This is a genomic window from Kibdelosporangium aridum (assembly GCF_900176515.1).
Taxonomy (GTDB): domain Bacteria; phylum Actinomycetota; class Actinomycetes; order Mycobacteriales; family Pseudonocardiaceae; genus Kibdelosporangium; species Kibdelosporangium aridum.
In genome coordinates this window covers 227,916-285,586 of sequence record NZ_FWXV01000006.1, presented here as the reverse complement: position 1 = coordinate 285,586, position 57,671 = coordinate 227,916, and the positions used below count along the sequence as shown (strand labels likewise).

Here is a 57,671-nt window from a genome sequence, read left to right as displayed (position 1 = left end):
ACCTACGACAGCTGGGGCGGCTGGTACGACCACGTCCCACCGCCCAAAGTGGACAACGACGGCCTCGGCTTCCGGGTGCCCGCCCTGCTGGTCAGCGCCTACTCCCGGCGTGGGCACATCGAGCACACGCAACTCGATCACACCGCGGTGCTCAAGTTCATCGAGGACAACTGGCGTGTGGCACCGCTGGGCGAACGGGACGCCCGCTCGGCGGGGATCAACGGGGCGTTCGACTTCGCCTCGCCGCCAAGGCCGCCAGAGCTGCTCGGCACCGATCGCTCCACCGCACCGCCGGCGCCCGCCCCGGCGACGGTTGTCTACCTCAGCTACGGCGGCGCGGTGGTGCTCGCACTGCTGAGTTGCTTCTGCGTCGCGCCCATTGGCCGATGGCTTACCCGCAGGCGGCAGTCTGCTGCTGATGCTGGGGAGGGTGTCCAACGTTGACTTCCTCCCCACGCCTAAAAGCGGGGGATTCCAACCCTCGCGGGTTGGGTTTCCTGCTTCACGGGCGACCGCCTCACCGACTGTTGCCGGGTTGGTCTTACACCGCCTCCACAGGCAGCAACCGCCAGCCCGGCGGCCAGGATGGTGCGTGTCGCGTTCACATCACGGTCATGGACTGCCCCGCACCCGGGGCAGGTCCACTCCCGGACGCCCAACGGCAGACTGTCGAGCAGCAGCCCGCAGTCCGAGCAGGTCTTGCTGGACGGAAACCACTGGTCGATCGCGATCACGGTCCGGCCGTACCATTCCGCCTTGTACTCCAGCATGGAACGGAGCTCCGACCAGGAGGCATCGGAGATAGCGCGTGCCAGGCTGTGCTTGCGCAGCATGCCGGACACGTTCAAATCCTCGATCACGATCGTTTGGTTCTCACGAACGAGCCGAGTGGTCAGCTTGTGCAGGTGATCCCGCCTGCGGTCGGTGATACGGGCGTGGATGCGGGCGACTTTGCGGCGTGCCTTGCCGCGGTTGGCCGACCCTGCGGTCTTCTTCGCCAGGCGCCGTTGCGCTCTGGCCAGCCGGGCGCGCTCGCGCTGCTCGTGTTTCGGGTTGGTGATCTTCCCCTGGGAGTCTGTGAGCCCGTCGATGGGACGGGACAGGGTGAGCAGCGATGTGATGCCGGTGTCCACGCCGACCGCAGTATCAGTAGTGGCGTGGTGGTCAACGCCGGTCTGGACAAGGATCGACACGAACCAGCGGCCCGCCGTATCGCGCGACACCGTGACCGTCGACGGCTCCGCCCCCTCTGGCAGCGGACGGGACCACACAATCGCCAAAGGTTCGGTCATCTTCGCCAGCATCAGGTGACCATCGCGCCAGCGGAACGCCGAACGGGTGTACTCCGCCGAAGCGCGGGACTTCTTGCGGGACTTGAACCTGGGGTACCGGGCTCGCTTGTCGAAGAAGTTTACGAACGCTGCCTGGAGATGTCGCAGGCACTGTTGCAGCGGCACCGAGGACACCTCGGACAAAAACGCCAGCTCGTCCGTTTTCTTCCACTCGGTCAACAGGGCCGAGGTCTCGACGTAGTTCACCCGGCGTTGCTCGCTGTACCACGCCTCAGTACGAGCCTGAAGCGCCTTGTTGTAGACCAGACGCACGCAACCGAACGTGCGCAGCAACTCCTGTTGTTGCTGCTCGGTTGGGTAGAAGCGGTACTTGTATGCCCGCTTCACCAGCGTCCTACCCACAGTTCACACGTTGGCAAGTCGATCTGTGAAGCCGATCATCGGGTCAGCCCTGAGATCGGCTTCCTCCCCACGGCTAAAGCCCGGGGGCTCCGCCGAATGGAGATACGATGATGGTCAGATCGATCGGTGCCATCATGCTTGCGACCGTCCTCATGGTTGGCTTCCCATCGACAGTCCTGGCGGACCGATCGCCGTCATGGAACATCCTCGAAGTGGTCACCGTGCCGCCGTTGCCGTCCGCAAAGTTCACATTGGACGGTAAACCGCTCACGACCGACGAAAAAGGTGTGGCGCGCGCGACCGTGCGGCGCAGCCGGGAAAAGCACCAACTGCGATTGCTCACGCCGCACCTGGACATACCCGACGGATCCGCCGACTTCGTCCGGTGGGCCGGGCGTGGTAACACCGACCAGGCATTCACCCCGTCCCTGGATTCCCTCGTGATCGGGCGCAAAACCCGGATCCAGGCCACGTTCCAGACCATCCGAACCGTTCGCTACGGCTTCGTCGACCAGGCTCGCCGGCCGGTCGCGCCAGACCGGATCACCTCGCTGACCATCCGCAGTGACTCCGGTCAGCACCTGACCCTGGAGGGTGTCCGGCCGGTCCGGCTGACCGCGGTGCGGCCAGTTCTGGAAGCCGGTTCCGCGGTCGGCAAAGAGGTGACTTACTACGTGCAAAGCGTCGTGATCGACGGCACGAATGTGGTCAACGCCGGGGAACAGCGGCTTGTCCCCAACCGAACGGCTGACACCAGGTTCGTGGTGCTGCTGCGGTCCGTGCGATTCCAGATCCGCGACTGGTTGTTCGGCCACCGGGTCGTCACCGGGATCGAACTGACCTATCCGGACGGTCGCGCCGGACGGTTCACCTCCGGCCTGGACGGCGACGTGTCGATGGAGAACCTCGCCCGGGGCATCTACCAGGTCAAGACCTCCGGGCCCGGTTACTCGCAGGCTCAAGAGATCGCGTTGTCCCGCAGCCAGTATGTCGAGCTCCGCGTGATGACCTATGTGGACATGGCGACTCTGGCCGTCGCCACGTTGACGACGCTGTCCGTGCTCGTCTTGGTGGGCAGACGGCGGCTGCGCAAGCGATCGGGGGCGGCCGCGTGATACGACTGTCCGCCCTGCTGGCCGTCCTGATCTCGGTTCTGCTACCCCAGTCGGCAGCAGGCGGGAATGCCGGCCCGCCAGTGCTGGCGTACTACTACATCTGGTACAACGAAAACTCGTGGAACCGGGCGAAGACGGACTATCCCCTTCTGGGCCGCTACTCCAGCGACGACGCCGACATCATGCGCAGGCACATCCGGGCGGCCAAGAGCGTCGGCATCACCGGGTTCATCGTCAGCTGGAAGTCCACTCCCACGCTGGATCGCAGACTGGCGACACTGACGGGCGTCGCGCGGACGGAGGACTTCAAGCTCTCGATCATCTACCAGGGACTGGACTTCGACCGCAACCCGCTGCCCACCGAGCGGGTGGCCACCGACCTGCTGCGGTTCGAGGAGCGCCACGCGGCCGACCCGGTGTTCGCCGTGTTCGGCAAGCCGCTCGTGATCTGGTCGGGGACTTGGAAGTTCTCCCTCGAGGACATTGCCCGCGCCGCCGGGCCGGTGCGGGACAGGCTGCTGGTCCTCGGGTCGGAAAAGAGTCCCGCGGGCTACGAGCGCATCGCGTCCGCAGTGGACGGTAACGCGTACTACTGGTCCTCCGTCGACCCTCGACGCGACAAGCGCGCAGCAGCCAAGCTCACTGCCATGAGCACGGCCGTGCACCGGCACAACGGGCTGTGGATCGCACCGTTCGCACCAGGATTCGACGCACGCCTCATCGACGGCAAGCGCGTGGTCGACCGGCGGGACGGCGAGACGCTGCGACGCCAGTACGCGGCCGCGATCAACTCGTCCCCGGACGCCCTCGGTCTGATCAGCTGGAACGAGTTCAGCGAGAACTCCCATATCGAACCCAGCATCGCCCACGGCGACCGCTACCTCGACGTCCTGCGAGACATCACACGCACACCCACGCCCACCCTCAACCCGCTGGCGGCAGACTCCAGCAGCACGGACAATCCAGGCAGATCCCCGATCGGCCTGGCCGTGACGAGTGGCACCCTTCTACTCACCATCCTGCTCATCCTGCTGATCCGGCGCCGACACAGTCGGCCTTAGTGTGGGCATCCGTGGCTGCATCAGTACATGCCAGAAAACGCCCAGCGGTTTGACTGGCAATGCGACGGAAGTTACTCGGCCACTTCGATCACATTCAAACCCGACGGCACATTCACCGCCGGCGCCGGCCCCGGCGTGTGGGTCATACAGGCTGGCATGCTCACGTTCCAGTTCGACGGAATCCGCACGACGTACTCGTCGGCCAGCAGCTCCGGCACAGGCATCCAAAGCACGTTCGGGGACTTCGGCGGCGTCAACGGCTGCCACCTCCTCCTCGGCCCCGGCAGCACTCTCGCCACCACCGACACCACCGAAACCCTCGGCGTGGACGGCCGCTAAGCCAGCCGCAGCCTGATGGCGTTTCCCCTCAGGAAATCGACCAGTAGGTTCCCGTACACCTCCACGTCCATCTTGATCTGCGACAACTCTTTGGCGGATCGAACACTCCGCCGACGAGTTTCAGGCGCAGAACGCTGGAGGTGCCGGTTTGACGAGAAGCACGCACACAAACTTGGCCGTATTAGCCGGCATCGGCGTGCTGCTGAGCGGCGCCGTATGGATGACGTCGAGCGCGGTGCCGCGGGCGACAGCGGCACCGCCCGCCGAGAATCTCACCATCCAGCAATGGCTCAGCGGCCGGGAAGCGCTCCAGATCGAGCTCAACAACACGCTCGTCGAGACACAGCAACTGACCGCACCGTCCAGCCAGGCGACGACAATCTGCCAGAAACTGGCCCGCGTGTCCCAGCAGTTGCTGCACGGCAGGCGTTCACCGCACCCGCATCTCGACACAGCAGCCAACGCCGGCATCACACAGTTCACCAAGGCCGCACAGGCATGCCTGGCAGGTGACCTCTCGCTGACGAGGCGTCAGATCGACGACGGAACAACGCTTCGCGCCGACGCACAGGACGCATTGGATCAGCTCTTGCATGGAGATCACGGTGGCCGCTGAATCCCGCATCGCGGCCTTGGCCTGCATCCTTCTCATGCTCGGGCTCACGAGCGTCGTTGCCCCACCACACGCTCCGGCGGCTCCCCTTCCGGGCGACCCAGTGGTCGTCGCGGTGGGCGACATCGCTTGTGCGCCATCCGATCCAGGCTTCAACGGCGGTCTCGGCAGGCCAGGACGCTGTCGCATGAAGTCCACATCGGACCTCGCTGTCCGGACCGCCCCGGCATCCGTGTTCATGCTCGGCGACGCCCAGTACAACAGCGGCTCGCTTGCCGACTTCAACGCCAGCTACGCCCCGTCGTGGGGCCGGTTGAAGCCGATCACTCGCCCGGCGATCGGCAACCACGAGTACGGCACGCCCGGTGCTGGTGGGTACTTCACCTACTTCGGCAACGCGGCGACCCCGCGGCAGCCGGGGTGTGTGAAGAACTGCGAAGGCTGGTACAGCTTCGACGTGGGCCGGTGGCACGTGGTGGTGCTGAACTCGGAGTGCACGAAGATCAGCGGCGGCACGGGATGCGCCGTCGGGTCACCGCAGCAGCAATGGCTGGCCGCCGACCTCGCGGCGCATCCGGCCAAGTGCACCGTGGTACTGCAACACCGGCCACGGTGGAGTTCCAACAACTTCGCCAGCGCGGATGTGGCGCCGCTGATGGACACCATGTACAGGTACGGTGTGGATCTGCTGCTGGCAGGGCACTCCCACACGTACGAACGATTCGCACCGCAGAACCCGTCCGGAGTACGGGACGATGCTCGCGGCATCCGCGAGATCGTGGTCGGCACGGGTGGCTCGTTCTACAGTGGATTCGCCACGGTCATGCCGAACAGCGTGGTGCGCAAGGCGCATGTCTTCGGTGTCCTCAAGCTCACCCTGCGCCCGGCGAGCTATGACTGGGCTTTTGTCGCGGACCCCGACACGCCGTTCACCGACTCTGGAACGGGACACTGCCACTGACCTAGCACGACGAGCAATCCTGTGCTCAGCGTGAAGCGGGTCCGCAGCCGTCGCAGGTGCACCATCAACTCCCGGTGTCGGACGTACAACGGACGTATAAGTGGTAACCCACTCGACGCACCGTTTCCAACCGTACGGATGAGGTCGAGAGATCGAGCTTGCGGCGCAAACTCGCCACGTGCACATCCACGACATTGGACAGCCCGTTGTAGTTCATGTCCCATGCCTGTTCGAGCAACTCGGCACGGGTTACTACCTGTCCCATCCGGACCATCAGGTACCGGAGAAGGGTGAACTCCTTTGGGGTCAACGGAACGAGGACACCCGAACGCCACACCCGGTGTGCCGTCAGATCCATGCGTATCTCTCCGGCCTCGATGTTGGTGTCGCCCATGGTCACCGGGCGTCGCAGCAACGCCCGGACCCGCGCCGCGAATTCCGGAAAGTCAAAGGGCTTCGTAAGATAGTCGTCCGCTCCAGCATCCAGCCCACGCACCTTGTCGGTCAACCCGGCACGGGCAGTCAGCACGAACACCCGGGTACGGCCCTCAGCCTTGAGCTGCCTGCACAACGTGAGCCCGTCTCCGTCCGGCAGACCCAAATCCAGTACCACAAGCGCGTAGTCCGTGACGACGCACGCCTCCTCCGCCGCCGTCAACGTGCCGACGTGGTCGACCGCGTGTTTTTCATCACGTAGTCCCCGAAGCAGAACAGCGGCCATCGCCGCGTCGTCTTCGACCACTAACAACCGCACTCACCCAGTATCACCGCAACTCCGCCATCCTCCGAGTCGCTCGCCACCCCTTCATCATCCGTTCATGATCCACATGCGACGTTCCCCTCGTCCCAGGGCAGACCCCCGCGGGACACCGACGGGAATGAAAGGCATGAATCAGATGTCCACAAGACGGAAACTGATGACCGTCCTGACAACGGCGGTGGCCACGGTCGCGCTGACCACAGGAGAAGTCCAGGCGGCCGACAACCAGGTCCTGGTGGATTTCTACGCACTCGACAAGTCGGGGGCGCCGGTGCGGCTGAGCGTCGGCGACGGCCTCAAGGTGATCCACCACAGCTCGGAAAAGGACCCGAAGGACGTGCGCTCGAGCGAGGTACTGCTCGACCCGGAGACTCTGGAGGCGATTCCCGGCAAGGCTGGCGAGGTGCGGGTGACCGATGACGGCGCCGGTCACCTGCGGCTGGCGTTCACTGCGCGGAAGCTGCGGTCGGGCAAGGGCCCGGCGCTGGCGCTGGCCTGGCCGACCGGCAAGGGCTATTCCTACGTGGTGATGGACAACGGCGGCCAGGGATACGCCAAGGCGCCGGACAAGCCGGTGGTGTTCAACTACCAGGCGGCCAAGGATGTCGAGGTCCACCTGCGGGCACGGGTGGCCGCCGTCCCCAGCTACCAGCCGCCGGCGGCGTACACCAACGCGTTGGCACAGGCCACGAGCGAGCTTGGCAAGGTGGGAAATGCCCCGTCTCCGCCCACTCAAGGACGGCACGGCGAACGCGCGCTCAGTGCCCTGCACACCGCATATGACGCCTTCATAGCCGACTACGGGCCACGCGTCGCCCAGCAGCGGATGGCTTCGGCGCCACCCAAGCAGGACGCGCGACCGTGGCTGGGCGCCACCATCGTCGAATCAAGCTCGGCGTCGTTCTACGACAACGTCTGGCGCCGCATGGTCGCGGCTACAACGCCGCTGGGCAAGCAGGCAGGCTACGGCTGGGTGCGGATCGTGTTCGAGCTCGAAAACGGGACGACCGTCGACTTCAGCAATTACGACACGGCCATCAGGAACGCCCACAAGGCGGGCCTACGGGTGATGGGCGAGATTGCCGACTCGTCCGCCGCGGCCGAGCTGACCACGCCGCAGTACGTGACGCGGACACGGAACCTGCTCAAGCACTACGGGCGTTCAGCCGACCCTGAGCTGCGGATCGATGCGTGGGAGGTCGGCAACGAGGTCAACGGCTGCTGGGTCGACAACAAGAACTGTGGTGAGCCGGTGCGCCCGCGTGACCGCATTCACGTCAAGGCCGGTGCGGCCGCGCGGGCGGTCAAGCAGGACAGCCCGACGACGCCCGCCGTCCTGACGCTGTTCTGGGAGTTCGGTGCCGAGGGACCGGCGTACTCGCCGTTCAACTGGATCGCACCTGGCTCCGGCAATCTCCAGTGGACAGACCGCGACGGTGTCAAACGCGACCTGATGGCCGATGTTGACGTCGTGCTGCTGTCGGTCTTCACCGACAACGCCCCACTGGGCATCTCCACCGATCGGGTCATGTCCACTCTGGACCGGCGGGTGTCCGAACTGTCCAAAAAGCTCAATAAGCAAGTGCGGGTGGGCATCGGCGAACTGGGCTACTGGTGCGGACGCGACGGGCGCCAGAAAGCGTCGGTGTACGAGTGGTGTGAGGACATGAACCGCGTGTGGCCGCTCGGCAGCACCCGTATGGACAACGCCAGCCTCGAGGCGGATCGCTCGTACATGGTCGACCAGTACACCCGTGCGGCGCTGGCCACCGACCACGGTATCGGTGGCGGCTTCTACTGGTACGCGCTGCAAGAGATGTTCCCGCGGAAAACCAAAACCAGCCTGTGCGCAGCGCTCAAGGCAGTCACCGACGCCGTCGGCCCCAAGCCGGTCAACCAGTCCGACACAGCGGTGCCCGGGAAGCCCTGTTGACCTTCGGCTGCGCAACGCCAACACGGCGTTGCGCAGCCCTCGATGTTGGAGGAGCAATGAAAAAGATCTCCGTCGCGCTGGCCGCGACGCTGAGTATGAGTTTCCGTCGATCACTGTCACGGCCCCAGCGGCAGGCGCCCCCACCTGACCGGCCATCAGCGGTCTGTCGTCTCATTACCGGATATCTGCCCGCGAACGGACGCGGAACAGTTATGCGCCAGCGCGATCGGTCAGCAGGTTCCGCACCAACAGGCTGCCGAGGAGTTGATCGACCACCTCAACGCCATCGGCTGGAACTGGTGTGGTGCAAGGATTTTTCGTCTCCACCGCTGGTACTGGCGATCACCTGTCTGACGACGTGGTCGACTCGAAGTACTACAACGCCTTGACCCACACGTCACCCCAGCACTGCTGGGGATTCCCCGTCTGGGAGCAACAGGCGTGGTGTTCCGGAGCCGTCCGCGGGCACCGACCAGACGTCGGAATGGCCGATACCGCGGGGAATCGCGTAGGCGACGGTGCGATCGTCGATCCACACGGCCTGGTCGTCGACGTTGCGTGGTTCCGCGAGTGGTGTCACGGCGGCGGTGGAGAGGTCGAGCACTGACAGCCGCCATCCCCGCGCCGGGCCACCGTCCACTGCGGACTTGAACGCCAGGCGCGTACCGTCCGGGGAGAGCGACGGGCACTCGACGTTCTCCCGCACCGTCCGGACGGTGCGCGAGGCGAAATCACCATCGACGAGATAGCGACGGCCGCCGGTCGACATGGTCGCGAAGAAGCGGTTGTCGTCCTTGGCGAAGGTGACACCCCAGAAGTTCACGTCGGCCGCCGAGTAAGGCTCGCCGTTCACAGTCACCGCGTAGTCCTCCAACGTGCGTGTGCCCTCACCGGTCGCCGTGTCCAGAATGCCGGTGCGGGTAGAGAAGAACGTCCCCCCGCTGTAGGAGTCTCCGGTGACGAACACGGTCCATGTGACCATCCGGCCACTTGGTGAAACCCTGGCCCGGCTGGGCAACCCGAACAATGGGACTTCCCGCTTCTTCTCGAGTTGTTCGTCGAGGACGACGACCTCTGTCGTGAGGTCGCTGTCCTGGCGCAGACAGATTCCGGTGCCGCCAGCAGCGTGAACACGGGTGCAGGACACCGGCGACACCGCGCGTGGACCGCCGGGGTCGGTCGCGGAAACGGTGACCAGGTGTCCACGGTCCGCGTCCGCGGTGCTCCGGGCGAGCAACTCCGGGCCGGGGGTGAGGGTCACGGCGCCGGCAGTGCCGACGACGGCCGCGCCCCGGTTGCGCACAGCAGAAAGTCCTATGTAGACGACAGCGGTGGTGGTGAGCACCACGGCGCCGGCGATCGCGATCAGTGTTCGGGTGTGCACAGCTTGGCCTCCTTCATTGCCGGCGCGGGACCAGCAGCACCAGGGTGATGACGATCGCGAACACCACAGCGCACACAGCTAATCCGATCGCCATGCCCGCGCCCCAGACCTGCCAGGCAAGTCCGAAGAGGACGGACGAGACGAAGTAAGCGAATGCCTGCCCGGTTTGGATGAGCGCGATCCCGGTGGTGCGCAATACCTCCGGCAGGATCGGGCTGACGAGCGCCATCAGCACTCCGTCGGTGGCGGCGTAGAAGGCGCCGTACAACCCGAGCGTGATCACGAGCACCGGCCAGCCCGAAACCGGGCCCGCGAGCAGCAGATAGACCATGGCCAAGGCGCCATAGCCGCAGAGCACCACCGGGAGCCGGCCGAACCGGTCAGCCAACGCGCCGAGCGGCGCGGCCAGCACCAGGTAGGCGAGGTTGGTGCCGACGGCGAACAGCGGAAACCACACGGTGGCGATTTCTTCCTTGCGCTGCAACAACAAGTACACGAATCCATCGCCGATGGCCGCCATCCCGAGCACGCAGGCGGCTATGAACAGCCGGCGCACCCCGGCGGCGCGCAGGAGAGTGAGAGCAGCGCGCGGTGACACGCTTCCGACGGACGGGCGTGGAGCCTGATCGTCACGGACGAACAGCACGAGCAGCAGCACACCGATCGCGGCGATGCAGAAGCTGCTGACGAACACGGCGTTGAACGCGTCGACGCTCACGGACGAGCCGATCACGGCGAGCACCCCGAGCGCGACCAGCGGACCGGCGAACGCGCCCGTGCTGTCCATCGCGCGGTGCACCCCGAAGGCCCGGCCGAGCATGGATTCCGGTACGGACAACGTGATCAGCGCGTCGCGCGGTGCCGTCCGCAGCCCTTTACCGACCCGATCGACAGCGATCATGGCGCCGATCGCGGCCACTGACCCGCCAGCCGCCACCATGCCCAGCTTCGTGGCCGCAGAGAGCGCATAGCCGATGCCCGCGACAGTCTTGCGCTTGCGCGTCCGGTCGGCGAGATAACCGCCGACCAGCCGGAGCAGCGCGGTCGCTCCGGTGTAGAGGCCGTCGACCAGCCCGTAAACCACAGGACTCAGATGCAAGCCGAGCACCAGGTAGATCGGCAGGATCGCGCTGACCATCTCGGCGGAGATGTCGGTGACCAGACTGACGGCCCCTAGCGCGACGACGTTCGAGCCGATCGCGCCAAGCTTGCACCGGGACACCGTGCCGCGGTTCTCCCGGCGACCGATGGTGGACAGGTACACGTGTTCGCCCTTCTACGGCCCGCGTGGGCGCCACGCCAGGCACCAGATGTCAGGGCAAAATGATGAACGACGAAAGGGGAACACTTTTATGCGTCATTCCCGTCCATCCTGCGGCCAGAACGTAAACAAAAGGAAACATCGACCGCCGTTGGCGAGCTTTCACCATTGTCCAACATTGGCCATGATCAGCGCGGGCGCCCGCCCACACTGGACTTGCTGAGACCAGAATATGACATTGGCGACAACGCGCCAAACACTCACCCGAATACACGCTTGCACGATGTCTGACATAGGGAAAGGTGACGCAGGTACAAGGCAAACATCCCATCGTCGGATAGGACGTTTCACGCAGATACAATTCTGGGAAGGAGCTAATCGTGACAAGCGAGCGGGGTATATGGGCGTCTCTGACGATCGCTCACATCGAGCATGTCGGCCACCACCACTCGCATGGTGAAGGCTGTGGCCACGTCGCCATACCGCACGATGATCACGTTGACTACGTGCATGACGGCCACTTGCACCGAGGCCACGCGGGTCACTACGACGAGTGTGAGGCGACCGAACACGCCTCGCATCCCGGACATGACCACAAGCACGGTGAGAATTGCGGCCACGTCGCGGTGCCGCACGGTGATCACATCGACTATGTGCACGACGGCCACCGCCACGCCGCTCACGGAAACCACTACGACGAGCACTGAAGGCCCCCGGCAGAGACCGAGGTCCACCGCGGCATCGAATGGTGTAACGTCCGGCTCGGCCTCGCTTTCTTTTGTGTTCTCTTGCACGGCTTCCCTTCCTGCACCTCGCGGACAGGTGACCAGCTCGACGAGGGACAGGCGAAGCGCAACAGAACTCGCCTTGGTTTCCGGTGATTGACTGGGAAAGCAGTCTGTTATCGAGGTCTGGAAAGAATAGGCGGCCATTCGTCTGGCTCCGTCTTACTGTCGGTTCCGGGGCCGGGAAGGGGGCTACTTGCCCCCGCCTATATCCCGATCTGACAATGGGCGCCACCCATTTGATCAGTTATTTCTTGATAACTGAGGAGAAACTGTCATGACGAATTCAATTGTTCGGCGCTCGCTGGCCGCGGCAGGCGTGGCGATTTTCATGTCCGGGCTCCTGCCCGGGGCTGCTTCCGCCGCAGAGGCGCTACCGCAATTGCAATGCGAGGGCCTGGTGGATCCCCCGGAGCTAGAGGATGACGGAGCTGTGCACGCGGAGGCCGGCGCCAACTGCTCCCGCCGGGTGGACGTGGTCGGGGTACGAGTGTGGCTGCAGAAATACGACGACGAGGAATGGAAGGAAGTCGCGAAGGGTTCCGGCAGGAAGGAGAACGTTGACGGCGGGGAGGCCCACACCAAAGTTCGGTGCAAGTCGGGCCAGTACCGGACAGTAGCCACGTTCTACGCACGCCATGACAAGTATACCTACCAGAATCGTGGAGTGAGCTGGCCAGTCCGTATCCACTGCCGCTGACTCTGCGCTCGCAGCTTTATGACGACCTCTCGATCGGACGTGAAGCTCGCTGTCCGCGACGGACGCTTCTGGTACTTCTTGAGGCTAGGTGTGTCCTGACCGAGAAAAGTGCTCCTGGGTTGGGAGAATGAAGGTATCTAAGCCTATTCCCCATCATAGCCAAGGAGCACTTTTCTGGTGCGGAACCAGACCTCTCGAGGATCGAGACGTCAACCTGCCACCCCCGCGAATGATCAAGGCCAGCGTCGGGCACACCACCCGCGTCTTGGACAGGACCTTCCACGATCCTCACCACCACCGAGCCGACACCGACCGAAAGCACATCCGGACATGCCGCCTTGTTGACAAACAAGGGACACAACAAGCCAGGTGGGTATCTCTGACGTTCGCGCCATCACGAGTCGAGCTCTCCCACCTCCTCTCGGTCCAAATTGGACGGTCGGCGCCATTGACCTGGCGAGATCTGCCGTCGTGCGCGGTGCGCGCCAGGCGTGTTCGGTGTCGCGTTGCCGCATCGTGTCTTTGTGGCGGATCGGTCGCGGTCCTTGGCCACGAACCGTCAATTTCGAGACCTGGCAGTGCCTTCACATCCGAGCGAACGTCACCCCTCGCCACTTTCCTTTCAGGGCAACGGAGTTGAGAGTCTCCGGAGCCGGTGCGAGCGCGCTAGGGTGTGCCTATTGGCAGGTTGGTGCCTCGATCGGGTGACTTGTGTGCGCATCGCACCTGCGCCACAGTCGAAGGATGGGTTATCGAGACCTGACGATCCGCGTCTTTGGGAACGTTTCCAACTGCCGGTACACCGCACTGGCCTGTGAGATCAGTGCGCGGCTGGCGGAGGTAGGATTGGACAGACGCGCGGTTCTGGTGACCGACGACAAGATCACCGGCGCCGAGATGGAAATCGCCAGCAGGGGCAGCCATATATGTCGTGTGCGCGGATAGTGAGCACATCAGCGAGTTAGGTCCGCCGGTTCGGCGATCAACTGAACTCCAATGCGATGAGCTACTGCACCAACGCCACCGTGGACCTCGCCCCGGCGCTGGGCGTGCCGGAACACACTTCACTGTTCGTCCATGATCGACTGCTGTCCACATCGGACAACCCGTTCCGGACTCCCGGCGAGCTGTATGCGGTCCTGTCGGGTGCGGGAATCGCGTTGCGGTGGACCGAAAGCGTCCGCGCCACCAACGGTTGGTACGAAGCGGGCAAGAGCACGAGGTCGAGAGTTTCGCAGCGGTCTCGCAAGGTAACCACCCACAGTGATTCGTCTTCGGCAGAGAGGGCCCGCAGCGTGAACCTTCCGGGAGAACACGAGCGCGTCGCGCGCCTCACGGTGCCTACCAGGCCCGCGGACCTCCACGCGGTACGGCATTGGGCCGCTTGTCACGTCACGGATCTGCCGCCAACCGTCCAGGCGGACGTCGTGCTGCTGTGCAACGCATTGGTCAGCAACGCCGAGACGCATCGTGGCGGGGTTCGAGAAATACGGCTACTGCGCCCGGACCCCGGTTGTGTACGGGTCGAGGTGGATGACTGGGCTCCCCCGCCAGTTGTCAGGCCCGCTCCGTCGAACTGGACGCCGGAAGGCCTGCACCTGCTGTTGATCGAGCGCCTGTGTGCCCGGTGGGGCGCGGCGCCGGGCCGGGGCGGCACGACCATGTGGGCATACGTGCCAGTGGTCGCACCTCGGAAGGTTACGCACGCACGGCACACCTAGATCGGGAGCGACAAAACCAGCCTGCTATCAATAACCCGACGGTTTCGGATTGGTGTGTTCGACGACAAGACCTGCCTGCGCAACCAGTTGGCCGTAGACATCGGCCGCGACCCACCAGCCATGCAGCTCGGTGGGCGTCTGTCCGGCGTAAGCGCTGGGTGCGTGGGAGCCGGGCGGCGAAACCGTGCCCAGTGGCAGCGTGTTGTTCAGGTGAGGGCCTCGGCGGAAGTGTCGCCAGAACTCGGCGTCGCCGGTAAGGTCCAGGCGGACGATGGGTGTGCCGTCGGGAATCTCGAAGTCCGGTTGCTGCAAGAACTTCTGCAATGTCACCGGACTGCTGATGTTCCGCGGCTCGTCGGCGCGAGTGCCGTCGAGCGGGGTAGCGACCGCAGTGACATTGTCGGCCTGGCCGACCTGGATCAGGTGGACGCGATAGCGCCGAACGGCGGGTTCTGACACCATGGTCGTTCCTCGCTCTCGCGGATTTCCGTGTCGCACAGAGGTGCAGCGGGTTTGCGGAGAGGCCGACGGCGGTCTCGACCCCACGCTTTGCTGTCCACGACCTGACGTCGGCGCCACGCCCGATACAGCGCTCCGGGCGGTCTTGATGTGGGCGACAGGACGAGCGAGTACGCCCGCCTCGTCGTGCTGGAACCGGTCGCCCAGGCTGTCGCCAGGTCGGAACATGCGGGGCCCTTGGTCCACGCGAGGGACACAGACCCATCGAGCCAGTGCGGTGCGGCCTCATCGGATAGGGCCGTTGGAAACGGCCCGCCGGAGTTGCCGTGTCGAGTCGTGCCCGATGTCAGCATGTTTCATGACGTCAGCCTCTGGCAAGGGGCCAATTACGCGGCTATCCCTCGTCGATCCCTCGTAGCTACGCCGTCCATAAGGGACGGTCGGATGTCGGCGGCAGGGCCGGACATCAGCGGCATGGTGGCCGGGTGTTGCCGGCGTCGTAAACGATCAGGCCGTCCGTGCGTAGCCGGGCGAGGTCGCTCGGCCGGTGCGGCTCCTGCCGACCGTCGTAGTGCAGGTGAAGGACCGGCACGTTGCGTGCCAGTGTCACGAAGTCGGCGATCATCCGTCGGCGGCAGCGCCACCACACTGCCTCGGCGCACATGACCGCAGTGCACTGTGCCGCTGCGGTAGCCAACAGCTCGTCCATTGCTGCAAGGAATTGTGGCGAACGCATGTGGGCGGCGTACCCGGCGAAGGCGCGGTGTCGGGCGAGTCCGGTCTCGCTGAGCGCCAGCCGCCAAGCCGGCGCTCCCAGCGGTAGGCGATGCCTTGCATAGGCAGCCACTGCGCGATCTGGCCGCGGGCTACATGCGGGGTGCGCCCGCTGCTCGGCGCGGTCCGCACGTCGACCAACGTATCGATACCGGTCCCGCGCAGGAGCATCACGATCCGCTTGGCGCTCGCCGTGCCGTGGCCAAAGGTGAGTAGAGGCTCGGTCATCCTCGCAGGGTTCCCCTAGCCGCCACTGGTCCACGCCGAAAGGCTTAGGACACGGGGTGAGGTCCGGTATGGACTCGGCCAAGCGTGCGTCGTGTGGCCAAAAGTGGCCACGTGGCCAGCAATGCAGGCTCGCCACCGCGGAGCTGGACAACTCGCCGACTCGGTACCCAATCAGGTAGTTGTCACGGTGTGCTGAGTGCTCGCCTGACTCCACTCTGGTGGAAACCGGTGAAGGTCTGCTCGAGGCGAGGCGATCACGATGTCAGTCACCAGCATCCACAGGGCAGCAGAGCAGTTGGACGCTGTGCTTGACCGCGAAGACCGCGACGAGGAACTCGGACAGCTGTCTCCTCATGAACGGCTCTCGTGCCCGGTGCACCGCAGGTGGGTTCACCAGTGCGTCAGCTCGCCGTTGCATGTCATCCCGGTGACCGGGCACCGCTGGTGCCGTCGGTGCGAGTGCGCGCAGTTGATCGCGGTCGACGAGATCAGTGGGACGGTGTCGATGTCGTGCCCGAGCTGCGGTGAGGTTCCGACGACGCTGCCCAGCCGTCAGATCATGCGGACGTGCCGGGCGAGTTTGGCCGCGTGGCGGCTGCATCGTGCCCCCGCGCGGACTCGAAACCAGCCCGGTGAACAGGGCCAGTCAACGGAGCCTGCCCTGTTCACCGGGTATTCAGCTTGCTCGGCCTGCTGACCCCGTGATATCCCTGATCGGGAAGAGCCTGTCTTGGTCAGCCGTGCATAAGGCGACCCTTGACCGAGACGGACTTCTCCGGCGATGGGCCCGTCACGGACTCAACAGTGCCCTCTCCGCATGCTTTCGGGGAGTCAACCTTATTGGTACTGCCGTCTTCCATCGTGTACCACAGCCGTACCCAGACGCACTTCCCGTCATCCTTCTTGTCGCGCACCTCTCCCTTGGACTGCCCGCCCTTCCAGCAGACCGTGCCCTCAGCGGATCCCCAGGGCTTGTCTTCTTTGAAGTTGCCGCAGTTGGCTTCTTGCGGCGCGGAGTGACTCTGCGGTGCAGGAGTTGCGTGCCCGGGACCGGCGAGGCACATCAGTGAAATACCGAGCGTCGTCGTGAGTCCGACCGTGGACAACCAGTATTTACGCATCTAACCCTCTCTGGTGTGCGGTGAGTAAAGCGAAAGCAGTTCATCGCGAAATTGTCGCCATACTGCGACAGAGCCCCAATACTAGGCCAGATGCTCGACAAGTGTAGGTGGCCATTTGCGCGGCCCCGGCCCTCACTTGTTCAAGGCCGCCGCCCGGTGCTCAACGGTCCACACTTCGCCGGTCAACTTGCAGTAGTACACGTGGAGCTTGTGCTGGAAAACATGCTGAAAAAGGCACGCGGAGCCGTCGCCAAGCACCGGGTTATGCCTGATCTCACGGAAAGAACGGTCAGGAAAGACACTGGTCAGGACGTTGGTCTCCCAGACCCCTCGTCGAAGGACTTCGACGGCGAGATAGTACGTACCGCGATAATAGAGAACATTCGGTGCCGCCAGAGTGGTGTTCGCGGAGAGGAGTACCTTCGCGGGACTGTTCACCAGCCCGCGGACGGACTTCGCCGACTTGACCAGGATCTCCCACTTCTTGGTGTCGTCACCGCGATACCAGTAGAGGTAGTACCGCCCACTTCGCGGATCCTTGAAGAGGTTCGGATTCTGGTTTCGCCACCCCTTCTCGGGTGGAACGAGCGTGACCGGATCGGTGAAGTGCAGGCCATCGCGACTCGTCCGCGTCACGATGTAGCTGTCGCCGCAGTAATCCACGGTGTGCACCATGCGGAACTCATCCTTGATCAGCAGGACGGATGGCCACCGTTCACCGTGCTCGTGAAACAGGGGAACGGGATCCTTCACCCAGTTGACGAGATCATTGCTCCACGCCCGGCCGATGCCGCCGCATTCTTGAAGACCGTAGTAACCCCAATACCGGTATCCGCCGCGAGGGACTTCGACCACGCTCAACGTGTGCGGCGCTTCAGTCTCCCAACCGGACTGGGTAAGAACGGTGGTCGGCGGGCCAAGCGGAAAGTAAGTCGTCTCAGGCGGCAATGACTCGCCGAATGCCGCCTGAGGACTGGTACCGAAAAGCACGACCAGAGTCATTACTCCGACGATCGCACGCAGCCGCAGGGACATTTCAACCGCCTCTCAATCGCCAGTGTGCCACGTCAACCATGGTCCACCCGATATAGGTTCACAGGCAGTGGCCGATTCATTGGCCCCTTGTCCAAGAACGGCATCCAAAGCAGGCTGGCATTGGCAGCCCGATTCCCCGGTTCCGTAATTCGGATTGCGGCTCGTGAGTCGCCGCTCGGGAGTGATTCAGAAATGGTCAGCAAAAGCACAGAATCCGCAGAGCTCGACCGGCACACCAGCGGCGGGTCCGAACTGGTACGCAGGGGACGGCACTTCCTCTGTCGTGATGGCCGGGCGTTCGTACCGGTAGGCACGCACGTGGTGCCGAGGTCGGGTCCCGACTGGGCAAAACGGGTGGGTGCCGCGGCGTTCGACGAGGCGTTCGCCCAGCTCGCCTCGCTCGGGCTGGACACTGCGCGGATCGACGTGCTGTGGGAGGCCGTGGAGCCTGCTCCGGGACAGTACGACGAGGCGCATCTCGCGGTCCTCGACGAGGTTCTCGCCGCTGCTCGCAAGCACGGCGTGCTACTGCATCCCTGCCTGTTCGTCGGCGGAGAAGTCGGAGACGCGTACTGGGACATACCGTGGCGCAACGGGCGTAACCCGCACACCGACGCCGAGCTGCTGCGGGCACAAGCTGCGCAGGCGCGGATGCTGGCGGAGCGCTGGCGTGGCGATCCCGCTGTGCTCGGCTGGGATCTCACCGATGAGCCGCCGTACTGGATCATCGCCGGAACGACCGATGCCGAGGCACGCGGCTGGACCACTGACCTGGTCACGGCACTGCGCGGAGAGGACCCAGAGCACCTGATCACCATCGGCACGGCGTCGCAGGAGGTGAGGGGCGGCCCTTTCCGTGCCGACGTAGTGGCCGATCTGCTCGACTTCACCTGCGTGCATCCGTACCCGATCTATTCGCCGGACCTGTTTCCGGACGGGTTGCTCGATCCCCGGATGACTCACTCCGCGGCGTTCGAGACGGCGCTGACGGCCGGCGCGGGCCGGCCGGTGATGCTGCAGGAGTTCGGTGCTTCCTCCACCCAGTACCACCCTGAGCGGATCGCGGCCTACGACCGGTTGTTCCTCTGGTCGAGTTTCGGCCGCGGCGCCATCGGGTTTCTGTCCTGGTGCTGGTCGGATGCCGAGCCGGAGGCCTACCGGCGCGTCCCTTACGTGCGATGGCCGCACGAGACTCAGTTCGGCTTCACCGATGCCTCCGGCGAGGTGCGGCCACGTGGGCGGGTGCTGGCCGAGTTCGCGGAAGCCATCCGCAGTGTCGACCTCGACGGCTACGCCGGGCGCGGGCCGGATCCGCGAGCCGGCATCGTGGTGCCGTACGAGTACGTGCACCCCTACGACCGGAGATTCTTCGGCCTCGACGAGAAGTCCGGCATCTACACCCCGGCCGAGCCGGTGTGGAATCCCGATCCGGGTGTCGTACCTCTCGTACACGGGTGGCTGAACGCGTTCGTCCTGGCCGCACGCGCCGGCATCGCGGTCAGTTTCCCCCGGGAATGCCCGGAGGACGACCACTGGCCGGAGCTTCGCCTGTTGCTGCTACCGGCACCGTTGACAACCACCTCGACAACGCTGTGGCACGTGCGGACCACCTTCTGGCGAGGCACACCCGCTTTCCACGCCGCGGGAGGAACGGTGTACCTGTCGCTGTCAGCCGACAGTGCCATTCCCGAGATGACCGAGCTGGCCGGCTGCCGGATTCTCGACCGGGAACCCGCGGACCCGGCCGTGCGAATGACTTTCGTCGAGCCATGGGGGCCGTTCGCTCCTGACGACACCATCGAGATTCCGGCTGCCGACGACAACCCGTCCACTCGGGGGGTCCTGCTCGACGTCGTCGACGCCCGCACAGTCGCTGTCGACGAGCACGGGCACCCGGCCCTCGTGGTGGCCGACCGAGCCAACGGACACACCGTGACCTGCGCTTTCCCAATCGAGTTGCTACTGGCGCGCATCCCCGACGCGCACCGGCGCCACGCGGACTGGTACGGCTTGTACACCGGTTTGGCCGAGCTGAGCAACGCCAGGGAGGACGCTTGGGCCGACCACCCCGACGTCACCAGCGGGGTTCTGCTCGGTGACCGTGGTGGGCTAGTCGCGTTGACCAATCACAGCCCTGCACAAGTGGAGTTCGACCTCGTGCTGCCATCAGGCGCGATCGCGCGCGAAACCTTGCCGCCCCGGACAGCGGGTCCCAGGGGCAAGGTCAGATTGAACGCCTACGACACGGCGGTCGTGACCTGGGATCATCCAAGCTCTTGACGTCCTCTCCCGCCTGAAGGCGGGAGATTCCTCCTGGTCATGATGCGGCGACCTTGGGGATGGTTCACGCAACCGGCTCGCCGTGCGGCGGCCTTGCCCGTGTGGACTGCGCGTGCTCTGTGAGCCAACACGACCGCTCGTGCGGGCTCCCGCCTCCCACTTGGTGGTGGGTTTCCGTCCGGCGGTGCTGAATGCCCGGTCAAGGATGGCGCGCGAGGCGTTGCGGTCGGCGTGTTCGGTGTGCCCACATGCCACGCACGCAAACAACCGGCCGCAGCCCTCGCGGGATTCGGGGTCGCGAACGTGGCACTTCGAGCACGTCTGCGACGAACCGTGCGCCGGTACCGCGACCAGGACACCGCCATACCGCTGGGTTTTGTACCCGAGCTGGCGGCGGATCTCGAACCATCCCTGATTGGCGATGGACTTGTTCAACCCAGCCTTCTGGCGAACCCGCCGACCGGGTTGGTCAACAGTGCCTTTGGCGGAGCGGAGCATGTTGCGAACCTTCAGTCCTCGACCGCGATCAAGCCGTGGTTTTTGGCCAGGTCGGTGGTGAGCTTGTGGTTCCAGTCCGCGCGCCTGCGGGTCTGCCGAGACTTCAGGGCCGCGATCCGACCGATGGTCGTGCGCAGCCGGGTGCTGTACTTGCCTCCGTTGTGTTTTCTTCGCGAACGCCATCTGCCTGGCCTTGCGCTGCTCCAAACCGCGCAGGCGCTGCCGCTCGCCTGGAGTGAGGGCGGCCGAGCGCTGCCGCTCCCGGTCTTCGTCGGAAACGAACACCGAGCACGCGATCCCCACATCAACACCGACCGGCGTGCCCGTGTTGACAGGCGTCTCCGCTGGCTCGGGGACGTGGACACCGAACGAGATGTGCCAGCCAAGCCATCCCGGCTGACTGTGGCGTTACGGACGGTGCCGTCGATCGGGCGGGACAACCGGATTCGCACCCACCCGATCTTCGGGAGCTTCACCTGCGCGGTGCGGCGCGACACCTTATGCACCGCGACCGCCTGGCCAGGAAACGTCACGCCTTGGCCATGGTGCTTCTTCTTGAACTGTGGGAACCCTGCCGGGTGGTGCGGGTTCCAGAAGTTGTCATAGGCGGCGCCGAGCTGTCGGAGGACCTGTTGAGCGCATTGGGCGGGCAGGTCCCGCAGCCAGTCGTGCTCGCGGCGGGCCTCGGTCAGCTCCGCGCACTGCTCCACCGCGCGCACCGTGGCCCGCCGCGCGGACTTGTACGCCCAGATGCGTTGTGCCAACGCGGTGTTCCACACCGTGCGGCAGGTGTGTGACCACGACGCGAGTCGTTGCGCCTGTCCCGTGTCCGGGTATAGGCGGAACCGCATCGCCGTGTTACTTCCCGCCCAAGATCGCAATCTCGAAGCTGGTCAACAGCCTCAAAGGCGTGTCCAGCCGATTGTTGCGCAAGGAGTTCGAGGACCTGCGGTTCGCGTACTGGAAAGGCGTCCGGTTGTGGTCCGGGTCGTACTTCGCCGGATCGGTCGGCGGGGCGCCGATCAGCGTGGTACGCCAGTACATCGAGCAGCAGGCTCGACCCAGCGTGTGAGCACCGACCTGACGGCCGGTGGCCGGTCTTCACCTCCGCCCTGAAGGACGGAGCACTGCCCGGCCATCCAGGTGCAGGCCCGGTCAGACCGTCACGACTTCTGGGCCGCGTTCGGCTATCGCGTGCGCCAGTGCGGAGTCGACGTTCGTGTCGGTGACCACGGTGTCGAGCTGCTCGACTCCGCAGACTCGGGCGAACGCGATCGTGCCGATCTTGGTGCTGTCGGTCACCACGATCTTGCGCCGGGCGCTGGCCGCGGCAGCCTGCTTCACCGCGGCGTCCTCGGGAATGTATTCCGTGACACCGGCTTCGGGGTCCACCCCGCCCGCCGAGAGGACCACTGTGTCGAAATACAGGTCGGTGAACGCCCGTTGCGTCATCGCACCGATGATCGAGCGCTCACCTGGTCTGGTGATGCCACCGGGAATCATCACGGTGAGGCCGGGCTCGTCGGCGAGCAGGTCCGCGATCCGCAGGCTGAGCGCGAGCACTCGCAGGTTTCGCCGTCCCCGCAACGCCTTCGCCACCTCGATCGTGGTGGTTCCGGCATCGATGATGACGGTTTCGCCGTCGTGTATCAGTTCGGCGGCCGCTCGGCCGATCCGCTCTTTCTCGTCGACGCGCTGCAGGCGGCGCGCATGGTAGGCCGGTTCGTAGCTTCGGGACGGCGGGGCGGCGGCACCGCCGTGCACCCGGGTAAGAGCGCCGACTTGTTCCAGCGCCTCGAGGTCGCGGCGAATCGTCATCTCCGACACACCGATCCGGGCGGCGAGTTCCGACACCTGGACGTTTCCCTTGGCCTGTACCAAATCCAGGATCAGCTGGTGGCGGTTCTGCTTGCTCATGGGTTTTCGGAATCCTCGCTGACCAGGGTGCGGCGTGTCCGGCGCATGGTAACCGGCAGCGGAGCTCAGCACGGCCGGTAAAGGTATTTGGCGACACCGGGCTCATCGACATTCGCCGCGGTGGCCATCACGATCGACGTCGTCGACTCCGGCTGGACGGGTTGCCCCTTGACCGCGGCCAGAGCCTGCTCCACGCCCTTTTCGCCGATCTCGAAGGGCTTGTGCAGCAACAGCGCGGCGACTTCGCCCTTCTTCAGCTGGTCCACCTGGAACGGCTGCGCGTCGCCGGACATGAATTTCACCCGGTCCTGTTTTCCGGCCTCGCGAAGCGCGGTCACGACGCCCTGGGCGTCACCGCCGTTGAGGGTGAACACCGCGGCCAGATCGGGGTGCACGGACAGCGTCGCCGCGACCAGACTCGCCGACTTCGCGGCGTCACCCCCGCTGAACTGGGTGGGAACCTGCTGAAGTCCGGGATATCGAGTCAGCGCGTCAGTAAGTCCCTGGCGGCTGAGATCGCTGGTTGTCACGCCGGGCGGACTCGCGATGACCAGGATCTTGCCCTGGCCGTTCACCAGGGTGTTGAGCTGCCTGGCGGCTGCGGCGCCGAGCTGCACGTAGTCCGAACCGACGACCGCGGCGACGATGTCCTTGTTCTTCAACGTGGTGTCGACCGTCACGATTTTGGTGCCGGCGGCGTGGATCTGCTTCAGCGGCGGGTACAGCGCGGTGTCGTCCGTAGGTGCGATCAGCACCGCCGCCGGACGTTTCGCGGCCACCGAGTTGACGATCTGGACCTGCAGCGAAGTGTCGAAGGCGCGGGGACCTTGCAGGTCCAGTTCCACACCGAGGCGGTTCGCCGCCGCCTTGGCCCCACACTCCATCGCCTTGTAGAAATCGTCGCCTTCGTTCCCCACGATCAGGGTCATCTTGGGCCGAGTCGATGCCCCTTCCTCGGTATTGCCGCATCCGTTGATGCCGATGGCCAAGGCCAGCGTCACCGCGGAGAGGGCTATGAGCTTCGTACGCATGATGGTGGTGCTGCTTCCTACTCATTGATCACAGTTGATCGTGGTTGGATGTTTCGCTCTCCACACCGGCAGTGGCCTGTGGTGTTGGAGTCCGGGTCCGGCAAACGCCGGTCAACCGGAAGTCCGGGCGCGACGCAACTGGTCGGCCAGCACAGCGATGATGAGCACGGCCCCGACGGCGACGTGTTGCCAGTACGGGACCAAACCCATGATGACGAAACCGTTCTGCAGCACGGCCGGGATGAAGATGCCGATGCAGGTGCCGAGGATCGTGCCGATCCCGCCGAACAGGCTCGTGCCACCGATGACCACAGCGGTGATCACCTGCAGGTTGTCCGTCGCGTGCCCGGCTATGGTGGTCGTGCCGAACCGCGCCAACGACAGGTAACCGGCGAGGCCGGCCAGCGCCCCGGCGATGGCGTACACAGTGATCAGATGTGATTTGACGTTGATGGTCGCCCGCTCGGCCGCCTGCACGTTGGCGCCGATGGCGTAGGTGTGCCGGCCGAAACGGGTCTGCGCGAGCAGGACACCGAACACGCCCGCGACCCCGAGGGCGATCAGCACGAGCCAGGGCACGCCTGCCACCCGGCCGCCCCCCATCTCCACCAGCACGCCAGGGACCGTCCGAACGTCCAGGCCGTCAGTCAGGATGAAGGCGAGGCCGAGCGCGGCTCCCAACGTGCCGAGGGTGACTACGAATGAAGGGATCTTCGCCTGCGCGACGAGCACACCGTTGAGGACACCCCAGGCTATGCCGCTGGCCAGTGCCACGGCCAAACCGGCAAGCGCGGTGTCCCAACCGTCCCCGCCCATCGCACCCATCGCCTTGGCCGAGACCACTCCGGAGAACACCAGCACTGCTCCCACGGAGAGGTCGATGCCGGCGGTGATGATCACGAAGGTCGATCCGACCGCGAGCACCAACAGCACGGCGGCGTCGACGGCGATGTTCCTTGCGTTGTCGGTGGTGGCGAACTCGGCGGGGGCGAGCAGCGAGAAGATCGCGATGACGACTACCAGGACGAGGAAGATCATGCTGGTGGAGCGGCCGGTCAGCCGACGCAACCGGGTCACGCCCGAAAAGGGCACCGAGGTGGCTTCACTCGTGTGCCGCCCTGCTTGCCTGAGTCGGCTCACCGCCGACCTCCGTTCAGTGTGTCCCGCTCGTCCGACAGGTCCTCGGTTTCCGCCCCCGTGATGGCGGCGACGAGGCTTTCGGTTGTCGCCTCGGCGGCACGAAGCCGGGCGACCCGTCTGCCGAGACGCATCACCTCGATGCGGTCCGCGACCGCGAGCACCTCGGGGACGCTGTGGCTGATGAGCACCACCGCCACCCCGGAGGACCGGACGCGTTCGATGAGCTCCAGCACGTTGCGGGTCTGGGTGACGCCGAGCGCAGCCGTTGGCTCGTCCATGAAGACCACCCGGCTGGCCCACATCACCGCTCGGCACACCGCGACGCCTTGACGCTGGCCGCCGGACAGCGACTCCACCGCACCGTGCTCGGCACGCACGGTGACCCCGAGCCGCTCGAAGGCCTCGCGCGCCTGTGCCCGCATGGCGGCGTGGTCCAGAAAACCGAGCCTGCCCACAAGTCCTTTGCGGACCAACTCCCGGCCGAGGAACAGGTTCGCGGTCGGGTCAAGCGTGTTGGCCAGTGCGAGATCCTGGTACACGGTCTCGATTCCGCGCCTGCGCGCGTCCTGTGCGGATGTCAACGACACGCGTTCGCCGGCGGACCAGATCTCCCCGTCGTCCGGGGTCAGCACGCCGGAGAGTGTCTTGACAAGGGTGCTCTTCCCCGCTCCGTTGTCCCCCATGAGGGCGACCACCTCGCCCTCATGCACTTCGAAGTCGGCTCCGCGTAGCGCTTCGACGCGACCGAAGCTCTTCCTGATGCCGCGAGCCTCGAGCAGTGCCGGTGGACTCGCCATCCTGTCTCCTCGCATCCTCGGTCGATTGGGACGAAAAGTACCCATACGAACAGCAATTTGCAATCGATTCGAACAGAAATTCTGTGCGGTTAGGTTGTTTTCGCGATCGAATCTGTGCGACGCTCCGTTCGCGCGGTTCGTGTGCTACCTGATGCGCCTGAGGAGAACAACGCTGTGCCCGACTCCCTTGAGCAACCTCTCGAGCAGTTGCCCCGCTACGTCCAGGACATCCTGGAGCAGCCCCCGGCCCTGCGCGGCCTACTGACCGCGGGGCTCGGCTCGGCGGCGACCACCTTCCTGTCCCAAGGGCTCGCGGGCTTCGACCGGATCGTGATCACCGGAATGGGCGCCTCCCTGTACGCGAGCTACCCGAGCTACCTGCGCCTGGCCAGGGCCGGTCTGCCGGTCTGGTTGGTGGAGACCGGGGAACTGCTGCATGACGTGCCCGAACTGGTCACTGGCCGTTCGCTGCTGTGGGTGGCGTCGCAGTCCGGTGAATCGGCGGAGGTCCAGGCTCTGCTCGAGCAGTGCGTCAACCCTCGGCCAACTGTGCTGGGCATCGTGAACAACACCGACAGCGCGTTGGCCCAGGCGGCCGATGTTGTCATCGAGCTGCATGCCGGCGAGGAGAGGGCCGTGAGCACTCGAACGTATGTCAACACGCTCGCCGCGTCAGCGCTCGCCGTCCGCCTCGCCCTCGGTGAGCCCGAGAGCACCGATCTCTTCGCCGCGGTCGGCGCCGTGCAACGCTACCTTGACGACTGGCGTGCGCACGCCGACGCGATCGGCGACGCGATATCCACACCGGATGCCCTGGTCATCCTCGCTCGGGGTGCCTCCCTCGCCGCGGCAGGCACCGGGGCACTGATCATCAAAGAAGCAGCGAAATACCACGCGGAAGCACTGAGCACGAGCCAGTTCCGGCACGGCCCGCTGGAGATGGTCGCCGTGGGCGTCACCGTCGTGCTGCTCGAAGGCGATCGGCACACCGCGCCGCTCGGCCAACGACTGGCCGATGACATTCGCCGGTACGGCGGGCGAGTTGTCTGGCTCGGCCAGACAGTGCCCGACCCGGACGCCCTCTCCCTTGCGGCCTGCCGCGGGGCGGCGCGGCACATCGCGGAGATCCTCCCGCTGCAATTGCTCAGCGTCGTACTCGCCGAGCGCGCCGGCATCGAGCCAGGTGTGTTCCGTCACCTGGAAAAGGTCACCAGGGTGCTGTGATTGACTGGAGGTACGAACGATGGCCAACGCCTCCCCGGAGGTCAAGAACCACACCACGCTCGCGCTGGACATCGGCGGCACGTGGATCCGTGCCGCCACGGTCACGCACGACGGACGATTGCTTGGGGCGCGCAAGCAGGCGAACCCCACCACCAGTTCCGCGACGGAGATCCTCGCGTTGTGTGCGCAGCTGGCTGATGAGGCGCGGGCCGCCAGCCCCGTGCCGCCGCTGGGACTTGGGGTGAGCACGACCGGGCCAGTGAATCCGCGGACCGGGGTCCTGTACGACCCGCCGAACACACCAGCCGGATTCTCCGGCCTGCCCCTCGGTCAGTACCTGCGAGAACAATTGGACCTGGCGGTGGTCGTGGACCGGGACGCCAACGCGGCGGCGCTCGCCGAGCAGCGTTTCGGCGCGGTCCGAGGCTGCACTGACTTCGTGTACCTCACGGTCTCGACGGGCATCGGCGCCGCGGTCATAGCCGACGGCGAGCTGTTGCGTGGCGCCGACGGTGCTGCCGGGGAGCTCGGTCATGTGGTGGTCGCCCCTGACGGGCCGGTGTGTGGCTGCGGCCGCCGCGGGTGTCTCGAAGCGGTCGCAGCCGGGCCGGCGATCGGGCGGGCCGCCGACCGGCACGCGCAGGCCAATCCCGGATCCGGCCTGGCCAAGCTGCGTGACTCGCTCGGCGGAACTCCAATACGAGGCCACCACGTCGGCGTCGCGGCCCTGGAAGGTGACCCTGATGCCCGCAAGATCCTGGCCGCCGTCGGAGCGGCCGTGGTCTCCAGCATCGTCGACATCGTCAACGTGTTCAATCCTCAGCGGATAGTGCTGGGCGGCGGCGTCGCGATGGCCCAACCAAACTGGATAGAAGAAGCGAACGACGCATTGCGACAGTCAGCGCTGCAACCAGCGAGCGAGACCGCCCGCGTCGTCCCGACCGAGCTCGGCGACAACGGCGGGCTACTCGGCGCCGCGCTCCTGCTCGACCAGCCAGATCATGGTGCCCGGCACCGCCGCCAAGAATAGTCGATCCTCGTGTCGATTTAGTTCAGCACATATCTTTTTGACGGTTTGACTGGGCAATCCAGTCAAACCGTCAACGATTTATGATTCACCTATTGTCGCGGCCGGAACGGACGTCGCCGACACACGGCCCTGACCTGACACCTCGATCGACCTGCCGATTCACCATCGGCTCAGTCATTACACGGAGTAGCATCGAACGGACTCGACCCCCACCATTCGTGTCATTGACACGAGTATGGCCTCGTGAAACCTTCGCGTGGCCTCTTGTCCAGCGTGCTGGTCCAGTTGACCGCCTTGGCCAGCAGTTCGTCCACAGTGGTCGCGCGGGCGAAGCGGCGGACCGTGCCGTGGTCCAAATCCAGCTGGCGGCTGATCGCACCCAGCGATTGTCCCTGGACGCGTAGTTCTTGCACAGCAGCGAATCGCTCGCGGGTGCGCCTCACCAGTCGGCGTTCTCGTCCGCAGGCGTCGAGTATCCAGTCGGGCACGGGCAGCGGCGTGTACGCACGTCGATCGGCCGGTGCGTGTCCATGTCCAGCAGCACGTTGCATATACCGATCCGCGCAGCAGCGCGAAATCGTCGACGCCCAGCACCCGCGGAGCTGAGACCGGCCGCTCGGGTAACGCCCGCACCAGCCGCAGCCAACGCGACCGGTCCCAACATCCTGAGCAGGCACGCGGTACTTCGTCGCCGACGTTCGACCAGGTCTGCGAACTGCTCGACGAACGTTCGCTGAACACAGCCCGCGCACCACGCCCAAGTGCCGCACGATCGCGCTGATCGACCAACCCTGACGTCGTAGTGCCTGTGCTTCCACAACCAACTCCCATGCGAGCATCGAGGCGGGCCCCGCCCCACGGCTTCCGGACTTCAGACACCCGCAGCCTGAAGGGGCCCGCAGACAACTGATGGATCTCCATCGGCGAGTCGCCTGGGATGGTCACTTTCAACGATCAGCTCTGGTCACTTTGGAATGAGCGGCGGCAACGGAGCTCAACGGGCCTTTACGCCGCACGCCGCCGCCCGCCTCACCCGCAACCACTATCTGTGCATCGACCAGACCTGGCGCTGGGCACGACATATCGCCGAGGCATTCTCCCGCATCCGCGCCGCATTCCCCTGAACCAGCCACCACGCCCCGCCACGTAAGACCCGGAGCACCCGCAGACACGGCCGAGCGGGCGGACCCACACGCCCACCCGCCGACCGAACCCCAACCAGGATCACCCGTGAAAGACCGGGGTTAGGCCAACACTCCATTGTGGACACTCCTGATCGTTTGTCAGATCCCGAGCAGGGGCCACGGTGTCGACGTGGGTGCCGCCGAATGCGTTGTTGACGACGTGGGCCGATCGGGCTAGCGCGGGCCTACATGTTCGGCCGATAGACACCAGGTTCGTTTGGCCGCAACGATTGACCGGATCGCCGATGAGAGAGCAGAAAGGCTGACCATCTCCGATGCAGTCGCAGAGCAGTTCGCCCGCGGCCCGGATCGAAAAGCTGGTGAAGACCTTCGGGGCGACCCGTGCGCTCGACGGGATCGACCTGGAGATCCCGGTCGGCCATGCGCTCGGGCTGCTCGGCCCGAACGGCGCGGGCAAGACCACCACGGTCCGCATCCTGACCACGTTGTTGCGACCGGACTCGGGCCGGGCCTGGGTGGCAGGGCACGACGTGCTCGCCGAACCGGACGCGGTGCGCCGCAGCATAGGGTTGTCTGGTCAGTACGCGGCGGTCGACGAGAACCTGAGCGGCTACGAGAACCTCTACCTGGTCGCCCGGTTTCACGGACTCTCCCGCGCACAAGCGAGCAGGAGGTCGCGAGAACTGTTGGCCGGCTTCCGTTTGGAGGATGCCGCCGAGAGGCTGGCCAAGACCTACTCGGGTGGGATGCGACGTCGGTTGGACCTGGCCGGGGCGTTGGTCGCACGGCCTCCGGTGGTCGTGCTGGACGAGCCGACCACCGGCCTCGACCCGAGGAGCCGGCTGGAGACCTGGGGCGTGATCGGCGAGCTGGTCGCCGACGGCGCCTCGGTGCTGCTCACCACCCAGTACCTGGAGGAGGCCGACCGACTGGCGAACACCATCGCGGTGATCGACCGGGGACGGGTGATCGCGCGGGGCACGTCGGACGACCTCAAGGCGCGGATCGGTGGTGAACGGCTGGAGCTGGTGGTAGCCGAGCACCACGCGCTCTCGGTCGCCCGGCAGGTGTTCGCCGAGGTCGGCTCGGCCGAGCCGAAGGTGAACGAGCAGGCCAGGCAGGTCAGTGTGCCGGTGGACGACGGTCCCAAGGCGCTGGTCGAGGCGATGAACCGGCTGGACGGCGTCCGCGTGCTGGATGTCGGTCTGCGTCGGCCGAGCCTTGATGATGTGTTCCTGTCGCTGACCGGGCACACGGTCGAAGGCGAGTGAACGGCGTGCGGAAAGTGTTGCGCGACAGCGGAATGGTCATCTGGCGCAATCTGCTCGGGGTCCGTCGCAACCCGGCGATGCTCACGGCCGCGACCGTGCAGCCGGTCATGTTCGTCCTGGTGCTCGCCTACGTGTTCGGTGACAGCCTTGGCGGCGGCCCGTATCGCGAGTTCCTGATGGCGGGGATCTTCACGCAGACGGTGACGCTCAACGCCGCGTTCACGACGATCGGCATGGCCAACGATCTCCAGAAGGGCATCATCGACCGGTTCCGGTCGCTGCCCATGTCCAGGGTTGCGGTGATACTCGGCCGGACCGGGTCCGACCTGCTGATCAACGTGCTGGGCCTGGCGGTGATGTCGATCTGCGGGCTGGCGATCGGCTGGCGGATCAACGGTGGTGTGGTCGACGCGGTGGCGGCGTACGGGTTGCTGCTGCTGTTCGCCTTCGCGATGTCCTGGGTCGGCGCGCTGGTCGGACTGGTCTCGCGCAGCGTCGAGGTGGCGCAGAGCGCCGGGTTCCTCTGGATGTACCCAGTCACCTTCATCTCGTCGGCGTTCATCTCGCTGACGAACCTGCCCGGCCCGCTGCGCGCCTTCGCCGAGTGGAACCCGATCACCACCGTGTCGGACGCGTGCCGGAGGCTCTTCGGCAACCCGAACCTCGCGCCCACCGCCGGGTGGGCCGCCGAGCACGCGGCCGGGTACTCGGTCCTCGCGTGCGTGGCGATCATCGCGGCCTTCCTGCCGCTGGCGGTGTCCCGGTACCGCTGGGCGGCCGGCCGATGACCGTGTGGGGCCCGTTTCCCCTGTCGTCAGGGCAAACTGGGATCTGGAACGCGCAACGCATCGCTCCTGACGTCCCGCTGTCCGTAGCGCTGTACGTCGAGGCGCGAGGCGAACTCGACGTCGCGCTGCTGGCCGACGTCTTCCAGCGCAGTTCGGCCGAGATGCGCAGCCCTCAGCTGCGGATCGTGGAGATCGACGGAACGCCCTGTCAGACGGCGGATTCCGAGCTGAGGATCGACACCGAGGTTCTCGACCTGCGGTCCGAGGCCGAACCGCGCGCCGCGGCCATGCGGTGGATGCGGCAGAAGGCCGGTGCGCCGATCGACATCCTGAGCGCTCCGTTGACGCGCTTCGCGGTGTTGCGGACCGGTGACACCGAGCACTTCTGTTATTTCCAGATGCACCACATCGCGATCGACGGGTACGGCGCGATGCTCCTGCTGTCCCGCGCCGCCGAGCTCTACAGCGCCGCCGACCCAGGTCCGTCCACCATGACGGACCTGTCCACGATCCACGAGTCCGATGTAGACTATCGAGCGTCCCCGGACTTCGAGAAGGACAAGGCGTTCTGGCGCGAGCAGTTGTCCGGGATCCCCACCGCGTTCAGCCTCAGCGACCGTCGGGCGCAGGCGTCGCCGGGCCGCCGCGTCGAATCCGGTTTCCTCGACGACCAGACGGGCGCTCTGCTCACCTCGCGGGCACGCCACGCCGCCACGCAGGCCAAACTGCTGGTCGCGGGACTGGCCGGGTATTTCGCCGCGGTGACCGGTGAACGCGACGTCGTGCTGAGTCTGCCGGTCACGGCGCGGACCACCGACGCGCTGCGCCGCTGCCCCGGCTTCGTCTCGAACGTCGTCCCACTGCGCATTCCGGTCGCGCCCGGCACGACCGTCGAGGAACTGGTCAACGAGGCCGGTGTGCGGATGCGGAACGCGGTGCGGCACCAGCGTTACCGCCACGAGGACATCCGACGGGACAGCGGCACCACGGGCAGCCACCGCGGGTTCTTCGGCCCGATGGTGAACATCATGCTGTTCCACAACGAGGTCCGGTTCGGGGTGGCCACCGGCGAGATGCGCGTGCTGGCGACCGGGCCGGTGGAGGACCTGTCGGTCAACATCTACACCGGCGCCGCCAGCATCCAGGTCGACTTCGAGGCCAACCCCGAGCGGTACACGGCCGACGAGCTGACCGGTCATCACCGGCGTTTCCGCGACTACCTGCGCCGGTTCCTCGCCGCGGACGCCCAGACCGCGGTGTCCGAGATCGCCCCGATGGACGATGCCGAGCGCGACGTGGTCGTGCGTGCCTGGAACGCGACGGACGCCGACGTCCCCGCCACGACGCTGGACGCGTTGTTCGCCGAGCAGGTCGCGCGGACTCCAGACGCGGTCGCGCTGACGTTCGACGGCGCCAGCCTGACCTACCGCGAGTTCGACGAGCGCGTCGACCGGCTCGCCCGTGTCCTCGCGGCCTCCGGCGTCGGTCCAGAATCCGTTGTGGGACTGGCGATCCCGCGCTGTGTCGAGCTGGTCGTCGGGATGTACGCGATCATCAGAGCGGGCGGCGCCTACCTTCCGATCGATCCCGGCCATCCGGTCGACCGGATCCGGCACGTGGTCGGCCAAGCCGATCCGGTGCTGGTCCTCACGGTGTCGGCACATCCCGTCGAGCTTCCGGAGACGCTCGACGTCGACACCGTCGAGGAGTCCGGGCTCCCACCGGTCACCAACACGGTGCGCCCGGAGCACCCGGCGTACGTGATCTTCACGTCCGGTTCGACCGGGAAGCCCAAGGGCGTCGTCGTGTCCCACGCGGCGATCGTCAACCGCCTGCGCTGGATGCAGCACGCGTATCCGCTCGACGACACCGATGTGGTCGTGCAGAAGACACCGGCCACGTTCGACGTGTCGGTGTGGGAGTTCTTCTGGCCGTTGCAGGTCGGCGCACGTCTCGTGGTCGCAAGACCGGACGGCCATCGCGACCCGGCCTATCTCGCATCGCTGATCGCCGACGAGAACGTCACCACCGCGCATTTCGTGCCCTCGATGCTGGCGGTGTTCGCCGAGGCGCAGCGCTGCACGAGCCTGCGCCGGGTGTTCTGCAGCGGAGAGGCGCTGCCGCCGCACACCGTGCGGCTGTTCCAGAAAGCCAGTCCTGGCGTGGAATTGCACAACCTGTACGGGCCGACCGAGGTGGCCGTCGACGTCACCGCATGGACGTGCACCCAGGAGCCGGAGACGGTGCCGATCGGCGCCCCGGTCTGGAACACCCAGGTCTACGTGCTCGACGCACGGCTGCGGCCGGTGCCCGTCGGGGTGACGGGCGAGCTGTACCTCGCGGGCGTCCAGGTCGCCAGGGGCTATCTCGCCAACGCTGGGCTGACCGCGCAGCGGTTCGTCGCGAACCCGTTCCGCGCCGGTTCCCGGATGTACCGGACCGGCGACCTCGTCCGGTGGCGTGCCGACGGAAACCTCGAGTACCTCGGCCGCGACGACTTCCAGGTGAAGATCCGGGGGCTGCGGATCGAGCTCGGCGAGATCGAGGCGGCCCTGCTCGCCGAACCCGGTGTGGCACAGGCGGTGTGCGTCGCCCGGTCGGCCGCGCACGGAGGCGACGAGCTGGTCGGCTATCTGGTCGCCGCCGGTGACGCCACCATCAACGTGGACGCGCTGCGTGCCGCGCTGGGGCGGGTGCTGCCGGACTACATGGTTCCCCGCACGCTCGTGGTGCTCGACGAGCTGCCGTTGGGCCCCAACGGAAAGCTCGATCGCGGGGCGCTGCCCGCGCCTGAGGTGTCCGGCCTGGTCCGCCCGCCGCGCACCGCGGTCGAACACGCGGTGGTCGGCGTCTTCTCCGAGGTGCTCGCCCGCGGCGTCGTCGGCATCGATGACAGTTTCTTCGACCTGGGCGGGGATTCGCTGATCGCGTCACGCGCGATCGCGAGGATCAACGCCACGCTGGGCGCCCGGCTGACCATTCGCGACGTGTTCGAAGCGCCAAGGGCGGTCGACCTCGCCGTTCGCGTCCGTGCGGCGGACGGACCGAGCAGGGTGTCGTCAGGGGACCGTCCCGATCGGCTGCCGCTGTCGCTGGCCCAGCAGCGGCTGTGGTTCCTCAACCGCTTCGACCGCACGTCCGCGATGTACAACATGCCATTCGCGCTGCGGCTGTCCGGTGAGCTCGACGTCACGGCGCTGCGCTCGGCGCTCACGGATGTCGTCGGCCGCCACGAGATCCTGCGCACCACCTTCCCCGACTCCGGCGACGGCCCGCACCAGGTCATTCACCCGGCAGTGGTCACGCTCGACGTGATCGACGTGCCTGCCGGTAAGCTGGCGAGCGCGCTGTCCGAGTTCGCCGCGCCCGGCTTCGACCTGGCCGTGGACCGGCCGATCCGGATGGCGCTCTTCCGCACGGCCGAACGCGAACACGCGTTGGCGATCGTCATCCACCACATCGCCTGTGACGGCTGGTCCTTCGAGCCTCTGGCGCGCGACCTCACGACTGCCTTCGCGTCCCGTGTGGACGGCCGTGAGCCGGCGTGGACGCCGTTGCCGGTGCAGTACGCCGACTTCGCGCTGTGGCAACGGGCCGCGCTCGGCGACGAGAACGACCCCGGCAGCCCACTGCGTCGCCAGATCGACCACTGGACCCAGCGGCTGGCCGGGCTTCCCGGCCAGCTCGATCTTCCGATGGACCGGCCACGGCCACGCCATCCGTCCCACCAAGGCGAGACCCATTCCTGGACCATCGACGCGGAAACCCACCGCGCGCTGGCCGCACTGGCGGCGCGGTGCGGTGTCACCATGTTCATGGTGGTGCACGGCGCGTTGGCGGTGCTGCTGGCCCGGCTGAGCGCGACCACGGACATCGCCGTTGGGACGCCGGTCGCGGGACGTGGCGACCCGGCCATCGACGACCTGGTCGGGATGTTCGTCAACACCCTCGTGCTGCGCACCGAGATCGACCTGGGCGAGGGATTCGCGGCGTTGCTCGACCGCGTCCGGGACACCGATCTCGACGCGTTCACCCACGCCGACGTGCCGTTCGAACGCCTCGTCGAGGAGATGAACCCGGAACGGTCGCCGTCACGGCATCCGCTCTTCCATGTCATGCTGTCCGTCGAACCCGATACCGACCTCGCGATCGGACTACCCGGTGTGACCGCCGCCGTCGCCCCGATCTCCACCGACACCGTCAAGATCGACCTCCAGCTCACGGTCCGCGTCGGCGCCGAGATGCGTGCCGAGCTCGGCTACGCGACCGACCTGTTCGACGCGGCGACGATCGAGGGTTTCGCGCGGCGGTTCACGACGATCCTGCGTGCGGTCGCCGACCACGCGGACAACCCTGTTGGCGATCTGTCCATTATGGATGAACACGAGCCGCGTTCCCTCGTCGGCGATCCAGCCGAACCCGCTGTGCCGTTGCCGGAGCTGTTCACGGTGTCCGATCCCGCAGCCGTCGCCGTGCGCTGCGACGGCGCCGACCTCAGCTACGGCGAGCTGGACCAGCGGTCGAACCGGCTGGCACGGGTGCTGATCGGGGAAGGTGCCGGGCCCGAGTCGGTCGTGGCGCTGGCGCTGCCCAGGTCCGTCGAGTCGATCGTGTGCGTGTGGGCGGTGGCCAAGACCGGCGCGGCCTTCCTGCCGGTCGACCCCGGCTATCCGCGGGCACGTGTCGACGCCATGATCCGCGACTGTGGAGTCCACATAGGACTTACATCGGGCCGGTTCCGATCCACGCTGCCGGATTCGGTGACATGGCTCGACATGGACTCCATCGACCTCACGGCCATATCGGCCGCACCGATGGGCAATCGGGTGCGGCCGGACCATCCGGCCTACCTGATCTACACGTCCGGATCGACCGGGACTCCCAAGGCTGTCGTGGTCACCCATGCAGGTCTGGCCTCGTTCGCGCGGGACATCACCAACCGGTTCGGCGTCACCGGCTCGTCTCGCACACTGCACTTCTCGTCGCCGAGCTTCGACGCGTCGGTGCTCGAACTCCTGATGGGTTTCGCCGCGGGCGCGACTGTCGTCGTGGCGCCGACTGACGTGTACGGCGGCGCTGAACTGGCCGACCTTCTGCGTGACGAGCGCGTCACGCACGCGTTCGTCACCCCCGCGGCGCTCGCCACGGTCGACCCGGCCGGTCTCGACGACCTCGGTGTCGTCGTAGTCGGCGGCGACGAAACGGGCCCCGAACTGGTGGCCGCGTGGGCGGTCGGCCGACGGATGTTCAACGCGTACGGGCCGACCGAGGCGACCGTCGCCGCGACCGCCAGCACGCCGTTGCGGGTGGGTGAGCCGGTCACCATCGGCGGTCCGGTCAGGGGCACGCGGCTGCTCGTCCTCGACCGCAGGCTCAACCCAGTGCCCTATGGCGTTCCCGGCGAGCTATACCTGGCGGGTCCCGGCCTCGCCCGCGGCTATCACGGCCGTCCGGGTCTGACCGCGGAACGGTTCGTGGCCAACCCGCACGGCGAGCCGGGCGAACGCATGTACCGCACGGGAGATCTCGTCACCGTCGCTCCCAACAGGACACTCCGGTTCCTCGGCAGGGCCGACGACCAGGTCAAGATCCGTGGCTACCGGATCGAGCTGCGCGAGGTCGACGCCACCCTGCTGACGCATCCCGACGTCACCTTCGCCCATACCGTAGTCCACCAGGACCGGTTGGCGTCCTACGTCACGACGACGCAGCCGGTCGCGCAGGCCGATCTGCTGGCCGTCGCACGGGCCGCACTTCCCGGCTACATGGTTCCCGCCTCGGTGACGATGCTGGACCGAATCCCGCTGACACCGTCCGGCAAGGTCGACCGCGATGCCTTGCCAACACCCGAATTCCGCGCGGCGCGCGTGCCGCTCTCGGACCGGGAACGCCGCCTGGCCGAGGTGTTCTCGGAGGTCCTCGGCCACGAGCACGTCGGAGCCGACGACAGCTTCTTCGACCTCGGCGGGAACTCCCTGCTCGCCACCCGGCTCGCAACGGCGATCGGCGCGGCCTTCGGCGTCGAGCTGGAGGTCAGGGCCATCTTCGAGGAGCCGACCGTCGCGGGACTCGTCGACCGGATCACCGCCGCGCCCCCGTCGCGGCACGGGGTGACGACGCCACAGGCTCGCCCCGCCCGGATCCCGTTGTCCTTCGCGCAGCAGCGGATCTGGTTCCTCAACCAGCGCGACGCGCGGTCGGGCGCATACAACGTCGCCTTCACTCTCCGTCTGCGCGGAGAGGTCGACGTGCCAGCACTGCGTGCGGCCATCGCCGACGTTGTCGAACGGCATGAGACGCTGCGCACCGTCTTTCCGGACAGCGACGACGGTCCCAGCCAGGTGGTGCTGCACACGGCTCCCGCGGTTCCGTTCACCGTTGAGTCCGATGTGGAGGAACGGCTCCGGTCTCTGGCCCGAAGCGCCTTCGATCTGACCGTCGACCCTCCGCTGCGCGCCGAGCTCTTCCGCACCGGCGACAGGGACTACTGCCTGGCCGTGGTGATCCACCACATCGCGGTGGACGGCTGGTCACTGGCACCGCTGGCCAACGATCTCGTCGTGGCGTACCAGGCCCGTCGCGCGGGCTCGACGCCGGAATGGGCGCCACTCGCCGTGCGGTACGCGGATTACGCCCTGTCGCAACGGGAATCGCACGACGACGAGCTCGCCTACTGGACCAGGCAGCTCAAGGGCCTGCCCGACGAGCTCCCACTCCCGTACGACCGGCCGCGACCCGCTACGCCGACGTTCCACGGCGCCACCCATCGGTTCGAGGTCTGCGACGGGGTGCGGGATCTGGCCCGACGGCACGGGGTCACGCTGTTCATGGTGCTGCACTCGGCGTTGGCGGTGCTGCTGCGCCAGGTGAGCGGCGCACGTGACATCGCGATCGGCACACCGGTCGCGGACCGGGGGGACGGCGCGCTCGACAACGTGGTCGGGATGTTCGTCAACTCGCTCGTGCTGCGTGCGGATGTTGACCCACACGCGACGTTCGCAGACTTCTTGCGGGCGAACGCCGACACCACCCTCGCCGCGATGGCGCACTCGGCCATCCCGTTCGAGCGGGTTGTCGACGCGCTCAAGCCGGTGCGCACCGCTTCCCGGCATCCGCTGTTCCAGGTGGCGCTCGTGGTCGAGGACCACGCGTTGCCACGGCTGGAGCTCCCCGGCGTTGAGCTGCGGGTCGACGAGCTCGGCACCGAGCTGGCGAAGTTCGATCTCGAACTGCGCGTCACCGGGGCGGACCGGTTCGAGTTCGGCTACAGCACCGAGCTCTTCGACGCCACCACCGTGGCGACGATCGCGCAAAGGTTCGGCAAGGTGCTCGCGGCGGTCGTGGCGGACCCGGAGATCGCGCTCGGCGATATCGACGTGCTGACCGAGCGCGAACGAGCCGCGTTCGCACCGGCACGCGGCCGGTGTCCCGATCGCCCGGTCACGTTGCCCGAGCTCTTCGCCGCGCGCCACCCGGACCGCGTCGCCGTGCGCGCGGGTTCGGACGAACTGACGTACCGCGAGCTGGACGAGCGCACGAACCGCATGGCGCGGGCGCTGATCGCGCGCGGCGTCGGAACCGAGGACGTGGTGGCGATCGGGCTGACCAGGTCCATCGACTCCGTGGTCGCGACGGTGGCCGTGGCCAAGACCGGCGCCGCGTTCCTGGCGGTGGACCCACGGCATCCGGCTGCCCGGATCCGGCACATGCTCGCCGACTCTTGTGTCCACTATGGACTCGGCCAGGACCTTTCCGGCGACGTCGACTGGCTGACGTTCAGTGAACTCGACGGGTTCAGTTGCGCTCCCGTCGGCGACGCGGATCGCGTCCGGCCGATCCGGATCGAGAACACCGCCTACATCATCTACACCTCAGGATCGACCGGGGCGCCGAAAGCTGTCGCGGTGCCCCACCGCGGGCTGTCGAACTTCGCGGCCGAGCAACGCAAGCGGCTGGGCGTCACCGAACAGTCGCGCACCCTGCACGCCGCGTCGCTCAACTTCGACATGTCGGTGCTGGAGCTGCTGCTGGCGTTCAGCGCGGGAGCCACGATGGTGGTCGCGCCCGCCGACGTCTACGGCGGTGACGACCTCGCCGAACTGCTGGAGCGGGAGCGGGTCACGCACGCCTGCCTCACGCCCACCGCGCTCGCGACCATCGATCCCGTTCGCTGGCCGTTGCCCCAGCTGCGCGGGCTTATCCCCGCGGGCGAGGCGTGCGGGACGGAGCTCGTCGAGCGCTGGTCGGCGGGACGCCGCATGGTCAACGGCTACGGCCCGACCGAAACCACCATCGTCGCGACTTTTTCCGAACCGATGTCTCCCGAGCGCCCGGTCGTCATCGGGCGACCGGTGCGCGGTGTCACCGCGCTGGTCCTCGACGAGCGGCTGCGCCCGGTGCCGGTCGGTGTCGCCGGTGAGCTCTACCTCGGCGGCGGCGGGTTGGCCACCGGCTACCTCGGACAGCCGGGGCTGACCGCACAGCGCTTCGTCGCGGATCCGTTCGGCACAGGCGAGCGGATGTACCGCACCGGCGACATCGTCCGGTGGACCGCCGACGGCGAGCTGGTCTACCTCGGCCGCGGCGACGACCAGGTGAAGGTGCACGGCGTCCGCATCGAGCTCGGTGAGATCAACGCCGCCGTCGCCGCCTGCCCGGGGGTCCGCTTCGCCCACACGGAGGTGCGCCGCGCCCGCATCGTGACCTATGTCGTGGCGGTGTCCGACGCCGAGTCGATCCGCGCCCACGTCGCCGAACGGCTGCCGTCGCACATGGTTCCGGCCGCCGTGGTGGCGCTGGAAACCGTGCCGCGCACCGAGACCGGCAAACTCGACTGCGGGGCGCTGCCCGAGCCGGTCTTCGGTTCCACGATCATGGCGTCGCGCGAGCCGAGCACCCCGAACGAGAAGCTGGTCGCGTCGATCATGGCCGACGTGGCCGGGCTCGCCCACGTCGGCGCCGACGACAACTTCTTCGACAGCGGTGGAAACTCGCTGCTCGCCACCCAGGTCGTGGCCCGCATCGCCACCGCGACCGGGCACCGGCCCAGCGTCAGGGCCGTGTTCGACCACCCGACGCCCGCGCGGCTCGCGGCACTGCTGGATGTGGACGTGCCACAGGAACGGCCGGTTCTGGTGCGGCAGCAGCGGCCCGAACGGATTCCGCTCTCGTTCGCGCAGCAGCGACTGTGGTTCCTCAACCGGTTCGACGTGGAGTCGGCCGCGTACAACATCCCGGTGGCGATGCGGCTGCGTGGCGCGCTCGACATCACGGCGCTGCGGCAGGCGCTGCGGGACGTGCGGCAGCGGCACGAGGTGCTGCGCACCGTGTACCCCGACTCGGCTGACGGTCCCTACCAGCTGATCAGGGACGGTGACATCGATCTGATCACCGCCGACGATCCCGACGCGTTCGTGAGTCGCGGTTTCGACCTCACCGTGGACGAGCCGCTGCGGGCCGCACTGTTCCGTATGGACACCGACACGCACCTGCTTGTCGTTGTCCTGCACCACATCGCGATGGACGGATGGTCGCTGACCCCGTTGGCGCAGGACCTCATGACGGCCTACACCCGGCGCCGCGACGGGCTCGCCCCCGGCTGGGACGACCTCGACGTCCAGTACGCCGACTACACGCTCTGGCAACGCGAGACGCTCGACAGCGCGGCGGACGCGCAGGTCGAGTACTGGCGCCGGACATTGGCGGGTCTGCCCGAGCACCTCGACGTGCCCGCCGATCGTCCGCGGCCGCCATCCCTGTCGCATCGCGGTGGCTCGACCACGGCGTTCGTCGAAGCGGACGTGCACCGCGCGCTGCTCGGTCTGGCACGCGACCACGACGCCAGCCTGTTCATGGTGCTGCACACCGCGCTCGCCGTCCTGCTGCACAGGCTGGCCGCCACCGGCGACGTGGTCATCGGCACCCCGATCGCGGGCCGGACCGTGCCGCAGCTCGATCCCCTCATCGGCATGTTCGTCAACATGCTGGTGCTGCGGACGGAGGTGACGGGCGAGCGCTCGTTTGCCGAACTCCTGCGCGCCGTGCGGGAGAACGACCTCAACGCCTTCGCGCACGCGGACGTCCCTTTCGAGCGTCTGGTCGAGGAGCTCAACCCAGGGCGTTCCACCGCGCACCAGCCGTTCTTCCAGGTGACGCTGTTGCTGCGGGATCCGGCGCCGGACGTGCGGCTGCCCGGTCTCGACGTGGACGTCGCCGAGGTCGACGCGGGCGTCGCGCGGTTCGACCTCCAGTTCACCGTGACCGAGCGGGACGGGCTCGACCTCCAGCTCACCTACGCGGCCGACCTGTTCGACCCCGACACCGCCGCGGCGATCGGACAGCGGTTCGTCCGGCTGTTGTCCGCGGCCGTCGCCGATCCGGACAGGGCGGTCGGCGATCTCGACGTGCTGCTGCCCGCCGAGGCATCGGCGGTCCGTGGACCGGATCCCGGCGCCGCCGTCACGTTCCCGGAGCTGTTCGCCGCGGCCGTCGCCGTCGACCCCAACGCGGTCGCGTTGCGCTGCGACGGCGCCGAGCTGACCTACGCCGAGCTGGACCGGCGCGCCAACCAGCTCGCCAGGGCGCTCATCGGCCGGGGGGTCGGGCCGGAAACCTTTGTGGCGCTGGGACTCGCGCGTTCAATGGAGTCCGTGCTCGCGATGCTGGCGGTCACCAAGGCCGGAGCGGCGTTCGTGCCGATCGATCCGGCGTACCCGCACCAGCGCAAGGCGCACATGCTGGCCGACGCAGGCGTCACGACCGGGCTGACCACGGTGGCGCAGTACCACGAGCTGCCCAGCGACCTCGACTGGTTGCCGCTCGACGACCCGGCCTTCGCCGCCGAGGTGGCATCGATGTCGCCGAAGCCGGTCACCGGCGTCGAACTGCGTCTCGACCACCCCGCGTACCTGGTGTACACCTCCGGATCGACGGGCGTGCCCAAGGGCGTGACCGTCACCCACGCCGGTCTGTCGAACTTCGCTTACGAGACGGCCGAACGGTTCCAGGTGCGTTCCGGGTGCCGGGTCCTGCACTTCTCGTCGCCGAGCTTCGACGGGGCGGTGCTGGACCTGATGCTCGCCTTCGGCGGGGCGGCGACGGTGGTGGTCACGCCACCGGGGATCTACGGCGGGACGGACCTCACCCGGTTGCTCACCGCCGAGCGGATCACGCACGCGTTCATCACGACCTCGGCGCTCGCGACCACCGACCCCGGCGAGCTCGGCGACCTGACCCATCTGCTGGTCGGGGGCGAGGCGTGTCCACCCGACCTGGTCGGCCGCTGGGCGCCGGGACGCGGCCTGCACAACGTCTACGGACCGACCGAGACCACCATCGTCACGACGATGGGCCCGCCGATGGCGCCGGACGGCCCCATCACCATCGGAGGCCCGATTCGCGGTGCCACCGCGATGATCCTCGATGACCGGCTGCGCCCGGTGCCGGTCGGCGTGACCGGTGAGCTGTATCTGGCCGGCCCTGGCCTGGCCCGCGGCTACCACCGGCGGCCTGGTCTGACCGCGGAACGGTTCGTGGCCAACCCCTATGGCAAGCCGGGCGAGCGGATGTACCGCACCGGCGACCGGGTCCGGTGGTCACCGCGCACGGCGGGCCCGGAGATCGAGTACGTCGGGCGTGCCGACCACCAGGTGAAGATCCGCGGGTTCCGCATCGAACCCGGCGAGATCGACGCGGTCCTGTGCGAACACGCGGATGTCGAGTTCTCCCGTACCATCGGGCACGAGATGCCGAACGGGACGACAGTCCTGGTGTCCTACGTCAAGCTGGCCCCCGGAGCAACAGCCGACCTGCGCGCCCACGCCCGCGACCGGCTGCCGGGGTACCTGGTGCCGCAGTCGATCACCGTGCTCGACTCGGTCCCGCTCGACCCAGTCGGCAAGCTGGATCGCAGGGCGCTGCCGGAACCGGTCTTCAGCGTCCACAAGGACTTCCGGGCGCCGAGGACGGTGACGGAAGCGGCCTTGTGCGAGGCGTTCGCGATCGTTCTCGGCATGGACTCGGTCAGCACGCACGACGGCTTCTTCGAACTGGGCGGGAACTCCCTGCTGGCCACCCGCGTCGTCGCGACCGTGCGCGAGCGGCACGGCATCGAGGTGCCGGTGCAGGCGATGTTCGTCGATCCGACGCCAGCCGCCATCGCCGGCCGGATCGACACGGCCCACCGTCCGTCCGTCGCCCTGATCGACGCGGCACTGGACCCGTTGCTGCCGATCCGCTCACACGGAGCCAAGTCCCCGCTGTTCTGCGTCCATCCCGCGCTCGGTCTGTCCTGGTGCTACACAGGCCTGCTGTCCCACCTGGACGCTCAACGGCCGCTCTACGGGCTGCAGTCGCCGCACATCACCGACGGCACCGCGTTCGACTCGATCCAGCAGGCGGCGGCGCGGTACATCAGCGAGATCAAGAAGGTGCAGCCGAACGGGCCATACCATCTGCTGGGCTGGTCACTCGGCGGCCTGATCGCACACGAGACCGCCGTGCGGCTGCGCGACCTCGGCGACGACGTCGCGCTGCTGGCCATGATGGACAGCTTCATCCCCCCGGCCGACTCCGCCGCCGACACGGACATCGCCGAACTGCTGGACGAGTTCGGCATCGACATCGACCTGCCCGGCGACGACATCACCCTGGCCCAGGTGGCGGAGCTTGTTCGCGGACGATCCGCTCTCTTCGCGGCGCTGACTCCCGCGCACTTCGAGCGGCTCCACACCGGCTACACCGGCGCGTTCGACCTGGCACGGGGATTCGAGCCCGGCCGCTACGACGGCGACATCGTGTTCTTCACGGCCTCGGCGGACACGTACAACATCCGCAACGCCACCGCATGGCGTCCGTTCGTTGGCGGTGAGATCCACGATCACGCGGTCGACTGCAAGCACTCGATGATGACCAACCCCGAGGCACTCGCGGTGATCGGCCCGGTGCTTCAGCGCTACCTCGACAAGGCTGAACACATCACTCTTTAGGAGATCCAACACACCTTGAAGTTGATCACGCGGTGGCCGTCTTCTTGATCACGACCCGCCGATCAAGATCACATTGTGCGGCGGCCGTACTAACCCCTGGCGCGGTGTCCTGCCGACGAATGGCGCTACGAGTAAGGCGAGTCACTTCGCCATCGCATCGACGGCCGGTACGCCTTCGTGGGAAGAATGAATGGCCGGGCTGATCACTTGGTTCGCGCACAAGCGCGGAAATTCTTAGCTCCCTGAGAGGCGAAGATGAACACGAATCCCTTCGACGACGAAAACGGACGGTTCTACGTCCTCGTGAACGACGAGGAACAGCACTCGCTGTGGCCCGTGTTCGCCGACGTGCCCGGCGGTTGGCGTGTGGTGTTCGGTGCGGAAAGCCGGGCTGCGTGCGTGGCGTACATCGAGGACAACTGGACGGACATGCGGCCGAAGAGCTTGCAGGAAGCCATGGTCGACGACTCGGTCTGACCCGCTCGTGCGCTGCCGGGTTGGAAGCAGTTCACTGATTGGTTGGTCGGTCTCGACGTGGTGCTCACTGCCGGGCGCGGCGGGCGGCAGCATTGTTACGCACCCGCGTCCTCAATGGACTCATCAACGAGTTCCGCCTGCAGCGATGACTTTCGAGCGGCACAGGGAGCGTCACACCCCCGCTCCTCAGTCCATTGAGGACATGTCGAGGACAGGTCGGCCGAGTGGAACCACCTGAGCCATACCGGTCGTGGACTGCGCCGTAGACGGGGTGGCCGCGTACCCGGTTGCTCATTCCGCGTCCTTGCGGTGTCGTTGGCCTGCCATCCACGGATCCGCGGCGACCAGCGAGTCCACGGTCACCGACGGGTTCGCCGCTCCGTTGGCGGCTACGTCGCGCAGCCGGGTGAGCAGCGCACGCACATACTCGGCCGGGAAGGTGTCCGGGTCGTACAGGGCCACCAGCCGGACGGTGTCCGCCTCCGGGCGGGCCACCAACAGCAGATCGACGGGCAGGTCGAACGAGGTGCCCGCGAAGTCCGGTTCGAAGGGGTCGCTGCGGCGTAGCCGGCAGCCGTCGAGGTTCAGGCCGCGGACCGGGGGTAGACATTCGAACGCCACGAACTGCGATTCCATGGTGACCGTCATCAGTTCGGGTATCTGCTCGCACAGCGCCAGCAGCGGAACATCCGAGTTGGCCAGCGTCTGGCGCACCATCTCGGAGGTGTGGCGCAGCAGGCCACCGAAACTGCTGCCGCTCGGGGCCTGGACGCGTATCAGCACAGGGTCGATCAGCAGGCCGACCATGCGGTCCAGGCCCGGTTCGTCGCGTGCCGCGTTCAAGGTCAGCAGCCTGACATTCGGATCGTCGCTGTCAGCCGCCAGCAGCGGCGCAAGGCAGGTCAGCAGGGACGCGAAGAGCGTGGCCTGGTGGGCACGGCCGACGGCGAGCAGCGCCTGTGCCTCGTGCGCGGGCAGGATGACACCGCAGGTCTCGGTGCGGCGGGAGCCGGCGTTGTGCTGGTCGGTGAGGAAGATCGGCTCGGCCCCGACTGTGTACCGCTCCCAGTAGCCGAGCGCGCTGCGGTAGGGCTCGCAGTCGCGCCAGCCGAGATCGACGAAGAATCGCTCGTCGGTGCGGTGCACATGGTCCGCATAGCTCGGGGGCGGGCCGAGCCGGGCAGCACGGCCCGTGCGGCGGGCATGGTAGAGCTCGCCAAGTTCCTGCTCCAGAACGTCGAGAGCCCAGCCGTCGCAGACCATGTGGTGGACGCGCAGGATCAGCAAGTGCTCAGTGTGCGAGGCGCTGATCAGGTCGGCGGTGAAGACCGCACCCGTGCCGGGGTCCAACGGCCGCCGGTCGTCGCGGCCTGCCGCCTCCCGCAGGGCCTTCTCGGGGTCGTCTGCGTCGAGCGTGTGCACCATCAGGATTCCCGGCCGCGCTTCGTTGACGGTCTGATAGCCGTCCGCGGCGTTGAGGTGGACGGCGGTGCGCAGCGCCTGGTGACGGGCGACGAGCGTGTCCACGGCGTCGCGCAGCGCTGCGGTGTCGACGGGCCCGCTGATGCGGTAGTGGACCGGCAGGGCGAAGTCGGGATTGCGTGATCCGCCGAGGCGCCGGTAGTGGTCGAGGAACCAGAAGACCGACTGCGAACTGGTCAGCGGCAGCCGGGGCGTCGGCCTTCGCGGGCTCGGCGCCATCCCGTCCGCCGTCGGCCCGGAGGATGCGTCCGCCCCGGCGAACCGGTCTTCGATGACCCGCGCGACCCGGGCGACGGTCGGTGCGGTGAACACGATGCCGGAGGGCAGTCGCACCCCGAAGGATTCGCTGAGCCGGACCGCGCAGCGCGCGGCGAGCAGCGAGTCGCCGCCCAACTCCACGAAGTCGTCGTACGCGCCCACTCGGTCGATGCCGAGCAGTTCGGCCCAGATCGCCGCGACCGCGGTCTGGGTCTCCGAGTTCGGCGCGGCGAACGGCGTGCTGATCTGGGGCCGTTCCACCTCGGGCTCGGGCAGGGCGGCGGCATCCACCTTGTCGTGGCGGGTCAGTGGAAGTTCGGGGATCGCAACGTAGGCGGCGGGACGCTCGTAGGCGGGCAGCGATGCCTCGGCGTGGCGGCGCAGCGCCGGCAGCAGGCTGCCGCGTGCGTCGGCCACGATGCGCTGCCGCACCGGCTCGGTGACCATGGTCCGGCTGTGGGCGGGCGCGGTGGGAAAACGCGGTACCGCGTCGACGTCGTGGGACGCGCCGATCCGGGTGAAGGCCGCATCGAAGGCGCCGTCGGGTGCCGCCGAGGCCCGGCTGAGGTGGCAGCGATAGCCGAGCTCCTCGGCGAGGTCGATCAGGTCCTCGGGGTCGATCGCTTTCGCCTCGGCCTGCCGCTGGAGGTCGTGCAGTTCGACCGTTGGCCGGTCGGCTCCGGTGGCCAGTTCGGCGGCGAGGGCCGCGGCCGCCGCGGTGCGGCGGTTGGGGATGCGCAGCATTCCCAGGGTTTCGGGCCGCGTCTGGAGAAGCTGTCGCAGGGTGCGGGTGTCCGGCGATTCCCGCGGCCAGTCCAGCCATCGGTCGATGTCCACGCCTGGCCGGGGACGGATGTGCAGGACGACGTCGAATCGGAAGTCGTTCATCTCGTTGCGGCGAAGTCCCCGTCGGGGCCGTATTTCGACCTGGGCCACGCCGGGCGACTGCCGCGCGTAGCCGGTGAACCACTGTGGGTCGACCAGCATTTGCGCCTCTTCTGCCATGCGACGTCGCCACCGCCGGGCCAGCTCCGCTCCGGGCGTGTCGAGGCCGGCCTGGGTGAGCACCACACAGGCGTGAAACGCGCCCAGCAGCGACTGGTCGCGCACGTCTCCGGAGACGACCCGCCCGCCGCCGGCCGCGTGGATCGCGGCGTCGGTGGCGCGGCGCAGATACTCGGTGTCCGCGAAGTACTGGGTGACAGAGTTGCACGCCACGAGGTCGAACTGCGCGCCGTGGAAGCGTTCCGCGTCGACCGCCTCGCCGTGCACCAGTTCCACCACCTGCCGTAGGCCGGCCCGGTCCACCGCCGTACGCAGTCCGTCGAGGACGGCGGCTGAGATATCCAGGCCGACATAGCGCCTGGTGTCCGGGGCCAGGCGCAGCAGCAGCATTCCGGAGCCGCAGCCGAGTTCCAGCACCGTTTCGACCTGGACTCGCTCAGCAGCCGTACCGTGCGGTCAACCCACTCGCGCATGTCCGGGTCCGGCAGCGGCGCTCTGGTGTAGCTGCTGATCCATCCGCTGGTATCGAAGTCGCTGCCGCGTGCCGGTGCGTTGGCGGCGATATCGTCGACCACACCGGCCAAGGCGCTGCGCTGTTCCCGGCCGGTGCGCTCCAGGTCGGCTTCGGGGACGACGTACGCCGTCAGCATCCGATCCGACGCGTCGTATGGGCGTTCACGCAGCAGGACAGCGACGTCGCGGACACCGGGATGGCGGCGCAACTGCGCGGCGACACCCTGGAGATCCACCCGGTAGCCGCGGACCTTCACCTGGTCGTCGAGTCGGCCGAAGATCTCCAGCTGGCCATCCGGTCGCAGCCGCCCTAGATCGCCGGACCGGTAGATCCGCTCGTTCCCGCGCAGCGGGTGCGGCCGGAACTTCTCCGCCGTGAGTTCGGGGTTGCCCAGGTAGCCGTCGGCCAGTTGGGTACCGGCGATGCCCAACTCGCCCATCGTGCCTGTCGGAACGGGCCGGCCCTGGTCGTCCAGGACGAGGATTTCCACTCCCGCGATGGGCGTACCGATCACGACGTCCGCGCCGGGCGCCAGGTCGGCGGCGGTGCACCACACGGCCGCCTCGGCAGGACCGTACTCGTTGGTCAAGGTGGCGTCGGGGAAGCGCCGGTAGTGCTCGGTGACCAGTTCGGCGGGGCAGGGCTCGCCCCCGACGATCACCCGGCTCGGCCCTGACGACCCGACCGGCACACCATCCAGCGCGCGACGGTAGAGGGACGGGGTCAGCATGACGTGCGAGACCGCCCGGGTGGAATCGGTGAGCGCGGCGCGCAATTCGTCGAGGACGTGGCGTGCTCCGGCCTTGGGAATCCGCAGCGTGCCACCGCAGGAGAGGGTCCACCACAGCCCGGCCAGCGAGGGGTCGAAGGTCATCGGCGAGACGAGCAGGAACCGCTCCACACTCTCCGGGTAGCGCAGCAGGCGGGCACTGGTGGAGTTGGCGATGGCGCCATGGTTGACCAGCACGCCCTTGGGCGCACCGGAGGAGCCGGAGGTGTGGATGACATAGGCGGGGTCGCCCGGCGCGAGATCGGCCTTCGGGGTGTGCGTCGGGCAGGCGGCCAGCTGCGCCAGCTCATCCGGATCATCCATGGCGATGCCGGTGACCGCATCGGCTTCGGGGCCCAGCTTGGCCACGCAGCCGGCGAGGTCGGCCGAGTAACCGATGATGAGCCGTACCGCGGTGGTGATGAGGACGTGCCGGATGAATTCTGCGGGCTGGTCGGCGTCGACGGGTACGTACAGCAGCCCGGCCGCCAGAACGGCCGCTTGGGCCACGACCGCGTCCGCGCCGTGTGGCAGGCACACCGCCACGGCGTCACCGGGTGCGGCGCCGAGCCGCAGCAGCAGGTGCGCGAGGCGGTGTGCGGCGTCCCGCAGTTCCGGGTAGCTCAGGCGCTTGCCGGCGTCGATGACCGCGAGGGCATCGGGGTGCCGTTGTGCCGAAGCACGCAGCCGGGCCGGCAGTGGGACGAAGTCCGCAGCCGCCACGGCGACCGGAGTCTGTTGTGTCATCGCGAGCCTTCCAGGACATGGGGATGATCTGCCGGGCGGCCCCGGCGAGGAGTCGGCGTGCCGCGGCGGCGACCCGGACGGCTTCCCTGCCGTGCTCGCGCAGATCGCCTTGCAGCAGGGCGCGCCGACCACGAAGAGGCCGGGTGTGCCGGGCAGCGGACTGTCCCAGACCTGCGGACCGCCGTCCGGTGTCAATACCTTGAGGTCGCCGAGCAGTTCGGGATAACTGGGCTGCCGTTTCCGTGCCCGCTGTTGTTGTCGGTTGCGCTGCGCGGAGTCATGCGGAGTGCCCCAGCCCGCGGGCGGGCGACTGGTTGGCAGCCCAGACGCCGAGGGCTCGCTCCAGGTATCCGCGGTCGATCGGTGCGGGCGGCGCCAGTTGGGGCAGTGCCTGGGCCAGACGTGTTCCGGAGAAGCTTCTGCGGTGGTGAAGGTAGGGGAGGAAGCCCGCGACGCGCCGGTACAGTACCCGCTCCGGGCGCGTGGGTTCGGCGGGCTGCGCGGGGGTGATCCTGATCCGGACCGGGCTCAGCTCCTCGAACGCGGCGGCGATGGTCAGGATTGGTACGTCATTCGGATGCGTCACATGGAAGATGTGGGTACCAGACCGGTGCGGCAGCGCCGCCAACCGCATCATGGCCTCGGCGGCCCAGTCCACTTGGAGCAGATTGATCCCGGCCCTGGGGTCTCCGGCGAACCGCACCACCAGCCGCGGTGTGGACCGTTTAGCCCTCGCTGTCACGACGGCCACGGAGTGGTGCAGCGTTTCCAGGGTGTGCGTGGGCAGTCCCGATGCCCACTGCGCGCCCGGCACCAGAATGCTCGGGCGCAGCACGAGTGTCGATCGCCCTGTCAACCGGGTCCAGTCGCGCACCAGGCCCTCTGCGGTGTGCTTGGACTTCTCATAGGTGTTCTCGAATTCGATGACGTGCAGGCTGTCGTCCTCGGTGACGAGGTGCGGGGTGCGTCCTGCGACAAATGCCGTGCTGACGTGGCGCACCGGTACGTGCGGCGCGGTCGATGAGGCAAGCCGCAGCAGTTGTTCTGTGCCAACCACATTGGTACGCCACACCGCCGCGTCATCTCGGTGCAGAGTGACGGAGGCGGCGACATGCCACAGCTCCTCGGCGGAGAGCGCAAGGCGCTGGTGCTGCTTCCGTGACAGCCCCATCCGGTCCTCAGCGATGTCGACCTCAACGACGTCGACGAGCTTGCGTACCAAGGCAGGCGGCACATTCTCCGTTCCGGCGTTCGCCAGGAAGTACTCGATGCGTTCCCAAGCGGGCGGGGAATTCACGTGGGCGAGCACGATTACCCGACGGCCAGCTGTCAGATGTCTCTGAAGCAGGTGGAGCCCGAGAAATCCGGTGGCTCCGGTCATGACTACTGCCATACGGCTGATACTCGCTTTCTGTTCTGGAGCGTTCCGGCCGACCGCGGCACGATCCGGTCGGCACGCGCTATCAGCGCATCAAGATCAAGGTCGACGGCCGGATACCGGCGTAGCTCGTGCTCGAACGAGTAGGCGGCGTTCGCCTCGTTCTCGGGGGCACGGCCCATGACCTGCCGGGCGACGTCCGTGCGGGCGTACGTGCGGAACTTATTGACTGCCGGTTCGATGCCAGAGCGGCGATAGAGGTCGTGACCTCGTGGAAGAAGTCCCCATGTCCAACCCGTCGGGCAGTCGACGCACGGCCGGCGGCTCGAACGCAACGATGGTGCGCACCACGGATGGGTGGCGGGCGAGCAGGTCCAGGACTGAGCTCCTCCAGAGCTGGCGCCGTAGATGGTCGCCGGCTCACCGCTCAGGTGCTCGATCAGGCAGCGGACGTCGTCGGCGTCGGTCTGCAGTCGGCGCTCGCAGTACCGCGGCCCGTCTAGCCGGCTGCGGAAAGCCACGCCCGTCGTACACCACAACGGTGTAGTGGCCGCCAGATGTCGGTCACTTTCCGGAAGCCGTCGGCCACGCCAGCAGCCCCATGAACCACGCCCGTTGATCTCGACAATTGGTTGACATGGCGATCAGAACAAGTGCGCGACACGGGATCATTTACTCATCGCGATTGCCTTTCGACAAGTGGCGGCGTTTGGGTTCAGTTGAAGCATCATCGTTCGCGAGAGAAGATGCTGGATAAATCTCAGTATGCATTCTCGGCTCGACGGGCACAGGCGGCCATTTTCATGGCCTCCGTACAGAAACCAGGCTAGCGATCTTTGGTCGCAGGCTTCTTCACATCTGTGTCAAGTTTCAGGCGGCGGGTGTGAGCCGGGCGCGATCGGCGTAGCCGTCGACATGGCGATCAAGTGTGCGCAGGGCCTGGCGTAATTCGAGCGGGGCTTGGGGTTGGTCGGCGGCGGTAAGTGGAATGAGCAGCCGGTTGTAGATCTTGGTGTAGAAGACGGCGATGCGGATGCCGTCGTCGGTGATGACGTAGCGGTTGGTGTGTGGCAGGCGGCGGATGAGTCCGGCCAGGCGTAGCCGGCGCAGGTCGTAGGTCATCTGTCCGGGGCGGTAGTCGCTGCCGAGCAGCCCGGCGATCAAGACACGGAGGTTCTTGTTGGTGAAGCCGGTTGCGGCGAGCAGCGTCTGGCAGAGTGCGCCGGTCAGGGCCATGACCCGAGGATCGCCGAACCTCAGGGCCGGGGTCCTCCGCCCCGCCCATCCACGGTGGGGTGCGCGATCCGCTCAAAGGCTGGACTCGCAAGGACACAGCCCTGGCCGACACGTTCAGCATGCAGGATCCGCTGGTTGCATGCACGAGCCTTCGCCGAGAGTTCGTCGAGGTTGGGCAGGCGGGCGTTGCAGCCCAGATCCCGGGGTGCGTTGATGACGGTCTCGATGCGCATCGCCCGGCCGTCTTTCAGGTGTTGCTTGGTGCGAGAGTGCTTGTAGAACACGTTGACCAGCACCCTGCCGTTGTCGCGGCGATCGATCGGTGCGGAAGGTCCCCTGGGTGTCGCGCCGGATGCGGCGGTTGAAGATGATTTCCACATTGTGCGGGCGGCCAAGGTCGAGATTGTCCACGATGAGCGCCTCGAAGAACCCGCGGGCATGGCGGGGTGCGTCGAACACGATCGTGCGGGAGATCTCGATCTGTCGCATCGAGGTCTCCCACCAGTAGCCGGCATCCCGATTTGTTGGTGAACGGCAGCGGCAGCCGCGAGAACCAGCGTTGGAGGAAGACGTTGATCACGCCGGGGCCGAGCCGGTCACAGATCGCTTGCAGTACCACCGGATCGTCGGTTGCCGCGAACCCGTTGGACAGCTCGGTAAAGCCGATCCCGGCCCGCTCGGCCTGACATTTGGCCCACTCGTGTCCGTTGAGCCACACCTTGGCCGGATAAGGAAAGTAGGTACACCCCTTGACGAACGCCGGACCGAAGTCGATGTCCCACAAGTAAAAGTAGTAACAGCTCACCCGCCGGTCGGCCTTGGTGAACCACCACTGCACCGCCCCGGTCGGGCTCTGCCGCTCGTAGGCGGTCCAGACTCGCTGGAACTCTTGTGCCACCCCAATCGCCGCGACACCGGAGCGGCAGTCGCGGATCTCGTCATGCAGTGGCCATGTGGCGGCGGAGCCGGGCGCGGTAATGGAACCAGCGGGCGCGGGCTTGGTGGCGTCGTCGCCACCAGACCCAGTGCAGGTGATGGGTTTCGGCTTGCAGGTGGCGGATGACGAGGTTAACCCAGGCGTTTGACCTCGGCGACGGTCAGGGCAATCAGACCGCGATCCCCGGGCGGCTGGACGTCGGGGGTGGCGGGCAGAATCAGGGGCGGATGCGCGGGTTCTGGCCTGAGCGACGGTGACGGCGAGCGCGGCTAGGGTGAGCACGATGCGCCGGGCCAGGGCGGTGTGCAGGCGGACCTGGGAGTGGTCGAGTCCGAAGTGGTCTTTGCCGAACTCGAAGTCCTCCTCGACCGGCCAGCGCAGGCAGGCGCCCCGCACCAGGGCCATCAGCGTGACCGGCTGCCCGGGTGGCACGTAGGCATAGTGGAAGACCAGCTCGCGGGTGTGCAGGTGTTTGTGGATCAGCAGGAAGTGCCGGGGCTGGTGGTGGTCAGCCAGGCCCACGCGGAGGCGCGCTCACCTTTGGACCCGGTCACCGAGCAGATCCGCCCACCGCCGCTGATGCTTGCGGCTGGTCAGGTGAGTGGCCACGACGGCGTCGGCGCGCATCCGCCGGCCGGACCAGCTCAGCCCGGAAGGCGCACCCGACCCCATCACGTACCCGATCCCGTTGTCCTGCAAGAACTTCCGTAAGGGACCTGAGCGGCCGCAGACCTCGTCACCCGCGACCCATGGCGGCATGGTGTCATCAGCGATCATGCCGGTGAGAATGTCTTGGGCCAGTTGGGGTTTGGCCCGAAACGTCACATCCTCGGGGACGCCGGCCGCGTCCCGGCGGGCCACATCGGCAAGTCGGTCCTCGGGCAGATAGATCCGGGTCCCGACCAGCGCATGCCCGCCGGTGGTGGCATACGAGCAATAGACGGTGAGCGGTGTTGTGGTGCCCGGCGCCTGCGCGCGTCGGAGCGGGTCCTGTCCCCGCGCCGGGCAACGCTTATCTCCGCGGCTCGAGAACGCCCCGGAGGATTGACATGACAACTAGCTGAGGAGACCGCACTTCACGGACTCGAGAAACACGGTCCACTCGCCCTCGCCGAACACCAGCACGGGGCCGGAGGCGTTCTTGGAATCCCGCGTCGCGGTATGACCAGGAAACGGGCCGACCTCGACGCAGGCGCCTTCACCAACGCTACGGCTGGCCTTTCGCCAGATCGTGTCCTTCGGTATCACGATTTCTTGACTGATCAACTACAACTCCTTGGCGATCTTGTGGATGAAACTGATGGTGACCTCCGGATCCGTCGCCAGCCTCCGAAGCTGGTCAAATATGCGCGTGTAGTCCGTGATTTCGTTGTCCTTCTCCAGGTAGAGACCGCCGACCGGGGTGTCGAGATAGACGACGTCAGGGTCGGCATCCTCACGAAACTTGAGGATCGTAAAAGGGCCGGTCATCGCCGGATGCTCGCCTACGGAAATGGGCAGCACCTGCATGTTTACATGCGGCAGCTCCGCGAGTTCCATGAGGTGACGAAGCTGATTCCGCATCACGACATTACCACCCACCGGACGTCTCAGAGCCGCCTCACTGTGCACTGCCCACAATTCGATCGGCCGCTCGTCGTGCAGCCTGTCCTGACGCTTCATCCTCAGCGTCACCCGCCGGTCGACTCCGTCCGCTGACATTCCGTTCACGGTCGCCAGCGTGACCGCCCGAGCATATTCCCGTGTCTGTAGGAGTCCGGTAACCACCTCACCCTCGTACACATGACTCGCGGAGGCTTCCGCCTCCAACCCGACGTAGGTCGCGAGCCATTCCCGTAGTACATCACCATAGCCGTGCCACCAGCCCTTCACGCGAGAATCCTTCGCGAGCTGGATCAGGCGTTCGGCTTCAGGACCATACACTCCATAGAAATCCAACATCAGACGGACATCGCCAGGACTGATGGAGCCATGTCCATTCTCGATGCGAGATATCTTCGGGTACTTGCAACCAAGGTATTCGGCGACTTCCTCGATCTTCTTACCAGTCATCTCCCGATGGCGCCGCAGTTCGGCGTCGAGCCGCCTGCGCCGGACAGTGGGGCTGTAGTCGGATGTCACCTGGTCACTCCTCTCGCCGCTGCGGAGCTTCCACCAGACGTGCTGACTTGCGATAGGGCCAGTCAGGCTAATGCTTCGACAACACCCATGGGCGATGTACAGCGCCGTACATTCCAAGCCACACTGTACGACGACATCAAACGACCGGCCGGACAGTGGCCGGAGGCGCAGAAGTTCACGATGTTGCGTCATCCGGGGCGAACTCTCGGAGGGCCGTGTTCTGTTGCCTTCGAATTGACATTCACATCGCACGTAAGCACGAAAGAGTGCAAGATGATTCGGATCGAGTGGGCGGCCAATTGTCGAGACGCTGTCGGACGACGCTGCTCCGTGAGAGTGACAAGTATCGACGGAATGATCGCGTTGACGCTACCGCACGGCGAGATCGCCTACTTCACGACGGCGCAGGCTCGCCAGCTGCACACGGCGATTCGAAAAGCGACCAACACACGCAAGTATGGAAAAACCTCCGGTGCCGGGATTCCGTTCCCCGCTAGGGCAGGCACCGATGCGGCCGGGCGGCACAGCGGCGTCTCCTCCCCTCGGGTGTTGTCTGTCGCCGCCCGGCATCCCAGCCGCGGTGAGGCTGGGTTGGCGCGGGTCCCTGGCCTCACCGCATCCCAGCCCCAGCGACGGGATTAGATCGTGCTCGACTACTTCATCGTCGGCACGGTCGGCACGGTCGGCACGGTCGGCATAGATGTCGCGTCGCGTGCGATCGCCAACCGTCTCACCAGACACTCCAGCACTGAAACCACTGCGGCGCACCGACGTCCGCGTGGGCGCCCGCCAGATCCCGTACTACGTCTGGCATTGGAGACAGTCGGCGCACGCGGGCTCGGTCTGGGCCGGACGCAGACGAACATCCAGGCTGACATGCCCTCGAAATCGGCACTCGAAAACCACCGGACGGCGTGACGTACTCCGTCGAGCCGTCCGGTACCGGCCGCGGTGGGACTCGCTGCCTCCTGTCCCCCGCCGGGTTCCACCGCAGCCGGTTTTCCACCGGTAACCGCTGACGAGAAACGACGCCAGCGAAGGAGAAGACGAGGAAGGTGTCTCACTGTGCCTGGCAGTGTCTCTCGCCTCGACGAACAAGCGTCCCTTCTGGACGGTGCAGCGGCAAGGGCCATGGCTTACCAGCATCTCTACGGCTGGCCGACCGGCGTCGATCCCGCAACCAGGCGTCTCGTACTCGCCGTTTCGGAGAACGTGAACGCCATCGTCATGCGGGCTGAGCTCGGCGTCGAGACTCAGTCGCTGTTGTCCCAGCAGATGCTCGCCGGCCCGGTGATCGCGCTGCCCGGTGACTGCCCGGATTGGATATTCCTCACCGGGCCCGCCACTTCGATCAGTACAAGAACGTTGAGTGCCCTGAGTCACCTCGGCGTTCGTTTGCAGAAGCTAGGAACCTTCATCCCGCTGCCTCCCTCACGGTTGGACAGCGGCGTGGTTCGGTGGGCGAGTGGGCCGACGGTCGGCCGCGACCTGCCACCGTGGACGGCCGTCCTGGCGGCCACCCGGTCCGCCTCGACCTCACCGATGTGCGGTGTGCGTTGATCAACCCGGCGGATCGCTTCCTGACTCCATCTACTCGGCGTAGGGACTTATACGATGCTCGGCGCGGGTGTGTTCCGGCAACTGACCCACATTGTGGATTCTGACGCGCCTTCGATCCAGTTCGACGGCACTCCGTTGTGGTTCGCCCGCTGCGGCGCCGTGTGCGTGCTGATCGACGGCAACCTCATCAACGACCGCAACAGATGTTCAGCATGCGATCAGGCGACGCGACGACAGACGCGGACACCACGTTCTACTGTGGACGTTGAGAGGAAAGCAGCATGTCTGACGCGGACCGGGTCCCGCAGCTGTCCGAACTGGTGTGGGCGCTGGGCACGGATGAACCGCCGATCCTCCACGTGGTGATCATTCCGGGGCGGACGCACTTGGATGAACCGCTGACCGGTGAGGCGTCTCTGACCTTGTGCGGAGCGCAAGCGGTGCCGTTCCGCGCTCTCGGTGGCTTCCCCGCGCAAGGCTCGCACCAGACCGGCGAACTCTGCGACGTGTGCGTGATGGGCCTTCGCACGATTCACGGCACGATTCGACAGTAGGAGACTCCGGCGATTGAGGGTGTGGACTCAATTGCCAGAGCCTGAAGAAAGCTCGCGACGCCGGTCCTGCTGCGACGTCATCGCCCGGTGAGATCAATCCGCACTGACAGCAATGAGGTACCGGCCCGCCGAACGGCCTTCGCGTGCCAAGGCCGTTCGAACGCGTCCAGTCTGGCCTGTGGGTCGTCCGATTCCAACCACAGTGGCCTCGCCACGCCGCCAGCCACGCCGGACCCACACCCGCACCAAAGGATTGGCTTCCAGGTTCCGTACATAGTCCGAGTGACGGCCCTGCTCCGCCACGATCCACAGCGATGGCCGTCCTGGAGAACACCAACGACGGTCCAGCGGCGCTTCCCGGTCCGCCGGCCGGTCGTCTCGATGATTGTGTGGCCCCGGCGCGAGTCCGAGGAAGACCGCGAGCCTGGCGGGCGGGTTGACGAGGTACTTCTGCGACAATCGCACCAGGTGGCGCTTTCGCTGATCGTCCACAGGTGCTTCCTTGAGAATCTCAACGCAGCGCAATCACGGCGTTCTTGAGTGACAAGTACCACGGACTGGCTGTGAAATCGGGACCTTGTT

General features: G+C 66.7%; 46 protein-coding genes and 4 pseudogenes (2 of these 50 cut by a window edge). 23 read left to right on the top strand and 27 right to left on the bottom strand.

Translation table 11 applies throughout. The features are described 5' to 3' along the window. A protein-coding gene (locus B9C43_RS31830) for an alkaline phosphatase family protein (RefSeq protein ID WP_084430564.1) crosses the window boundary here: on the top strand, nucleotides 1-444 show its end. 921 nt of this gene lie to the left of the window's left edge; the window shows 444 of its 1,365 coding nt (coding positions 922-1,365); the start codon falls outside the window, past its left edge; its stop codon occupies nucleotides 442-444. 14 nt (nucleotides 445-458) lie between these two features. Here the strand turns inward: B9C43_RS31830 and B9C43_RS31825 are convergent, their stop codons facing one another. Further along, on the bottom strand, nucleotides 459-1,694 hold the full coding sequence (locus tag B9C43_RS31825) for an RNA-guided endonuclease InsQ/TnpB family protein (RefSeq protein WP_327223668.1): 1,236 nt from the start codon (nucleotides 1,692-1,694) through the stop codon (nucleotides 459-461). A gap of 107 nt (nucleotides 1,695-1,801) precedes the next feature. Between B9C43_RS31825 and B9C43_RS31820 the strand changes: the two genes are divergently transcribed. From B9C43_RS31820 to B9C43_RS31800, 5 genes are all read left to right on the top strand, one after another. Beyond that, entirely contained in the window at nucleotides 1,802-2,809 is a 1,008-nt protein-coding gene (locus tag B9C43_RS31820; protein ID WP_084430562.1) for a hypothetical protein, read from the top strand. Next, complete coding sequence (locus B9C43_RS31815) at nucleotides 2,806-3,870, top strand: endo-1,3-alpha-glucanase family glycosylhydrolase (protein ID WP_084430561.1); 1,065 nt, start codon at nucleotides 2,806-2,808, stop codon at nucleotides 3,868-3,870. Before B9C43_RS31820 ends, B9C43_RS31815 begins: the two co-directional genes overlap by 4 nt. A gap of 156 nt (nucleotides 3,871-4,026) precedes the next feature. After that, nucleotides 4,027-4,209 carry a hypothetical protein gene (locus B9C43_RS55865; RefSeq protein WP_143446740.1) on the top strand — a complete coding sequence of 61 codons (183 nt, stop codon included), beginning with the start codon at nucleotides 4,027-4,029 and terminating at the stop codon, nucleotides 4,207-4,209. Nucleotides 4,210-4,381: 172 nt separating this feature from the next. Beyond that, complete coding sequence (locus B9C43_RS31805; protein ID WP_084430559.1) at nucleotides 4,382-4,825, top strand: hypothetical protein; 444 nt, start codon at nucleotides 4,382-4,384, stop codon at nucleotides 4,823-4,825. Then, complete coding sequence (locus B9C43_RS31800; protein ID WP_160096820.1) at nucleotides 4,815-5,783, top strand: metallophosphoesterase family protein; 969 nt, start codon at nucleotides 4,815-4,817, stop codon at nucleotides 5,781-5,783. The genes B9C43_RS31805 and B9C43_RS31800 overlap by 11 nt, the downstream gene beginning before the upstream one ends. Nucleotides 5,784-5,847: 64 nt before the next feature. On the opposite strand, the gene B9C43_RS31795 is transcribed toward B9C43_RS31800, so the two are convergent. Next, complete coding sequence (locus B9C43_RS31795; RefSeq protein ID WP_084430557.1) at nucleotides 5,848-6,537, bottom strand: winged helix-turn-helix domain-containing protein; 690 nt, start codon at nucleotides 6,535-6,537, stop codon at nucleotides 5,848-5,850. A 163-nt stretch (nucleotides 6,538-6,700) separates the two neighbouring features. On the opposite strand from B9C43_RS31795, the gene B9C43_RS31790 reads away from it, so the two are divergent. Further along, nucleotides 6,701-8,476 carry a hypothetical protein gene (locus B9C43_RS31790; RefSeq protein ID WP_143446739.1) on the top strand — a complete coding sequence of 592 codons (1,776 nt, stop codon included), beginning with the start codon at nucleotides 6,701-6,703 and terminating at the stop codon, nucleotides 8,474-8,476. Nucleotides 8,477-8,873: 397 nt separating this feature from the next. Here the strand turns inward: B9C43_RS31790 and B9C43_RS31785 are convergent, their stop codons facing one another. Both B9C43_RS31785 and B9C43_RS31780 read right to left on the bottom strand, forming a co-directional pair. Next, the gene (locus tag B9C43_RS31785; protein WP_084430556.1) at nucleotides 8,874-9,860 is read right to left on the bottom strand and encodes a TolB family protein; all 987 of its coding nucleotides are present in this window, start codon (nucleotides 9,858-9,860) and stop codon (nucleotides 8,874-8,876) included. A gap of 13 nt (nucleotides 9,861-9,873) precedes the next feature. Further along, the gene (locus B9C43_RS31780; RefSeq protein ID WP_407657136.1) at nucleotides 9,874-11,124 is read right to left on the bottom strand and encodes an MFS transporter; all 1,251 of its coding nucleotides are present in this window, start codon (nucleotides 11,122-11,124) and stop codon (nucleotides 9,874-9,876) included. A gap of 407 nt (nucleotides 11,125-11,531) precedes the next feature. Between B9C43_RS31780 and B9C43_RS58765 the strand changes: the two genes are divergently transcribed. From B9C43_RS58765 to B9C43_RS31760, 3 genes are all read left to right on the top strand, one after another. Then, nucleotides 11,532-11,828, top strand: a complete 297-nt coding sequence (locus B9C43_RS58765) for a hypothetical protein (RefSeq protein ID WP_084430791.1) — start codon at nucleotides 11,532-11,534, stop codon at nucleotides 11,826-11,828. A gap of 355 nt (nucleotides 11,829-12,183) precedes the next feature. Further along, on the top strand, nucleotides 12,184-12,606 hold the full coding sequence (locus tag B9C43_RS31770; protein WP_084430555.1) for a hypothetical protein: 423 nt from the start codon (nucleotides 12,184-12,186) through the stop codon (nucleotides 12,604-12,606). 1,001 nt (nucleotides 12,607-13,607) lie between these two features. After that, nucleotides 13,608-14,327: an ATP-binding protein gene (locus B9C43_RS31760; protein WP_084430554.1), complete on the top strand. Its 720-nt coding sequence runs from the start codon at nucleotides 13,608-13,610 to the stop codon at nucleotides 14,325-14,327. 27 nt (nucleotides 14,328-14,354) lie between these two features. On the opposite strand, the gene B9C43_RS31755 is transcribed toward B9C43_RS31760, so the two are convergent. The 3 genes and pseudogenes from B9C43_RS31755 to B9C43_RS58755 form a co-directional block, all read right to left on the bottom strand. Further along, complete coding sequence (locus B9C43_RS31755; RefSeq protein WP_084430553.1) at nucleotides 14,355-14,789, bottom strand: hypothetical protein; 435 nt, start codon at nucleotides 14,787-14,789, stop codon at nucleotides 14,355-14,357. 463 nt (nucleotides 14,790-15,252) lie between these two features. After that, nucleotides 15,253-15,411 carry a hypothetical protein gene (locus tag B9C43_RS58760; protein WP_235039009.1) on the bottom strand — a complete coding sequence of 53 codons (159 nt, stop codon included), beginning with the start codon at nucleotides 15,409-15,411 and terminating at the stop codon, nucleotides 15,253-15,255. Nucleotides 15,412-15,456: 45 nt separating this feature from the next. Then, nucleotides 15,457-15,731: pseudogene (locus B9C43_RS58755) on the bottom strand (DUF488 family protein); the annotation flags it as partial. Between the two features lie 316 nt (nucleotides 15,732-16,047). Here B9C43_RS58755 and B9C43_RS31745 point away from each other — a divergent pair. Then, on the top strand, nucleotides 16,048-16,485 hold the full coding sequence (locus B9C43_RS31745; RefSeq protein WP_200825781.1) for a hypothetical protein: 438 nt from the start codon (nucleotides 16,048-16,050) through the stop codon (nucleotides 16,483-16,485). Nucleotides 16,486-16,522: 37 nt separating this feature from the next. On the opposite strand, the gene B9C43_RS55860 is transcribed toward B9C43_RS31745, so the two are convergent. Next, nucleotides 16,523-16,909, bottom strand: coding sequence for a hypothetical protein (locus B9C43_RS55860; RefSeq protein ID WP_143446738.1), 387 nt, complete (start codon nucleotides 16,907-16,909; stop codon nucleotides 16,523-16,525). 132 nt (nucleotides 16,910-17,041) lie between these two features. After that, nucleotides 17,042-17,911 carry a glycoside hydrolase family protein gene (locus B9C43_RS31740; RefSeq protein ID WP_235038964.1) on the bottom strand — a complete coding sequence of 290 codons (870 nt, stop codon included), beginning with the start codon at nucleotides 17,909-17,911 and terminating at the stop codon, nucleotides 17,042-17,044. A 225-nt stretch (nucleotides 17,912-18,136) separates the two neighbouring features. Between B9C43_RS31740 and B9C43_RS31735 the strand changes: the two genes are divergently transcribed. Beyond that, entirely contained in the window at nucleotides 18,137-20,224 is a 2,088-nt protein-coding gene (locus B9C43_RS31735) for a glycoside hydrolase 5 family protein (RefSeq protein ID WP_084430551.1), read from the top strand. On the opposite strand, the gene B9C43_RS60210 is transcribed toward B9C43_RS31735, so the two are convergent. Then, nucleotides 20,111-20,722: a zinc ribbon domain-containing protein gene (locus B9C43_RS60210; RefSeq protein WP_084430550.1), complete on the bottom strand. Its 612-nt coding sequence runs from the start codon at nucleotides 20,720-20,722 to the stop codon at nucleotides 20,111-20,113. The two genes, B9C43_RS31735 and B9C43_RS60210, sit on opposite strands and share 114 nt — an antisense overlap. A gap of 11 nt (nucleotides 20,723-20,733) precedes the next feature. Continuing rightward, complete coding sequence (locus tag B9C43_RS31725) at nucleotides 20,734-21,573, bottom strand: RNA-guided endonuclease InsQ/TnpB family protein (RefSeq protein ID WP_084430549.1); 840 nt, start codon at nucleotides 21,571-21,573, stop codon at nucleotides 20,734-20,736. Nucleotides 21,574-21,584: 11 nt separating this feature from the next. Between B9C43_RS31725 and tnpA the strand changes: the two are divergent. Continuing rightward, nucleotides 21,585-21,794, top strand: a pseudogene (gene tnpA, locus B9C43_RS31720) (IS200/IS605 family transposase); the annotation flags it as partial. An 83-nt stretch (nucleotides 21,795-21,877) separates the two neighbouring features. Here the strand turns inward: tnpA and B9C43_RS31715 are convergent. The 4 genes from B9C43_RS31715 to B9C43_RS31700 all read right to left on the bottom strand — a co-directional run bounded on the left by B9C43_RS31715 (nucleotide 21,878) and on the right by B9C43_RS31700 (nucleotide 25,607). Then, nucleotides 21,878-22,639 carry a DeoR/GlpR family DNA-binding transcription regulator gene (locus B9C43_RS31715; protein WP_033380554.1) on the bottom strand — a complete coding sequence of 254 codons (762 nt, stop codon included), beginning with the start codon at nucleotides 22,637-22,639 and terminating at the stop codon, nucleotides 21,878-21,880. A gap of 65 nt (nucleotides 22,640-22,704) precedes the next feature. Next, nucleotides 22,705-23,670, bottom strand: coding sequence for an ABC transporter substrate-binding protein (locus B9C43_RS31710; protein ID WP_033380555.1), 966 nt, complete (start codon nucleotides 23,668-23,670; stop codon nucleotides 22,705-22,707). A 111-nt stretch (nucleotides 23,671-23,781) separates the two neighbouring features. Next, entirely contained in the window at nucleotides 23,782-24,810 is a 1,029-nt protein-coding gene (locus B9C43_RS31705) for an ABC transporter permease (RefSeq protein ID WP_235038963.1), read from the bottom strand. Then, nucleotides 24,807-25,607, bottom strand: a complete 801-nt coding sequence (locus B9C43_RS31700) for an ATP-binding cassette domain-containing protein (protein ID WP_084430548.1) — start codon at nucleotides 25,605-25,607, stop codon at nucleotides 24,807-24,809. The genes B9C43_RS31705 and B9C43_RS31700 overlap by 4 nt, the downstream gene beginning before the upstream one ends. Before the next feature lie 174 nt (nucleotides 25,608-25,781). On the opposite strand from B9C43_RS31700, the gene B9C43_RS31695 reads away from it, so the two are divergent. Together B9C43_RS31695 and B9C43_RS31690 are read left to right on the top strand one after the other, a co-directional pair. Continuing rightward, a complete protein-coding gene (locus B9C43_RS31695; RefSeq protein WP_084430547.1) occupies nucleotides 25,782-26,831 on the top strand; it encodes an SIS domain-containing protein in 1,050 nt (349 codons plus the stop codon). Between the two features lie 19 nt (nucleotides 26,832-26,850). Continuing rightward, nucleotides 26,851-27,861 carry an ROK family protein gene (locus B9C43_RS31690; RefSeq protein WP_084430546.1) on the top strand — a complete coding sequence of 337 codons (1,011 nt, stop codon included), beginning with the start codon at nucleotides 26,851-26,853 and terminating at the stop codon, nucleotides 27,859-27,861. A 221-nt stretch (nucleotides 27,862-28,082) separates the two neighbouring features. Here the strand turns inward: B9C43_RS31690 and B9C43_RS56930 are convergent, their stop codons facing one another. Continuing rightward, nucleotides 28,083-28,304 carry a hypothetical protein gene (locus B9C43_RS56930; protein WP_084430545.1) on the bottom strand — a complete coding sequence of 74 codons (222 nt, stop codon included), beginning with the start codon at nucleotides 28,302-28,304 and terminating at the stop codon, nucleotides 28,083-28,085. Between the two features lie 1,016 nt (nucleotides 28,305-29,320). Between B9C43_RS56930 and B9C43_RS31680 the strand changes: the two genes are divergently transcribed. The 4 genes from B9C43_RS31680 to B9C43_RS31665 all read left to right on the top strand — a co-directional run bounded on the left by B9C43_RS31680 (nucleotide 29,321) and on the right by B9C43_RS31665 (nucleotide 44,528). Continuing rightward, the gene (locus tag B9C43_RS31680) at nucleotides 29,321-30,277 is read left to right on the top strand and encodes an ATP-binding cassette domain-containing protein (protein WP_084430544.1); all 957 of its coding nucleotides are present in this window, start codon (nucleotides 29,321-29,323) and stop codon (nucleotides 30,275-30,277) included. Continuing rightward, a complete protein-coding gene (locus tag B9C43_RS31675) occupies nucleotides 30,274-31,065 on the top strand; it encodes an ABC transporter permease (protein WP_033388799.1) in 792 nt (263 codons plus the stop codon). The genes B9C43_RS31680 and B9C43_RS31675 overlap by 4 nt, the downstream gene beginning before the upstream one ends. After that, nucleotides 31,062-44,051: an amino acid adenylation domain-containing protein gene (locus B9C43_RS31670; RefSeq protein WP_084430789.1), complete on the top strand. Its 12,990-nt coding sequence runs from the start codon at nucleotides 31,062-31,064 to the stop codon at nucleotides 44,049-44,051. Before B9C43_RS31675 ends, B9C43_RS31670 begins: the two co-directional genes overlap by 4 nt. Before the next feature lie 255 nt (nucleotides 44,052-44,306). After that, complete coding sequence (locus B9C43_RS31665; RefSeq protein WP_033388808.1) at nucleotides 44,307-44,528, top strand: MbtH family protein; 222 nt, start codon at nucleotides 44,307-44,309, stop codon at nucleotides 44,526-44,528. Nucleotides 44,529-44,819: 291 nt separating this feature from the next. Here the strand turns inward: B9C43_RS31665 and B9C43_RS31660 are convergent, their stop codons facing one another. From B9C43_RS31660 to B9C43_RS31620, 9 genes and pseudogenes are all read right to left on the bottom strand, one after another. Further along, complete coding sequence (locus tag B9C43_RS31660) at nucleotides 44,820-47,663, bottom strand: class I SAM-dependent methyltransferase (RefSeq protein WP_084430543.1); 2,844 nt, start codon at nucleotides 47,661-47,663, stop codon at nucleotides 44,820-44,822. A gap of 308 nt (nucleotides 47,664-47,971) precedes the next feature. Next, nucleotides 47,972-49,303 (bottom strand): annotated as a pseudogene (locus B9C43_RS58750) (amino acid adenylation domain-containing protein); the annotation flags it as partial. 277 nt (nucleotides 49,304-49,580) lie between these two features. Continuing rightward, complete coding sequence (locus tag B9C43_RS31650) at nucleotides 49,581-50,684, bottom strand: SDR family oxidoreductase (protein WP_235039002.1); 1,104 nt, start codon at nucleotides 50,682-50,684, stop codon at nucleotides 49,581-49,583. Between the two features lie 2 nt (nucleotides 50,685-50,686). Further along, the gene (locus B9C43_RS31645) at nucleotides 50,687-51,202 is read right to left on the bottom strand and encodes a hypothetical protein (protein WP_084430540.1); all 516 of its coding nucleotides are present in this window, start codon (nucleotides 51,200-51,202) and stop codon (nucleotides 50,687-50,689) included. A 349-nt stretch (nucleotides 51,203-51,551) separates the two neighbouring features. Further along, on the bottom strand, nucleotides 51,552-51,917 hold the full coding sequence (locus B9C43_RS57695) for a hypothetical protein (protein WP_051896834.1): 366 nt from the start codon (nucleotides 51,915-51,917) through the stop codon (nucleotides 51,552-51,554). 20 nt (nucleotides 51,918-51,937) lie between these two features. Further along, on the bottom strand, nucleotides 51,938-52,312 hold the full coding sequence (locus tag B9C43_RS57690; RefSeq protein ID WP_200825780.1) for a hypothetical protein: 375 nt from the start codon (nucleotides 52,310-52,312) through the stop codon (nucleotides 51,938-51,940). 543 nt (nucleotides 52,313-52,855) lie between these two features. Next, nucleotides 52,856-53,799: pseudogene (locus tag B9C43_RS60460) on the bottom strand (transposase); the annotation flags it as partial. Between the two features lie 111 nt (nucleotides 53,800-53,910). Then, entirely contained in the window at nucleotides 53,911-54,120 is a 210-nt protein-coding gene (locus tag B9C43_RS31625; RefSeq protein WP_327223656.1) for a DUF397 domain-containing protein, read from the bottom strand. After that, nucleotides 54,121-54,975 (bottom strand): helix-turn-helix domain-containing protein, encoded by an 855-nt coding sequence (locus B9C43_RS31620; RefSeq protein WP_084430538.1) that lies wholly within the window; start codon nucleotides 54,973-54,975, stop codon nucleotides 54,121-54,123. It lies immediately after the preceding gene. Between the two features lie 330 nt (nucleotides 54,976-55,305). Here B9C43_RS31620 and B9C43_RS55850 point away from each other — a divergent pair, with 330 nt between their 5' ends. The 4 genes from B9C43_RS55850 (at nucleotide 55,306) to B9C43_RS31605 (ending at nucleotide 57,089) form a co-directional block, all read left to right on the top strand. Then, nucleotides 55,306-55,617: a hypothetical protein gene (locus tag B9C43_RS55850; RefSeq protein WP_143446733.1), complete on the top strand. Its 312-nt coding sequence runs from the start codon at nucleotides 55,306-55,308 to the stop codon at nucleotides 55,615-55,617. Nucleotides 55,618-55,620: 3 nt separating this feature from the next. Beyond that, nucleotides 55,621-55,893, top strand: a complete 273-nt coding sequence (locus B9C43_RS31615; RefSeq protein ID WP_084430537.1) for a hypothetical protein — start codon at nucleotides 55,621-55,623, stop codon at nucleotides 55,891-55,893. Nucleotides 55,894-56,040: 147 nt separating this feature from the next. Then, complete coding sequence (locus B9C43_RS31610; RefSeq protein WP_143446732.1) at nucleotides 56,041-56,535, top strand: bifunctional DNA primase/polymerase; 495 nt, start codon at nucleotides 56,041-56,043, stop codon at nucleotides 56,533-56,535. Nucleotides 56,536-56,816: 281 nt separating this feature from the next. Beyond that, entirely contained in the window at nucleotides 56,817-57,089 is a 273-nt protein-coding gene (locus B9C43_RS31605) for a hypothetical protein (RefSeq protein WP_033388819.1), read from the top strand. A 93-nt stretch (nucleotides 57,090-57,182) separates the two neighbouring features. Here the strand turns inward: B9C43_RS31605 and B9C43_RS60205 are convergent, their stop codons facing one another. Next, the gene (locus tag B9C43_RS60205) at nucleotides 57,183-57,392 is read right to left on the bottom strand and encodes a nitroreductase/quinone reductase family protein (protein ID WP_407657141.1); all 210 of its coding nucleotides are present in this window, start codon (nucleotides 57,390-57,392) and stop codon (nucleotides 57,183-57,185) included. 208 nt (nucleotides 57,393-57,600) lie between these two features. Continuing rightward, nucleotides 57,601-57,671, bottom strand: partial view of an RlpA-like double-psi beta-barrel domain-containing protein gene (locus B9C43_RS31595; protein WP_084430536.1) — the 3' end only. It continues 583 nt past the right edge of the window; only the last 71 of its 654 coding nucleotides appear in the window; its start codon lies beyond the right edge, outside the window; it ends in the stop codon at nucleotides 57,601-57,603.

Coding starts and splice junctions, on each gene's coding strand:
- B9C43_RS31820 (WP_084430562.1), top strand. CDS start 1,802: ATGATGGTCAGATCGATCGGTGCCATCATGCTTGCGACCGTCCTCATG.
- B9C43_RS55865 (WP_143446740.1), top strand. CDS start 4,027: ATGCTCACGTTCCAGTTCGACGGAATCCGCACGACGTACTCGTCGGCC.
- B9C43_RS31790 (WP_143446739.1), top strand. CDS start 6,701: ATGACCGTCCTGACAACGGCGGTGGCCACGGTCGCGCTGACCACAGGA.
- B9C43_RS31770 (WP_084430555.1), top strand. CDS start 12,184: ATGACGAATTCAATTGTTCGGCGCTCGCTGGCCGCGGCAGGCGTGGCG.
- B9C43_RS31760 (WP_084430554.1), top strand. CDS start 13,608: ATGAGCTACTGCACCAACGCCACCGTGGACCTCGCCCCGGCGCTGGGC.
- B9C43_RS31755 (WP_084430553.1), bottom strand. CDS start 14,789: ATGGTGTCAGAACCCGCCGTTCGGCGCTATCGCGTCCACCTGATCCAG.
- B9C43_RS58760 (WP_235039009.1), bottom strand. CDS start 15,411: ATGATCGCCGACTTCGTGACACTGGCACGCAACGTGCCGGTCCTTCAC.
- B9C43_RS31745 (WP_200825781.1), top strand. CDS start 16,048: ATGTCAGTCACCAGCATCCACAGGGCAGCAGAGCAGTTGGACGCTGTG.
- B9C43_RS55860 (WP_143446738.1), bottom strand. CDS start 16,909: ATGCGTAAATACTGGTTGTCCACGGTCGGACTCACGACGACGCTCGGT.
- B9C43_RS31740 (WP_235038964.1), bottom strand. CDS start 17,911: ATGACTCTGGTCGTGCTTTTCGGTACCAGTCCTCAGGCGGCATTCGGC.
- B9C43_RS31735 (WP_084430551.1), top strand. CDS start 18,137: ATGGTCAGCAAAAGCACAGAATCCGCAGAGCTCGACCGGCACACCAGC.
- B9C43_RS60210 (WP_084430550.1), bottom strand. CDS start 20,722: ATGCTCCGCTCCGCCAAAGGCACTGTTGACCAACCCGGTCGGCGGGTT.
- B9C43_RS31725 (WP_084430549.1), bottom strand. CDS start 21,573: ATGCGGTTCCGCCTATACCCGGACACGGGACAGGCGCAACGACTCGCG.
- B9C43_RS31715 (WP_033380554.1), bottom strand. CDS start 22,639: ATGAGCAAGCAGAACCGCCACCAGCTGATCCTGGATTTGGTACAGGCC.
- B9C43_RS31710 (WP_033380555.1), bottom strand. CDS start 23,670: ATGCGTACGAAGCTCATAGCCCTCTCCGCGGTGACGCTGGCCTTGGCC.
- B9C43_RS31700 (WP_084430548.1), bottom strand. CDS start 25,607: ATGGCGAGTCCACCGGCACTGCTCGAGGCTCGCGGCATCAGGAAGAGC.
- B9C43_RS31690 (WP_084430546.1), top strand. CDS start 26,851: ATGGCCAACGCCTCCCCGGAGGTCAAGAACCACACCACGCTCGCGCTG.
- B9C43_RS31680 (WP_084430544.1), top strand. CDS start 29,321: ATGCAGTCGCAGAGCAGTTCGCCCGCGGCCCGGATCGAAAAGCTGGTG.
- B9C43_RS31670 (WP_084430789.1), top strand. CDS start 31,062: ATGACCGTGTGGGGCCCGTTTCCCCTGTCGTCAGGGCAAACTGGGATC.
- B9C43_RS31665 (WP_033388808.1), top strand. CDS start 44,307: ATGAACACGAATCCCTTCGACGACGAAAACGGACGGTTCTACGTCCTC.
- B9C43_RS31660 (WP_084430543.1), bottom strand. CDS start 47,663: ATGCTGCTGCTGCGCCTGGCCCCGGACACCAGGCGCTATGTCGGCCTG.
- B9C43_RS31650 (WP_235039002.1), bottom strand. CDS start 50,684: ATGACCGGAGCCACCGGATTTCTCGGGCTCCACCTGCTTCAGAGACAT.
- B9C43_RS57695 (WP_051896834.1), bottom strand. CDS start 51,917: ATGGCCCTGACCGGCGCACTCTGCCAGACGCTGCTCGCCGCAACCGGC.
- B9C43_RS31605 (WP_033388819.1), top strand. CDS start 56,817: ATGTCTGACGCGGACCGGGTCCCGCAGCTGTCCGAACTGGTGTGGGCG.